We start from the raw sequence: 57,671 nt of genomic DNA on the forward strand, positions 1-57,671 counted from the left end.
AGGTTTGTAATTTCGTTCATGAACAGCTATTCGATTGTATTTATAATAGATCTCCACGGTTGATTTGGTGTACAAGAGTTTCGCTTTTTTCTTTACATACTGATATGGAACACTGTAATAGTTTTTGTCTTGACTTAATTGAACATGCCCATTTTGCATTACCGTTGCAAAGGATTGGTATTTGATTTCAAAGCGTTCTTGTGGTAGTGGGCGCAGTTGTTGTTTCTCATCTTCTAAAAACAACTCTTTTCGAGAGTAAGGGCGTCCTGTGAGTTTTCGATTATTATGAGTATCCAATAAATCCCATATCTGCTGGTTCAATTCTTCCAAACTAAAGAATTTAGCTTCTTTTAGAGTCACATAAATCCTTCTGTATAATATCTTAACAGCTCCTTCAACTAATGACTTATCTCTTGGTTTATAAGCCCTGGCAGGCAAGATTGTAGTTTCGTAATGTTCTGCTAAATCAGCCAAAGTTTCATTAATTGTTGGCTCAAAACGACTGCTTTTTATTACTGCAGATTTTAAATTATCCGGGACAATTGCCGCAGGAGTGCCTTCAAAAAAGCGCATAGCATTTTCTACCGAAGTAACAAAATCCTCCTTCTGTTGGCTCGTGGAAGCTTCAGCATAAGTGTATTGACTGGCTCCCAATATGGCCACAAAAAATTGTACTTCTTTGATTTCTCCAGTGTCATTATCAATAATGGAGAGCGTTTTTCCGGCATAATCCACATACATTTTATCACCGGCTTTGTGATTCATATGCATTACTGGATTGACACGTTTACTCCATTCTTTGTAATGATGAGCAAATTGCGAACTCCTGTAACCATCAGGGTTTATGCCAACATATTGTTCCCACATATGTTGTACGGTAACGCCAACTTTTTTTAGTTCACGTTCCATTTTAGGAAAAAAATTATGGAGGGTCTGCAATTTGGGACTAATTGATTCCACAGTAGTCTGTGAAAACAAAAGTTCTAGTTCAGCATCTGTTTTTTTATCAATTAATTCAAAGCTTAATCCGAGGACTTCAAATAAAGAAATATACTTCTTTACCGTATTCCTGGATAGGGATAAGTAGCTACTTATAAATAACTTACTCTTTCCATCACAATAGAATTTAATTACTTTTCTAATTTTACTCATGTCTGTTATTTTGTTTGCCATAATCCGTATTTTTTTAACGAATGTATGGTTCTAACAACATGAAAAAATCAGTAGTTTTTAATAATCAATTTACCCCGAAATTAGGTGGTCAATTTGAACTGGAAAGTGGTGGTCAGTTTGCTCTGGAACTGGTGGTCAATTTACACTGGAAAGTGGTGGTCAATTTGACCGGTTTTTCCACCCTGTGGAGTGATATGATTTTCAGATTCTAAATTATTGGAATTTGTAAAAATTTGAACTTTATACGTCTTTTTTCTTTAGACAGCGTCCTCTCGGTTCATCACCCTCATGAAGCACAATTTCGGAATGTAAGAACTGTGCAGCCTCGGCTGAATCTTTCACTTTTGAAGCACTGCGTTCTAACATTTCTGATTCAAACTCAGTTAATACACTTTTCCTCACTCCAGCTTTTCTCCATTGAGATGCAGCTCTACATCCTCTTGAGATACCCCGAGCCAGTGTTAGTGCATCCAGTAGCGCTTGATTCGCCCCCTGTCCTTTGAATGGACTCATGGGGTGAGCCGCATCACCAATCAGAGTCACTTGCCCCCCTTTCTCCAATAATTCTGAACTGAGTAATTCCCGGTCATACACGGGATATCCAGAAATCTGAGCTTCCAGGGTTGCCATTAAAATCTGAGGAATGGGATCGTGCCACTGAGTTCTACGACACGCTTCTTCTTTAAGTGCCTGATTTCCTTTAGCACTTAACTCCTGAGCCTCTTCTTCCATCATGGGGAAACTTAGCTGCCACATCACCGAGTCTGACGTATAAGGCATCACATAGATTCGCTCATTTCCATTGGCGGTTTGAAATACAGTGGCTGAGTCTAATAAAGAGCTATTAAAACCTTCGAGAGCCCCCAAAGGACAAATACCCAATATCACAATACAACCGAGGTAACGTAAAGGGGCAACATCCTCACCAATCAGCAATCTCCGCACCGAACTGCGAATACCATCCGCTCCAACCACGAGATCTGCTTTGTAGCGCCGAATCTCACCGTTCACTTGAAAGTTTAGATCAACACCTTCATCATTACATTCCTTAAAATGGACTAACTGGTGCCCCCACTGTACTGCATCATGTCCGCCCAGTTGCTCAAGTAGCGCTAAGCGTAAAGATTGCCGTGCGATATGCACATTGGTACGTTTTGGAGACGTTTTCGCATCTGACTGTATCCACTTTCTGATGCCCCATTCACCGATTACTTTTCCTTCTGTAGTATGAACCACATGCCTTGTTGAAATCACCCCTTCTTCTAACGAGAAAACACCCAATCCCTCGATTGCTTTACTAGCTTGTTGCAAAGTGAGCCCGTAACCCTGAGACCGGGCTTCAAAGTTATTATCGCGTTCAAAAAGAGTAAAGGGAATCCCGCGGTGTAAACAAGCTACAGCTAGAGCCACACCGCCTATACCTCCACCAATGATAGCAACGTGTGGGTAGTTTTCTTTATTCGCTATAGGAGGATGGGCAGAAGGAAGCAATCCGGATCCAGAACATTTCAGGCAAGAATGGAGGTGTCCTTTAGGAAAAATCGGAGCCGTTCCTTCGCCGTTCGTTTTTTTAAAATGATCTAATGCTCTCTGGTAGTGGAGTCTAGACTTGTTGGTGAGCCCTCGACTTTTTTTGCCTCGTCCTTGACATTCGGGACAAATAGTCCAGCTTACTCCTTCATTTTCCACTTTTTTCACTTCCTGTTTATTTAACTTGATTTCGACCCTTCTCTATAAGAAAAACTTAGCCAATACAATTGATGCAGGGCTTAATATAAAGTAATGATTATGACTTTCATTACTTCAATATAATTTAACAGTAGAAATTTATATTTTTCAACATTTTACTGCTTCTAACAGTTGCGCAAATTTAGGATAAAAGATTAGCAGTACAAAACTGCTTTTTCAAATTGAAACAGAAAGGATTTTTTAGCGCTATTTTTATTGAAACTTTATTCAAATCCTGCAAAAAATGGTTCGTAAACAGGTTCGTAAGGCCCACAAAAAAATCCATTAGAAATAATGGAGTTTTATATGGCTGTACTGTATGGAATTTATAGTTTAAATTGAATCTCTATCAATAAAATTGAATGGATTTTTTACTTTACCTATTTCTTTATTTAGAATCATCCTTGCTGCAGTTTCCCCCATCATTTTAAAATCCGTTGAAATCACCGTTATTCCCAACAGCTCTTTTAAAGCAGTATCATTATAAGAAATAACCCCTATATCCTTCCCTAATCGAAATTCATAATCTCTAATTTGTTTTATCAAACTAACCAAGTCAGATTCTTCAATTACTATAAATAAATCGCCTTTTATTAAAACCATGTCATCGCATATTTCATCCAGGATTTCAAAACAGATATTATATTCGATACAAAATTTCTTAAATCCATTTAAAATCCTTCTAGGGTATGGATAAACAGCCTTCTCTGGATAAATCAGTATTAATTTATCATACTTAGCAATTTTAGGAAGACCCTCTTTTAAAGCATTGTAAATATCATTTTCAAAATCTTGGTAAATTTCAACGATCCCATCTTCTATCAAAGGATTTTTTTCATCTAAAATAATAAGCTTTTCCTTTGGTATTTCTTTTATAAGTTTCAATGCTTTATCAGTAAGACTCACATGTTTTAAATCTTTTGTTTTAAAATGTGGCATTATGACATACTTGTCATATGCAAACTTATTTTTATCTAATAAATTTAAAAATAAGGTCTCGTCAAAATGATATACATGAAGATCTACTTGAGAATTTCCTCCTATATTATCAATAAAAGAATTAAAAACACTCATCTTATAGGAACTTAATTTATTAATCAGAAACAAAATATTTATTTTAGAAATTAATTTTGTTCTGGTAACATAATAGCCTTTACCCATGATTGGAGAAATTACATTTCTCTCTTTTAAAATATTATAGGCTTTCTCCACCGTATCCCTTGACAGATTAAACCCCTCACTAAGCATATTAATTGATGGAATCTTCTGGTCCATTGAAAGTCTTCCAATGGATACATTATAAATAACAGAATCTACTATTTGCTTGTATTTAGGCATCCTGGAAGTTTCATCAATTTCAATATATTTAAATGTTTCCATTAGAATCGTTTTTGGTTTAAAAGAGCAAAAAAGCAATACCTTATTATTTATAGAAATGGTTATTTATTGAGCAAAACCGTTTAGTGTTTAATTGAATTACTGACAGCCGTTGGGACAGTCGCTTTTTGACCAATTATAACATCATTCATTGTTACATTTTCCGAGTTCAGGATTGTCAGTCCGTTTTTTGCCGATTTAACTTCGATAGTATCCAAATATACGTTTCGCACTTTCTTTTGTGGATATCCCTGAATAATAATCGCAGTTTCTCTTGCTTTTGCACAGTTAATATTGGACAAGAAAATATCTGAAACATCCGATGGAAAACCACCACTGCCTTCGCCCATATAATTTGCCGTGATGTAAATACAATCTTCAACCTCATCCAATTGAATATTTCTGGCATAAATGTTCTTAATAAATCCTCCTCTATCGGCATTAGTTTTTAAATAGATTCCTCTTTTTAAAAACCCGCTTGTCTTGCAGTTATCAATAAAGATGTTTTTGACACCAGCCGACATTTCACTGCCAATGACAACTCCATGCAATCCTTTGAAATTACAATTGCGAATCACTATATTTTCACTTGGGGTTGTACTATTGGCTCTGCCTTCATCGTCTCTACCTGCTTTTATTGCTATATTATCATCCGCATTATCAAAATCAATATTCTCAATTAAAACATCTTTGGCATATTCTGGGTCTATTCCGTCATTGTTTGCATTAAATGCTTTATATTTTAAACCTCTGACGGTAATGCTTTCTGATTTTAATAAATGAAGACACCAGAATGGAGAATCTTCAATTTTTACATTTTCGACTAAAATATTTTTGCAATTAAAAAACTGAATCAGTTGTGGTCTTAGAAAATGTCCAGCACCAAATTTTCTATCCTTTAAAGGCATATTGCTATGATTCATTTCTCGGCTTAGTTTTTTATCCTCCCCTTCTTTTGATTTATAACTATTCCAAATTTTACTTCCTTCTCCATCAATAATTCCTTCACCAGATATAGCGATATTAGTGCAACCATAAGCATAAATAAGAGGACTGTAATTATAAACCATAGTTCCTTCCCAACTCGTAAGCACCATTGGCAAATAATGTTTAGGATTCTCACTAAAGCGAATTTTAGCCCCTTTTTCAATTAATAATTTTACATTACTTACAAAGTGAATGGGGCCATTTAGCGTGTAAACACCTTTAGAAACAATGATTGTACCTCCATTGTTTTTTTTACAAAGTGCCATGGCTTTATCAAATGCGGGTTTGGCATCGCTAATGGAATCCCCTTTTGCACCTAGTCGTGTTACTTCAATCTTAAACGAAGGAATTTGAGGTAATTGAATACGTTTGACAATGGAATCAACTGTGCGAGATGGAAAATTACTGTTTTGGGCAAAACAATTTAAAGAGAGCAGCAAGAAAACAAGAAGTTTACATTTCATGATTTTAAGTTTTGATGTTGAATAGAGAAATAACTTTGTTTTAGGATTTATTTTGACTTTTAAAATGCGTTTCTTTATTTTTTCAGAAAAGTCCAATCTTTAAATATTTTTTCAATTGTATAGTCTGATTGAAATTGTTGGGCTGTTAGAACATGTGACCAAGGCACTCTGGCTTGTAAATCAGCGCCCACTCCTGTACATTGATATTCGGCATAGAATATTGTTGCCTCCGCTTCTTGTCTGCCCCAATTATGCCATCCTGCAGATTTAATCTGCTTGCCAATTTTACATTTAATAAAAACTGTTCTGGCATGATTTTCCCATGGTCTTCCTAAATAAAAAGAGCGGTTTGAAGCATTGCTTGTTAATTTACAATTCAGAAACACAAAACCATACGAATTAGCCTTAGGAGTATTCGCCGCTGTAATATAAGACCCTCCTACTTTTGCAAAAATTTCACAATTATCAAATACAACTGTTGACGCTCCAAAAATAAAATCTGTCGTCCCTTCTATATAGCAATTTTTATAATATTGCCTGCTCCTATTGCCATGACAATAAAGTGTATCCTGAAACCCCAGGAATTTGCAGTTATTAAAAACCGCTTTGTCACCGTCAATTCTTACCGCAACAGCCTGACCCACGGGACCGGAAGAATTTTCAAATGTGATATTTTCAGCTTTAAAATTATCTCCATCAACAGCAAAACTATAAGACCCTGAAGTTCCTATATTTTGCCCCTTTTCATTTTTTTTAGAAGCATAATCATCATAAGTAAGAATCGTTTTATTTTTATTCTCCCCTATTAATGTGATGTTTATTTTATTTTTTGGCAGAATCAATTTTTCTTTATAAACCCCATTTTTAATGAAAATTATGGTCTCTTTGTCATTTAGAAAAGACACCGCATTTATGGCTTCTTGAACCGTTACAAAATCTCCTGTTCCTTTAACATCAACCACTATATCATATAAGTTACCTCCTTTATTTTCAGCTTTACTGGGATTCCCCCCAGCAGAACAGTTAAAAAAAAACAGCGAAATAATACCGATATATGCGTTTATCATTTTCTTTTTTTAAGATTATCCTTTTGAATATTATCTATTTTTTAATTGCTTTTTTTAGTGTTGCAACTAAAGGACCGTCCATTACTCTAATTTGATTGACAACCAATTGTGCAACTTCAGTGGCTCCTTTTACACAAAGATGGGTATTGTCTTCCTTTCCTTCCGGATAATAAGGAATTTCCCCCGCTTTATAATGCAAATGCAATTTTTTTGATTTTTCAGGTCCGTAAGACATTTCCAATAATTCCGTATAATATTCTAAATCAATAAATGGCACCTTGTATTCTTGAGCAACTAAACGAGTTTCTAAAGGATATTCACCATGCGTTGCGATCAAGACTCCATTTTCATTAAAATTTCTTCTCACTATGGAAGAGAATAATATGGGAATAGCTCCTTTTTCCCTACTTTCATTCACAAAACGGATTAAGTTATGTCGATAACTTGTATGTGGATTGGTATACCGCGTTGAATCAGCAAATTTCTCATCATTATGCCCAAATTGAATAAAAACATAATCGCCTGGTTTCAATGCTTTATAAACGGAATCCCAACGTTTCTCATTAATAAAACTACGACTGCTTCTGCCATTTACCGCTCTGTTATCTACCGTTATATTATCATTGAAAAAAGAAGATAACATTTGTCCCCAACCGCGTTCCGGATTTACTTCCGGCTTCTTTTTAGTAGCCATTGTAGAATCACCTATGCCATAAATAGTTGTTTTTTGAGCCAAACAGTTTAGTGAAATTAGCAGCAATATAATGATTCGGTATTTCATGATTTTAGTTTTTAAAGTGGATTTAAAATTGCTTATTTGTTACTTTACTTTTAGACCATTCTTTTATTTTGTTAGCAAAATCCAATCCCATGATATTTTGGATGGTGTATTTCTCGGCTTCTGTCTTTTTTAATTGATACGACCATGAAACTCTTTTTTCAGGATGACTTCCTTCTCCCGTGCAATTATATTCAGCATAAAAAGAAGTTTTTGCTGCTTCAGGTTTGGACCAATCATTCCACCCCTCAGGCTTTATGTGTTTTCCCATTTCGCAATTAATAAAAACCGTTTTTGCATAAATGCGCCATGGCCTGCCTAAATACACTTCGGTTGCCTTTTCATCGGCGGTTAGTTTGCAATTTTTAAATACAAAACCATATTGAACTCCTTCAGCAGTAGATGCTGCCGTTATATACGAATCTTTTAAACTATGAAGGATGCAGTTTTCAAATAATAGGGTGGCTTGACCAAAGATAAAATCGACAGTTCCCTCAATATAACAATCCTTCAAATACTGTTTGTTGTTAGTTCCAGTGGCATACAAAGTATCCTGATTGCCCAGAATAGTGCAATTCCAAATCAAAACACTATTGGCATTTAGTGCCAAAGCCACGGCTTGCCCTACTTGTCCTGATGAATTTTTTATGGTTAAATTTTGAGCTATAAAATCGGCCCCTTCCACTAAAACCGTGTAAGTATAAAAAGTACTATTTCTACCTAAATTTATCTTGCCAAAATAATCTCCATATGTAATAATAGTGTTCTCTTTACTTTCTCCAATTAATGAAATATTGGGATTCCATTCGTGAATTTTTACTTTCTCGTTATAGATTCCATTTTTTACAGTAATAGTAACCCGTCGATAAGGAAATGCGGGTGAATTATTTATCGCATCTTGAATACTTATATAGTCACCACTCCCGTCTTGAGCAACCGTAATATTAAATTCGTCTTTTGGAACTTTATTCTGTTTTATGTCTGTTTTGGTCTGTCCAGTCAAATGTCTTTCTTTCCACTTTTCATATTTTACCAGAACCTCTTTTGGCTCATTTGTGTACCAGGAATATCCATTTCTGCGTTCCGCTCCAATCTCAGCTAACAACCCTTTTTTCAGACCATCCCGATCACAGAAAAATGGACTATTGTTATCCAGTTCCATAAAACGAGCCCATATATCAGGAGCATTCGCATCTGAAACCATTTTTTTGTCGTTTATTTTACCTTTTTCATCATAAAAACGCTCTTCTCTTAGCCCTTTTATTTTTGCTTTATCAAACCATGCTACAGCAAAATTTACTGCATTTATTATTTCCTTTGATGGATTTTCAATTGACATTAACAGCAATACAATTTGTGCCGATTCTTTTCCGCTTAAAGAGGGTAATTCATAAGCACGTGCTTTTACCGGAGCCAACGTATACTCATCGTGTTGTGCGCACCAGCCTGTTAAAACCCCATTCTGTTTGTATTGTGTTTTTACAATACAATCAATCCCTTTATCAAATGCTTTTTGGGCTCTTTTAACGGTTTCTTCAGATGGTTTTATCGAAAAATAATCTGTTTTATCAACAATTTCTTTTAACACATTCAGGATATTCACCATCGAGTCATCATTATACGTAATGTGTGTGTAATATCCTTTTTTTAACGGGTAAAACTGAGGCCATCCCCCATTTTCATATTGCGCTTCTAATAAATAATCAAGCCCTGAAAGGAAAGCCTTTTTATATCTTTCATCTGGCACTTGTCTATAGATTTTAGATAAAAACAACATTTCTTGTGTTGTTGCTTTATTGTCGGTTGTTACTTCCTTTGTGTCGGATTTAAGGGCAATTAATTTTTGCTTTTCTTCCTCGCTTAAATGAATTTGCATCGTAATGTTTTTGGGCCAACCTCCAATATTACGTTGGTACAACAATACATTTTCGGCTACATCTTTTGCATTTTGGGTTGCAAACCAAGAATTATCAGGATTGTTAATTACACTACTCCATTTTATATTAAATAGTTGTTGTGAATGAGTATTTGTAATTACCATAAGTGTAAAAACAAACGTTTTGATAATTTTTAACTTTCCCATAATATAGCTTTTACTTTGTTATTCTGAACCAATCAATACGAACACTTCCTGCGTCATTTATCATTCCGTTTCGAAGTGCTAAAAAACCTAATTTTGCACCAATCCATTTGCCTTCTTTTGCAATAAAATCCGTTCCTATGGCTGTGTATTTTTCACCATCTTCACTATAAAAGAAATTACAAATACCACCCGCTTTTACTTTTACCTGCAGATAAAACAGGTTGCTTTTTAATTTAATAGCTTCACTTTCTGTCTCTACTCCTTTTTTATCGGCATTTTCACAGATTACTTGTGATATAGAGAGTTGTCCTGCTGATTGTTTTACTTTCAAATAACTGTAGTCAAGTCCCATGATCAACAAACCAGTTTGCTCTCCATCAAAACGGGCATTGAAAGTCATTTTGGTCGTAGCTGTAAATTCTTCGGCAGGAAATTTTTGCAATAACAAATTCCCTACATCAAATAAATTTGTGGCTTCTTTTGGCATTGGACGACAATACATCGTGTAATATCCCATCGCTGAAGGAAGTCCCCAATACACCTGTTGATTTGCATGCCACTGCCATTGCAAACCTAACTTAGAAGTATTAAACTCATCTGAATCATTTGGAGTTAAAATAGGATACGTTTTTCCAACATTGGGTTTTTTATGGATTAACACCGGCTCACCAGTACCATCCCCATCTTTGTCAACACCTATTACCGGCCAATTGTTGACCCATTTCATAGGTTGCAAATGAACAATTCTACCGTAAGCACCTTTATCCTGAAAATGAAAAAACCAATCTTCGCCAGTTTGAGTTTGTACCCAAGCACCCTGATGTGGGCCATTAATATTTGTTTTTCCTTGGTCCATCACTTTTCTCTTTTCGTATGGTCCCCAAATATTTTTCGATCTCAATACCGTTTGCCATCCGGTAGGTACACCTCCTGCAGGCGCAAAAACATAATAATAGCCATTATGTTTGTATAATTTTGGCCCTTCAATTGTTGATTCGCCATCATGTCCGTCAATAATTATAACGTCATCATCATTTGCAACAGTTCCTTCAGTATTTAAAGTGCAAATTGCCAAAAGGCTTTTAATTCCTGCTCTGCTTCCTGCAAAAGCAAAAGCAAGATATACTTTACCATCATCATCCCATAAAGGTGTAGGATCAATCAAACCCTTGCCTTCTTTTACCAAAATTGGTTTGGACCAAACGGCTTTTGGGTCTTTTGTCTTGATCATGTAAATTCCATAATCAGGATCTGGATAATAAATATATAATTCCCCATTATGGTATCTGATACAGGGTGCCCATACCCCATTCCCATGCTGTGGTTTGTCAAAGACATCAAAAGGAGGCTGTTTTGGAAGTGCATAATTGACCAATTCCCAATTTACCATATCTTTAGAATGTAGAATAGGCAAGCCAGGAACACAATTGAAAGAAGAGGATGTCATGTAATAATCAGCTCCAACCCTAACAACATCCGGATCAGAATAATCAGCATGCAAAATTGGATTTTTATAGGTTCCATCTCCATTATCAGCTGCCCATACTAATGAATTACTATTCATTCTTTTTGCTTGCCCAAAAATCAGTTGATTAGGACTAAACAGTAAAACACAGGTAATAATCAGAATAAATCTCATAGGAAAGAAATTAGGATTAACTGTTTCATTGTTTTAAAATGAAACAGTTGTAGTATGCTTTAAACTCAATTGGTTAAGTCTATTTTATTTATTCAACTCTAATGCGGCTAATATAAACGGTCCTGTAGCTTTAGGATCATTATCCTTTTTTCTCTCATTTATATAATATTCATACGATCCGTCTCGGTACGGACTTCCGCCAAGACCTGCAACTGCACAGGCTTGTGTTATGGTAACTTCTCCCTTGGAATCCACTTTTATCAATTGTCTGGTCAAACCATCAAAAGCTTTAGTGGCAACTGTTTTAAATTTTTTTGGCAAATATCCTTTGTTTACACCTTTTGCCAAGGCATAAGCAAACATGGAAGTTCCTGATGATTCCAAATAGTTTCCTGCTTTGTCTCCCTTATCAGTTACTTGGTACCACAAACCTGATTTATCTTGGAATTTTACTAAAGCATTCGCAACATTATTCAAATACCCAACCAATTCTTTTTGTTTTGGATGATTCTTTGGGAAGTAATCCAAAGCATCTACTAAAGCCATTGCGTACCACCCGATTGATCTAGACCAAAAATTAGGTGAATTTCCTGTTTCTTTATTTGCCCAAGGCATTTGCTTACTCTCGTCCCAAGCATGGTACAACAATCCTGTTTTTTTATCAGTGGCATGCAATTGTATTAATTCAAATTGTTTTGCAACGTCATCTAATTTTGCTCCTTTTTCAAAAGTAGCAGTATATTCTGCATAGAATGGTTCACCCATATACAACCCATCTAACCACATTTGATTTGGATATATTTTTTTATGCCAAAATCCACCACTGGCAGTTCTAGGTTGCTCTGCAAGTTGCTTTCTTAAAGTTTGCATTGCAATTAAGTAGCGGTTGTCTTTAGTGGTAGCGTACAAATTAAATAATAATCGTCCAGCAACAATCATATCAATATTGTAAGCTTCCATTTTATAGGTATTAATGGTTCCATCTTTATCAACCAAGACATCGACGTAGCTTTTGATATAGTCGTAATACTTACTATTGCCCTTTTCTTTATAGAGTTGTTCAAATGAGGTGAGCACTAAACCATGCACATAATCCCAATGCGGTGCTTTAGCATCATCAATCATATAAGATTGCTGATGGCGTTTCATAATAGAAAGAGCCATACGCTCTGACCATTTTAAATTAGTTGAAATAGGCAGTTCATTCTTAGTATCGCCTGATTTTGTATCCGTTTGAGAAATGGTTTTACAACTCACAAATAACAATGTAAGAATGATGCTCAACGTTGTAAAACAATTAGTTTTAAGACTATTTTTCATTTAAAATATGTTTTATTGTTAGAATTATTTTTCAAAAATGACTTTTATTTATCAAGTTCAATTGCAGCTAAAAGGAATGAGCCTAAACCATGAGAATTGTCCACTTTTATCTTCTCGCTGATATAATATTCATAAGAACCATCTCTATAAGGATTTCCTCCAAGTCCTGCACTTGCACAAACTTGAGTAATATGTATTTCCCCATCAGCATCAACTTTTATGAGTTTTTTTGTCAATCCATTAAAAGCTTTATTGGCTACGCCTTTAAATTTTGAAGGTAAATAGCCTTTGTTTACCCCTTTTGCCAAAGCATAAGTAAGCATAGACGAACCTGACGCTTCTAAATAATTTCCTTTTTTAGTTGCCAAATTTGGAACCTGATACCACAATCCTGACTTATCCTGAAACTTGCTTGCCGCTAGTGCAAACTCATTTAAGTACCTTACTAATTCTTTATGTTTTGGATGCTCTTTTGGAAAGTAATCCAACACATCAACTAATGCCATTGCATACCAGCCAAGCGCTCTTAACCAAATATGAGGTGCCGTTCCTGTTTCATTATTTGCCCAAGCCATTTGCTTACTTTCATCCCAAGCATGAAAAAATAAGCCTGTTTTTTTATCAAATGTACGATCGTGCAGCAATTCAAACTGATGCGCAACATCATTCAATTTCTCCCCTTTTTCAAACGCAACAGTATATCTTGCATAAAATGGCTCTCCCATATACAAGCCGTCTAACCACATTTGGTTTGGGTAGATTTTTTTATGCCAAAAACCACCGGATGGAGTTCTAGGATGATCGTCAAATTGTCTTCTCAGTGTTTTTAATGCTGTTAAATACTTCTGATTTTGTGTTTTATTATACAGATTAAAAAGTATTTTCCCTGCATTAATAAAATCAATATTATGATCTTGGGGGTTAAAATCTTGAAAAGATCCGTTACTATCAATCAATTCATCGGCATATTCTTTGATATAATCGAAATATTTTGGATTTTTGGTTTTAGTGTATAATTTTTCATAACCAGTCAAAATCATGCCAATTTTATAATCCCATTTTGGCTTTTCATGATTATCAATCTGCCATGCTTTAGGATGGCGTTTCATTATTGACAATGCCATTCGCTCTGACCATTTTAATGTAACTGGAATTGCCATTTCTTTTTTTGGCGCAAGAGTTTTCACTTGCTCTTGTGCACTAGTTTTACAACTCACAAAGACCAATCCTACCAGTAAGATACACGATAAAAATCCGTTTCTAAAAAACAATGATGAATCCTCCCGAAACTGGAGGAAAGTTTCAGGTCTCAGTTTGCTGTTTCCAATTAAAATTAGTCGCTGTAAGCTAGGATAATTAATTAAAAACAGATTTTTATCGCGTATCCAATTTAGTAATTGTCTCATTTTATTAGTGTCGCTTTCCATTTAAATTATATTTTACTCTTATCATTCAATACTGCCAATTTTTGATCTAAATAAGATAAAAAGGCTTCTTTAGTTTTAATTCCATTTGGTTCTTGTTCCCAAGCCCCTAAGAAATAAAACGAAGTCGGTTTTGTTGTAGGTTTAAAAACTAAAAGATAATCAAATTCCGCATCAACTAAATTTTCTATAGAATTGGTTTGATAAAAAATTGCCATTCCTAATTTATCGGGCACCAAAGATTGGGCTCCATAAGTCGCCAAGTAAGCCCATTTTTTGTTTTTACTTACTTTTTTAAATAATTCAGTGTTTTTTTGTTTTACGATTCCCGTACAAATTCCTGCTATTTCTTTTGATGGATGAATGGTATGTTTGGTGTAGCGCTGGTCAGGATTAATGGTTAATTCGGATGTGAAATCAATTTTATCCGAAGCTGTTTTCCAACCATAATACTGCACCTTAACACTAGAACTATTTGGTTTATTTTTTACTTTGGCGATTGTGGAATCTACTGCATAAAAGTGTAATCTCTCTTTGTTAAGATACCTATCGATAGAACCTACTCCAATTCCTTTTCCTGCTTTTAGAATATCAGCACCCCAATCACTCATTTCATGATAGGAATCAAAATTATCCTGGCCCACATTTGGCAAAACAATTGCTTCGGTTTTTTTTCCAAAAATATCAATTGCATTTCTCCAATCGAGATACAAGCGATACCCTATTTTATTACTTTCCCAACCTGGCCCTTCATATCGAATATCGAAAGAATGATCGGTATGTTCCGGAGCAAGCTTTAAACGTTGAACATTTTTATAAGTACCACCAACATATTTACGCCCTTCCCATTTGCCTCCTTCTTTTACAGAAATTTCGGCATAAGTCTTAGCTGTTGTTGCCAATTGCTTCTCTTGTGGCTTACAGGAAAATTGACATATCAATAATGACGCGGCAATGCTTTTTATTATTTTCATTTTTATGTTGTATTAGAATTATTCGCTTATTGTAATAAAAAATTAAATTTCTTCATTATTAAAAAAAGGAGCTTGACAACCAATCAAGCCCCTAATAAAAAAACAAAAAAATTAAACCAAACTCATTTTATTATGTTAGTTGTGGATCTATTTTATTTTGGGCTCTCTACAAGCGTCCCATTAACATAAGTATCGATTAATTGGAGCCCTTCTACATTTTCAATAGAATAAGCCTTGCCAACCTTCTCAATCTTTACGTTTTTAAATACCACATTTTTAATAGGAGCTTCTTTATAGCCTTTGGCCAAAATACCATACTTCCCACCATCTTTTACCTTTATGTTTTCAAGAAATACATTGTGCACTCGAGGAATAAAATTTCCCGACTGACTTCCATATACATTATAAAACATATCTATTATCAACACAGACTCTTTCACTTGGCCAATGTCTAAATTTCTCACGTACACGTTTTCAATCAAACCCCCTCTTTTAGAATTTGATTTTATTCTGATTGCTCTATCTAAATTTGGGCTATCCATAACACAATTTTCTACAAAGACATTTCTTACACCCGCAGATATTTCACTCCCCATAACAACGCCTCCATGACCATCAATCATTTTGCAATTTTGAACAATTATATTTTCACTTGGAATAGCCACTCGTCTACCATCAGCATCTCTTCCAGACTTAATGGCGATGCAATCATCCCCTGTATTGAACGTACAATTTTTTATAATGACATTTTTAGAATATTCTGGATCGCAACCGTCATTATTAGGGCCATGACTTTCAACCGTAACCCCGTCTACAATAACATTGGTAGACTTCATGGGATGTATTACCCAAAATGGAGCATTAATAATTTTCACCTCTTTTAAAAGCATATTGGTACATTCAAAAAACTCTATAAAATTTGGTCTCAAATAATGTCCTTCTCCAAAAACTCGCTCGGAAACAGGAACTCCTTCTTCAGCCATAGCTACTAATCTCACTCTATTGGCAGGATCGCCTTGACTTGGCATTCCTTCTTTCCAACCATATCTTTTACTTCCGCACCACCACAACCATTTATCGTTGTTTGCCTGACCATTCAATATTCCTTTTCCGGTTATCGCTACATTAGTTTTCTTGTAAGCGTATATTAATGGCGAATAATTCATTAATTCTGTTCCTTCCCATGAGGTATGAACAATGGGATAATCCGCGGTATTAGTACTAAATAAGATTTCAGCACCTTCTTGTAAATGAAGATTTACATTATTTTCTAAATGTATAGGACCGGTTAGATACTTCCCAGACGGTACTAAAACTTTCCCTCCGCCATTTTCAGTACAAATTCGAATAGCTTTTTTAAATGCTTGCGTATTATCAAAAACACCTCCCGCTTGCGCTCCAAAATCAGTTATTACATATGTTTTATTACGAAAAGAAGGCTCCTTTACACCATCAATTATATGCCGCATCGTTTTCCATGGATTTTCACCCACAATAGATTGTTGCTGCTTTACTCCACAGGAAAGAAAAAATATTGAAAACAAAACAAGAAAGAAGTTGTTTCTTGTAAAAAAAAAATTTCTTACCATTTGATTTTATTAAATTTTTTAAATTAATCTTATTCTTTTATTGAAAAAAATCACGTCGTGCAATCGATTACACAAACGTAAATATTAATTTCCAATTAACCAAAATAAAATCAATTAAAATAGTATTCTTATAAAAAAAAACACTTATTAATACACTTATTATAAAATTATTGCTTTAAAACCACATTATTGCTATTAGTTCTTTATTAAAACAGCTACAAATTCGAGTAATTGTTAAAAATTTATGCAATCGATAACATTAAACAAAAACAGACATAAAAAAACATTAATTTTGCTAATCTTAACAAACATTAATTCATTGTGAATAAAAAAACAACAATTTACGACATTGCGAAAAAACTTGATACAACTGCCGCTACGGTATCTCGGGCTTTAAATAATAATCCTAAAATAAGTGCCAGCACTCGTAAACTAGTTTTAGAAACAGCGGCTCAAATGAATTACAAACAAAACAAGCTGGCCTTAGCCCTACAAAGTGGCAAAAGTGGTAATATCGGTGTCATTGTACCACGTATCGACAGTAATTTTTTTGCTTCTGTTATTAGAGGAATTGAAGATGAATTACAACCTGAAGGGTATCATGTTATTATATGTCAAACACATGAAAATGAGAAAAGGGAAATCGAAAATATAAACACATTATTAAATGCACAAGTGGATGGTATTTTAATGTCTGCTTCCAATGTTTCTAAAGAGAACAATTCCATTATCAAAAGAGTTATCGAAAAAAATGTACCATTGATCTTTTTTGACAGAAAGAAAAATATCGATGGTGTAAGTTCTGTTACAATAAACGATTTTGAAGGAGCGTATTTGGCCACTAAACACCTTATCGGAGAGGGATGTACTAAAATTGCACATTTAACAGGTGACCAATCTTTAGAAATTTACGAAAATCGAAATAACGGATACAAACAAGCCTTACTTGATAGTGGTTTCGAATACAATGAGGATTATATAATTCAAACAAAAAGTAGTGTTGAAGCAGGAAGACAGGCTGTAGAAAAATTATTAAAGTTAAAAAATCCGCCAAATGCCATATTCTCTTCGAGTGATTTTGCAGCTTTGGGAGCCATCCAGGAACTAAAAGAACAAGGGATAAGAATCCCAGAGGACTTTTGTGTTTTTGGTTTCGGTAACGAACCTTTTACAAAATTCATGGAACTTTCTATATCATCAGTCGATCAATCGCCTATGGAAATGGGTAAGATGGCAGCAAAAGTATTCTTGGAACAAATAAACAGTACCGAAAAATTTAAAATAGAAAAAAAGGTAGTGTTAAACCCAGAATTACACATTAGAAAATCATCCTTGAGACACGTTCTTTAAATGTCATAAAAAAAGTGTGAAGCTATAAACTTCACACTTTTTTTTATATTAAAAATTAATTCCTCTTTTACAAAGAAACCCCTCTTTTCCAAGGAATAAAATCATTCTGATTTAAAATAGCTGCTTTGGTTTTAATAGTACCACTTGCTACATTTATAATAAATTCCAGCATTTCATCTGCCATTTCATTAATTGATTTTTCACCTGTGATAATTCCACCAGTGTCAATATCGATAATATCAGACATTTTTTGTGCTAATTGAGTGTTAGAAGATATTTTTACAACTGGCGCAATTGGATTTCCTGTCGGAGTTCCTAAACCTGTTGTAAACAATACCATATTCGCTCCGGAACCTACCATTGCCGTTGTACATTCTACGTCATTTCCAGGGGTACATAACAATGTAAAACCTGGTTCATTGATATATTCTCCATAATCGTAAACACCTACAATAGGGGAAGTTCCTCCTTTTTTAGCAGCACCTGCCGATTTCATGGCATCAGTAATCAAACCGTCTTTAATGTTACCTGGTGATGGATTCATATCAAATCCAGAACCGGCATCAACCACGGTTTTTTCATACCATTGCATTAATTCCAAGAAACGTTTTCCGTCTTTGTCATCCACACAACGGTTTACCAATTCTTGTTCTACACCACATAATTCCGGAAATTCAGAAAGAATTGTTGTTCCTCCTAAAGCAACCAAGTTATCCGATAAAACACCTAATGTTGGATTAGCAGAAATTCCAGAGAATCCATCCGAACCACCACACTCTAAACCAATTCTTAATTTTGATAATGGAGTAGGAGTTCTTTTAATTTTATTCGCTTCTTTGATAGCTGCGAAAGAGTCTTTGACAACCGTATTCAACATATCTTCAATAGTTCCAATCTGTTGTTGGTCGTAAATCAAAACCGGTTTATCACTGTTTGGATTAATGGCTTTCATCGCATCTTGGAAAATAGATATTTGCAAGTTTTGACAACCTAAACTCAAAACAGTAGCACCAGCAACGTTTGGATTGTTTACGTATCCAGCCAAAAGTTTTGCCAAAGAGTGTGAATCCTGACGAATTCCACCACAACCACCTTGATGTTGGATGAATTTTACTTCAATATTTTCAAACAAATCTACTTCGTTTGATTTTGTAACAACATCTTCAGCCCCTTTTTCAGTATTTACTAAAGAACGTAGCAACAATTGGTAATCGTTTTCTTTAGGTTTAGTTAGTTCTTTTTCGAAAATTCCTTTTAAGATTTCGATGTTTCTGTTTTCACAAAAAACCAATGGGAAGAATAACCAAACATTCTCCGTTCCTACTTGTCCGTCTGTTCTTTGGTATCCGTCAAAAGTTCTGTCTTTCCATTTGTCAACATTAGGAACAGTCCAACCGATAGATTCCGTTTTAGCAATTACTTTTGCGCTTTCGTGTTTTACATTTTCAGTAGAAAGAAGCCCACCTTTTGCAATTGGCGCACTTGCTTTACCTACTAAAACACCATACATAATAATTTTTTCTCCTATTTCAAAAGGATACATTGCAATTTTATGTTTCATTTTCACATCGGTCTCGATAGTGATATCTTCTCCTTCAAAGTTGATAACTTCGCCAGCCACTAGATTAACTAATGCTACAGCGACATTATCTGAAGGGTTTACTTTAATTAATTTTTTTTGCATGATCATAATTATATACTAATTGACTTATTTTCATATTGTTTGTTAAAGTTAACAAACCCATTTTCAACTCCATTTTTTTCCATTTCATTCAAAGCTAACACTAAAGCTTCTGATAGCCCTTTAATTTTTGTTAAATCTTCACCCCAGAATTCGGTATTCGCTAAAATTTTAGTTACAACCAAATCTAAAGTTCCTAATTGCCAAGCATTTTTAAATGCTTCAACTATCTCCGGAGAATCTTTTACAGGCAATACTTCGTTATTCCAAGTTCCTTTGTAGAACTGAATTAAACAAGCTAATGAAAAAGTCAAATTCGTAGGCAATTTTTTATTCGCATTATAATATCCTAATAAACTTGGTAAAACTCTTACTTTGAATTTTGAGATAGAATTTAAAGCAATATCAGCCAGTGCATGTTTGATAAACGGATTTTTAAAACGGTCCATTACCTCTTCAGAATAGGCAATGATTTCATTTTTGTCCATATCAAGTGTTTCACTAATTTCACCAATAATGCTGTTGACGAATTTTCCGGTAAAATCTCCGTTAACGGTTTCCATAACTAATTTGTTACCGTGCAAAAGTGAAACTGGAACCATTGCTGTATGCGCACCGTTTAAAATACGAACTTTTATCATTTTAAAAGGTCGAATATCGTCAACAATTTTTACATTTAAATCTGTTTTATGAAAAGGCAACTTTTCTTTTAAAGCATCGCCGCCTTCAATAGCCCAAAGGAAGAATGGCTCGGCTGCAACAATTAAATTGTCTTGATAATTTAATTTGCTATTGTATTCTTCAATTTCAGCTCTTGGATATCCAGGTACAATTCTGTCAACCAAAGTACTGTGGTATGTACACGCGTCTGATGCCCAAGTTTTGAATGAAGCGTCTAATTCCCATAAATCGCAATATTGCAAAATAATTTTTTTCAGCGTTTCAGAGTTATAGTCAATCAATTCACAAGGAATAATCGTCAATCCTTTAGCAGCATCTCCTTTGAAATGTTTGAATCTTTCATATAATAAAACAGTCAGCTTTGCCGGAAATGAAACCGGTGGTTGCATATCCGGAGTATCACTTTCAATAAATTCAATTCCAGCTTCAGTGGTGTTTGAAACAATAAATTGAAGTTCATCTTCTTTGGCTAAAGCCAGATAATCTGCAAAATCAGTATATGGATTTATAGCTTTTACAATATTGGTAATCAACTCAATATCCTGTATTTTCTCCCCTTTTTTGATTCCATTCATAAACAAAGTGTAAAGACCATCTTGGTCATTAATCATGTTTACCATACCCTCTTTCAATGGCTGAACTATTGCAATTCCAGCATTAAAATCAACTTCTTTATTTAGTCTTTGAAAAGCATAATCAACGAAAGCTCTTAAGAAATTACCTTCCCCAAATTGTACTACCTTTATTGGGAACTTCTTTTCTAATCCTAAATTTTTTCTATTTAATTTTTCCATTTTATATTTAAATAATTCGGTTTATATTTATGTTTTTGAACAAGCTTTGAAGCGAATTGTTCTTTTATTTTTTTCTAACTTTAGCTATTATAGCAAGGGTTTCTTGTACTTTCAGCTTCAATCCGTCATAATCCTTATTAGCCAAAATTTCATTGGAAATAAGTTGGGAACCAATTCCCACACAGGTTACGCCAGCGTCAAACCAACCTTTTAAGTTGTCTTCCGAAGTTGAAACACCACCCGTAGGCATGATGCTGGTCCATGGACAAGGTCCTTTTATTGCTTTTATAAAATTGGGTCCGTAGATATCTCCTGGGAATAATTTTACAATCTCACAACCCAATTCTTCTGCTCGTGCAATTTCAGTAAGTGTACCACAGCCCGGAGACCACAATACTTTTCGACGGTTACATGCAATCGCAATATCTTCCCTTAAAACCGGAGTAACGATAAAGTTAGCCCCTAATTGCATATAAAGTGAAGCTGCTGCCGCATCCGTTATAGAACCAACTCCCAAGATCATTCCCGGTAATTCAGCTAATGCATATTTATTAAGCGCTCCAAAAATTTCAAAAGCAAAATCACCTCTACTGGTAAATTCCATCAGACGTGCTCCACCATCATAACAGGCTTTTACAATTTTTTTTCCTAGTTCAACATCGGTATGAAAAAACAAAGGAACCATTCCTGTTGCTGCCATTACACTTGCTACTTCTATTCTTGAATATTTTGCCATAATTTTTTATTTATCTTGAAACTAATCCGGCGGAATCACCATCTAGCATATTTTCAACTTCTTTTAAGGTAACTAAATTGTAATCTCCTGCTATTGTATGTTTTAAACAACAAGCTGCAACTGCAAAATCTAACGCTCTTTGATCGTTATTTGGATATTCTAACAAGCCGTAAATTAATCCACCCATAAAGGCATCTCCACTACCTACACGGTCTACAACAGGAGTCACTTCTTTTACGGCTGCATTATAAATGGTTTTACCGTCAAATAAAATACCTCCAATTCTTTGGTGAGAAGCACTTACAGAATAACGCAATGTAGTTGCCACTGTTTTCAAGTTTGGACATAATTCAAACAACTTTGTATACAAAGCCGGAAGTGTTTTTTCATCTTGATAATTCGGATTCACTTTAGCGATTCCTAACATAAAATAAGCCGTATCGATATCTCCTAAAATTACATTACTGTATTTCAATAACTCAGGCATCACCTCACTTGGTGTTTTACCATATTGCCATAATTTAGACCTGTAATTTAAATCGCATGAGATAGGAATCCCTAATTTATGCGCTATTTTCACTGCCTCTAGACAGGCTTCAGCAGCACTCTCCGATATGGCTGGCGTAATACCACTCCAATGAAACCAAGTAGCACCTTCTAATACTTTTTCCCAATCAATAGCACCTTTTTCAATGGTTGCCATAGCACTATGGGCACGGTCATAAACTACATTACTTCCTCTGGTCCCTGCACCTGTCTCCAGAAAATAGATTCCTAAACGTTCTCCTCCATAAATTACATTTTTGGATTCTACGTTCATTTTTCGCATTTCTTTTAATGCGCAAGTTCCAATTTCATTATTGGGAAGCCTTGTTACAAACTCTGCATTTACACCATAATTAGCTAAAGAAACAGCCACATTAAATTCACCTCCACCATAGGAAGCTGTAAATGTTTTTGCTTGCTCAAAACGCAAATGCCTTTCTGTTGAAAGACGTAACATTATTTCGCCAAAAGAGACTACTTTATTCATTATATATAAAATTAAATGTTTGTCTATTTCATAAAATCTTCTCTTATAGGACTAAAAACGTCTATAAGCATCCCTTCTTCCAAGCAAACAACGCCGTGTATTTTATCAGAAGGAATATAAAAGGAATCACCTTTTTTTAATATTCTGGTTTCATCTTCAATAGTTACTTCAAATTTACCGGCGGCAATATGAGTAACTTGAGTGTGATGATGATTATGCAAAGGACCAATTGCTCCTTTATCAAATTTAACATTGACCATCATAACCCGATCATCAAATCCTACTATTTGACGTTGCACACCTTCACCTACAACTTCCCAATCTGTTTCTTCTTCTTTAAAAAAAAGATTACTTTTTGCTATATGGGTCATAATTCAGATGAAATTTATAGTTATTTAACGCATTAAAATTTGAAATACTCTTTGGCATTGTTATAACTGATGTCCGAAACCATCTTACCTATCCACTCCATATCATTAGGAAGTTCGCCTCTTTTAATTTCATCTCCTAAAAGATTACAAAGAATACGTCTGAAATATTCATGTCTTGGAAAAGACAAGAAGCTTCTTGAATCCGTTAGCATTCCAATAAAACAACTAATCAATCCCATGTTAGAAAGTGCGTTCAATTGTTTAGTCATTCCGTCTTTCTGGTCTAAAAACCACCATCCAGAACCAAATTGTACTTTCCCTTTTACGCTTCCATCATTAAAATTTCCAATCATGGTAGCCATAACTTCATTATCAGCAGGGTTCAGATTGTAAATAATTGTTTTTGTCAATTTATCTTTACTGTCTAAAGCATTTAAAAAACCTGATAATTTTTGTGCCTGTGGATAATCTCCAATAGAATCCCATCCTGTATCAGGGCCTAAAATTCTATGCATACGTGCATTATTATTTCTTAGTGCCCCTAAATGAAACTGCTGAACCCATCCATATTGATGGTAGGTTTCACATAAAAACAATAAAATAGCACTTTGAAACTTTAAAGCTTCCTCATTACTAATTACTTGATTTTCTCTTTTCTTCTTGAATATAGAATTTACTTCACTTTCTGTAAAGTTTTCAAAATAGATTTGGTCCAACCCATGGTCACAAAGTTTGCATCCATTTTTATCAAAATATTCAATTCTGTTTAGTAACGCCGTACACAAATCAGCATAAGAACTAATAGAAACGCCGGCTACTTCACCTAAAGTATCTAAGTAAGCGTTATACCCATCATTTGAAATCAAAATAGCTTTATCTGGTCTAAAAGCGGTACTAACTTTAGTTTTAAAAGAACTTTTCACCAGTTGTTGGTGGTATTCTAATGTATCGATTGGATCTTCAGTAGTACATACAAATTCTGCATTTACTTTTCGAAGCAAATTCTGAGTGCTATATTCTGCCGAATTTATTTTGGCGGAAGCTTCAAGATATATTTTCTCAGCAGATTTTTCGTTTAATAAATCATAAATATCAAAATAACGCGCCAGTTCTAGATGCGTCCAATGGTACAATGGATTACGCATTGTATACGGAACCGTTTTTGCCCAATTCATGAATTTATCTTTATCCGAACCGTTTCCTGTGATAAATTGTTCATTTATTCCCAGAGTACGCATCGCACGCCACTTGTAATGATCTCCATTTATCCACACATTTGTAATATTGTCGAAAATGGTATCTTCGGCAATATGTTGTGGCGATAAGTGGTTGTGATAATCAATAATAGGCTGATTTTTAGAATAATTATGATATAATTCTTCCCCGTATTTATTTTCTAATAAAAAATTATCGTTTATAAACTTTGTGCTCATTATAATTTTCTTAAATATTAATTTTCATTTGAAGGTTTTCCGATGGTAGCTAAAATCCCACCATCAACATATACAATTTGTCCATTAACAAAATCACTGGCTTTTGATGCTAAAAAGACGGCTGTACCTGCTAAATCTTCAGGATTACCCCAACGTGCAGCTGGTGTTCTATTAATTATAAAATCATTAAACGGATGCCCGTCAACTCGAATAGGTTCCGTTTGCGTTGTTGCAAAATATCCTGGACCAATTCCATTTACTTGCACATTGTATTTTGCCCATTCTGTGGCTAAATTTCGGGTAAGCATTTTCAAACCTCCTTTTGCCGCAGCATAAGCAGAAACACTATTTCTTCCCAATTCACTCATCATAGAGCAAATATTAATTATTTTACCTTCTTTTCGCTCAATCATTTGCTTAGCAACTAATTGTGACATGATAAAAGGCCCCACTAAATCTACATCAATTACTTTTCTGAAATCGTTAACAGGCATTGTTATTGCCAATTCCCTTTTAATAATTCCAGCGTTGTTAACGAGTATATGAATATCTCCTAATTCTTTAGTAATTAATTCAATATTTTCTGCTGCCGCTTTTTCATCAGTCACATCAAATAAATATCCAGAAACAGTATATCCTTTGCTTTTATAATACTCCAGCGCTTCTTCCATTTTACTTGGAGTCGTCCCTGTAATTACAAGCTCTGCTCCAGCAATTGCTAATCCTTCAGCCATTGCCAAACCCAAACCATGAGTTCCTCCAGTTATGAGTGCTCTTTTTCCTTTTAAGTTAAATAAATTCATCGTCAATTATCTTAATTCGTTAGGTGGACAAATATCCATATCACTATAATCTAAATTCTCTCCAGCCATTCCCCATACAAAAGAATAATTTGAAGTCCCTGCACCAGAATGTATGGACCACTCCGGAGACAAAACCGCTTGGTGGTTTTGCATGAAAATATGTCTTGTGTTTTGAGGTTCTCCCATAAAATGGCAAATAGTCTGCGGCGCTTCTATATCAAAATAGAAATAAGCTTCCATACGTCTGTTGTGAGTGTGCGACGGCATTGTATTCCAAACATTACCCGGTAACAATTCCGTAATCCCCATTTGCAACTGACAGGTTTCAACGATACTATTTACTATTAGTTTGTTTAAAACTCTTCTATTGGCAGTTTTTTCTTCTCCCAATTGAATGATTTCGGCATCTTCTCTTCCAATTTTTTTATTTGGAAATTTTTTATGGGCCGGTGCCGAATTAATATAAAATAAAGGTTGCTCCCCGTTTGCTCCAGAAAAAATAACTTCCTTACAACCTTGGCCTACATATAAAGCTTCTTTTTTTTGTAAATCATATTGCACACCGTCAACAGTCACCGTTCCGCTTCCTCCTACATTTATAATTCCTAATTCTCTTCTGTCTAAAAAATTTTCAGATTTCAAATACGGAATCGTTTCTAATTTTAAACTTCCACCAACTGGCATCACACCACCAACAATATACCTATCATACATAGAATAAGTCAGTTGTATTTCATTTTCAACGAAAAGCTTTTCAATTAAAAATTGTTCTCTCAGTTCGTTTGTTCCATATTTATTTACGTCAGTTGGATTTGAGGCGTATCTAAAAGAAAAGTTTGTCATAATAAATAGTTTATGTAATCGATTGCACAAATATACTTTTTAATTGTATTAATTTATATATTTTTTATAAAAAAAATTGTTACAACTGTAAAAAAAACGACATAATTAGTGTCATTTGATAAAATTCAAAGGAAATTATTTACAATTATATGATAAAACCCAGCTTAATAAATAAGTTAAATTAAATATTCCTGATAATTTTGTCCATGATCCAACTGGTATGTAATCCTGATTGTCCACTGGAAGGGTGCTCCATATTTCCAAGCAAATGTTCCCGCATATTTTCAACGTGATAAAGCTGAACATTTTCTGGGTGTTTTATAACTAATTCCACTTGACTCTGTTTAGTAGTCATTCGAATTGGGTTTTCATCAAATACAGAAAACTCTATTTTGCCTTTACTGCCCATAATTTGAACATGGTCTTCCCGAATTCCGGAACCAAAATTCCAACTACCTGTCCCTGTAATTCCGGATTCATGAACCCAACAAGCAGTTACTGCATCATTTGCAGTATACAATCCCTGTTGATTAACAGTAAAACCAGATACATCTTTGATAGTACCCAACAAGTGCACGAATAAGTCTAAACCATGACTGGCTAAATCATCAAAATAGCCACTTTGTGCTACTTTAGAATCTGTTCTCCAATTGTAATTCCCTGACAAATCAACATCAGATGCCGGCGTGCTTAAATTCCAGCTAATGTATCTAACATCGCCTATCTCATTAGCATCAAGCCACTTTTTTACTTGATTGAACCTTGGCAATGAACGTCTGTAATAAGCCACAAATAAAGGAATATCCTTTTCCTTAAATGCGTTGTAAATTATCAGACTATCTTCATAAGTTGGCGCCATTGGTTTTTCAATACAGCATAATTTTCCGGCCTGAGCCACTTTAAGTCCATAAAATTTATGAGAATCAGGAGGAGTAGCGATATAAATTGCATCAATTTCAGGATCATTAATTAAACTATCCGCATCTGAATAGGATTTCTCAATCCCATGTCTTTTTGCATAATCCGCACTTTTAAGCGCATCCCGTCTCATTACAGCTGAAAGCTCAAACCCTTTAGTTTTTTGATACGCTGGCCCACTTTTTATTTCAGTGACATTACCACAACCAATTATACCCCAACGAATTATTTTTGATTTCAGATCTATATTCTCCATTCCTTTTTATTTAAAATTATCCTATTTCATAAAAAACAGGACCAACTAAACATTTAAATTTTATTTCTCTTGAACACAAAAAAAGGATAAAGCATTCGCTTTATCCTTTTTAAAAAAAATTTTATTTCTCTAAATTACCATTTACCAATCTCCAAATATTTAAGGGATTTCCATTTCTGAGTGCAATAGGCAATAGCATATCTGGATAATCTTGATAACATATTGGTCTGGCAAAACGCTTAATAGCATTTGTACCTACTGAAGTTGTTTGGGAAGCTGTAGTAGCAGGATATGGCCCTCCGTGCACCATGGAATGACAAACCTCAACACCCGTTGGATAGCCATTAATTAAAATCCTACCTACTTTTAATTCCAAGATATCAAATAATTCTCTGAATTCAACAAAATCAGCATCAGTTCCGTGGATTGTTGCCGTAAGATGTCCTTCAAGATTTCTGGCGGCATCCAGAATCTGTTCTTTTGTTTGTGCTTCTACAATTATGTTTGACGGACCAAAATTCTCTTCTGCCAGTTCCTGATTTTGAAAGAACGTTGCTATTGATGTTTTAAAAATCCTTGCTTCGGCACTATTTAGCGACTCCACTGATTTTCCAGTAGCAATTACTTCAATAGTATCAATTTCCAAAGTGCTTTTGATTTTTTTATCGTAGGCTGCATTAATTCCCGCCGTTAACATTGTTGAAGCAGGGACTTCATTTATTTTAGAAATTAAGTCCGCAATAAATTTATCGGCAGCATCCGATTGCTGAACAAATGTCAAGCCTGGGTTCGTACAAAATTGTCCAACCCCTTGCGTTATTGACCCAGCCATTCCTGCTGCAATCGCTTCTGCTTTTTCTTTAAGGATTCCCGGCAAAATAAAAACTGGATTTGTACTTCCCATTTCGGCAAAAACAGGGATAGGTTCTGATCTTGTGTTTGCAATATCAAATAATGCTTTTCCACCTTTAAATGAACCTGTAAATCCAACTGCTTTTATTCCTGAATGTTTCACTAAAGCCTCACCTACTTCATTAGTATTTCCTTGTACTAATGAGAAAACACCTTCCGGCATTCCGCAAGCGTTCATCGCTTTTTCTATAGCACCGGCAACCATCGCTGATGTTCCAGGATGTGCGGGATGCGCTTTTACAACAACAGGACAACCTGCTGCCAAAGCGGATACGGTATCTCCTCCTGCTACAGAAAATGCCAAAGGAAAATTACTCGCTCCAAATACTGCTACAGGACCCAAAGGCAATAACATATGTCGGATATCTGATTTAGGTAACGGAGCTCTGTCCGGAATAGCCGTATCAACACGAGCGTCTACCCAAGAACCTTCTCTTACAACGGAAGCAAATAAATTTAATTGACCAATAGTTCTTCCTCTTTCACCCTGTAATCTTGCCAATGGCAACGCAGTTTCCAAATGACATCTTTCTAAAAGAGCATCTCCAAGGTTTAAAATTTCTTCACCAATACGCACTAAGAAATTAGCGATACTGTCTTTATCTTTCTTTCTGTAAACATCAAAAGCTTTAACAGCTTTTTCTACCTCAGCATCAATCTGGCTTTCCGTTGAATTTATAAACTCTCCGTCCAATAATTCATTGTTGGTTGGATTTACTGCGTAGAATTTTCCAAGATTATTCATTTGTATTTTTTTATAGGATTTATTAACTTCTGCAAATAGCAGCGGTTAAAGAAAATTAGCTTTTTTAGAGACTTTATATTAATTCAGAAGTTCTTCTTCTTTATCAATAATTTTTTGAAGTTCCAATAATTCCTCCGCTGAAGGCATGATTAATGGCGCACGAACATCTCCCGCACTTTTGCCTATTAATTGACAACCTGCTTTAATCAAACTCACAGAATACCCTTGATTTTTACTTCTTAAGCGAATAAAAGGAACAAAAAATTCTTTTATTATTCGGTTGACTTTTTCAGTATCCCCCGCTCTAAGTGATTTATAAAAATGATTTGCCAATTTTGGAACAAAATTAAATACTGCTGAAGAATACGTATTTACCCCAATTGACAGATACGCTTCCGAAATAATTTCTGCGGTTGGTACGCCTCCAATATAAACTAAGCGGCTTCCTATTGATTTAATTGTAACATTTAATTCTTCTATGTTTCCGGTTCCGTCTTTCAAAGCAATAAAATTTGGACATAAATCTGCCAATTTTTTGATCTGTTCGCCTGACAAGACCCCATTACCACGGTTATAATAAATCACCGGTAATTCTGTGTTTTGCATTATCGTTTTGGCATACTCCACTATTCCGCTTTGAGGGCATTCTGTTAAATAAGGTGGCATTAGAAGCAAAGCATCAATACCGGCCTCTTCTGCTATTTTTGCAAACTCTATGGCTTCGGGAATACTTCTTCCAACACTTGAAACAGTTGGTACTCTTCCATTAACAATTTTAGAAGTTATGCCAACGATTTGTTTGTATTCTTCCTTAGATAAGGAAAAAAATTCACCTGTCCCCCCTGCTACAAAAACAGCTGAAACTTCATGGCTTACAAACCATTCCAATCTGTCGGCAAAAGTGACTGCGTTAAACTGACCATTTTCATCCATATCCGTTATTGGAAAAGATAATAATCCATCACGTAATGCATTTTCAATTCTTGTATAAGATAATTCCATTGTAAATAATGTTTAAAAATTTATATTCAATTTCTATGTCAGTGGTCCTGGATTAAACAAAACCAAATCATTGTGCAATCCTAATATATCGCAGGCAACCTTTTTCTTTCCGCTGGCTACATCCAGAATTAAGAAAAATAATTCCCAACCCATTTCTTCAATTGTTTTTTCACCTGATGCAATCTGTCCTGCATCCAAATCAATTAAATCAAACCATCTTTGACTTAATTTAGAATTTGACCCCACCTTAATAACGGGAACCATCGACAAGCCATAAGGTGTTCCTCTACCTGTCATAAACACATGCATATTCATCCCTGATGCCAATTGCAGCGTACCACAAACAAAATCACTGGCGGGTGTTGCAGCAAAAGACAATCCTTTTTTACGGATTTTTTCACCAGGTCCAAGTACATCCACGATTGGACTTTTCCCAGATTTTGCAATAGATCCCAACGCTTTTTCTACTATTGTACTCAAACCACCTAATTTGTTACCCGGTGTTGTATTTGCACTTCGATCTACCTGACCTTGCAAAAGGTAATCATCATACCATTTCATTTCATCCAAAAGTGCTCTTCCCACTGTAGGATTAATTGTTCTTGGGACTAATAAATGAATGGCATCCCTAACTTCGGTTACTTCGGAAAACATAACGCTTCCGCCCGCTCGAACTATTAAATCTGTAGCAAACCCTGCAGCTGGATTAGCTGTCAAACCTGAAAAAGCATCACTTCCTCCACATTGCATTCCTACCACTAAATCTGAGGCAGGACAAGTTTCTCTTTTACGTTTGTTTAAGCTTTTTAAATGGGTTTCGGCACTTTTCATAATTCCCTTCACCATATCATTAAATCCATGAAAGGATTCATCTTGCATATAGGTTATACTGGTAATTTCATCAGAATCGTCATTGTTTTTAGGCAAAAGGCTTTCAGGCCTTAATTTTTCACATCCTAATCCTATAATCATTATTCCTCCTCCAAAATTTGGATTTGCTGCAATATTCTTAATGGTCCTAATTGGAACAATTGCTGCAGGTGCATTGATAGCCACACCACATCCATAAGAATGATTGAGTGCTACAACATCATCTACATTTGGATATAAGGGAAGTAATTCTTGTTTAATTTTCTTTACCAGATGTTCGGTTAAACCGGCCACACATTGAACACTGGTGGTGATCCCTAAAACATTCTTGGTTCCTACACTTCCGTCTGAATTTCGAAACCCTTCGAAAGTATATCCTTCCAAAGGTTCTACAGCAGGAATACTGTTCTCTGATAAGGAAATAAATTGCAAATCAGGAGGATTCGGCAAGTCCATTTTAGACTCCTCTATCCATTCTCCTTGCTTAATTAATTTATTTGCATATCCAATAGTTTGACCGTATCGAATAATTTCTCCACCTTTATTTATATCGGATAATGCAACCTTATGGCCCGATGGAATGTACTGTAACAGCTTTATTCCGTCCTGAAGTAAAGTTCCTTCAGCTAAACCAAGAGTATTAGCCACAATTCCCACATTATCTAATGGAGTAGTTTTAATTACTATGTTATTTGTTGCTTGCATTTAAATAAAAGGTAAAAATTTTGAAAGAATCATAATTAGAATTAAACCCGAAAATCCCATAACCATTGACAGAAAAGAAAAATGACGAATCGTTTCCTTTTCTTCCATCGCACACATTTCGGTTACAATCCAGAAAGCACTGTCATTCATCCAAGTGAATATTTTGGAGCCACAACCTATAGCCAAGGCTACATAAACTGGATTAAATTCCAGACCTGTGCTACTAATACCACTCATAACTCCCGCAGCTGTTACCATCGCAACCATTGCTGAACCTTGTACCGTTCGAACTGCAGCCGTTATAAAAAATGCTAAAGGCAAAACAGCCATCTGATAACTTGCCGCCAAACCACCTAAACTAATTCCGATTCCTGTCTGCTCCAGCATCTTACCAAACACACCTCCTGAAGTGGTTATCAGGATAATCACTCCGGCACTACTTATAGACTCGGTGGTTACTTTTTGAAAACTCTTAGTATCCTTCAGCCTTGACCATAATAAAAATACCGCTATTGCTGCAGAAATTGCCAATGCAATATTAGGATCCCCTAAAATAGCAAAAGCCGAATTCCAGTACTTTTCAAACGAACTCAAACTGGCCTGATCTACTTTGCTTGACATTTCAGAAAAAGTATTGACCGTAATTAAAATTAAGGGCAGTATGACCGGCATAACAGAAATCCATAAACCTGGCAATTCTGAATTGTCTTTTTCGGCTAAAGTTTTCAGATCATCAATACTGATATCTGGAGTATCCCGCATCGGTAAATTCCATCTTTTATTAGCCCAAAGTGCATAAACATACCCACACAAACTAGTGAATATCCCAACAATAAACCCTCCCATAATCATGGTTCCGGTATCAATACCTAAGGCTTGAGCAACAAACAATGGCCCTGCAGCTGGCGGAACCAAGGAATGCGCCATAACTCCACCAGCAATAACCATCATTAAATAAAGACTGTATTTTTTAGGACTGTGGATTCCTAAACTTTTTATCAAAGGCAACATCAGATAAAAAACAGTTTGAAAGAATACTGGAATTGCCAATAAAAAACTACCGCACATTAAAGCCAATGAAGCATTCTTCTTTCCAAATAATCCCAAGAAACTGCGCACAATGCGTTCAGCACCGCCACTTTTCATTAAGCAAGCTCCAATAATAGAACCTAAAGCGATTAAAATTCCTATTTTTCCACTGGTATTCCCAAAAGCGTCCGCTAATCGTTTTCCAATCCCCTCGTTTGACAACGACTGAGAATCTTGGATTGACATTCCTTTATGAATCGCATATTCATAAATAAGGTCTGAAGAAGTCAACAAACCGGTAACTAAGGCTGCGAGTAACAAAGAAATAACAGCATGTAGTTTTAATACGATGATGCAAAAAAGAACTACCAAAGTTCCTATTAAAATGATAAAAATTGGATCCATATAATAAATTAATTACTTTATATATCTAAATTTAATTTGTTTCTGTGAGATTCTATTTTACTGTAAATATGGTTTTATTGGAAATTATTGCGATTCAATTTTTTATTTCAATCCATTAAGGTGAATTGAAAACAAGTCGCTTTTCAATAAATATAAATTATAGGTTTAAACCTCAGAATAGCACCAGTTATGGCGTACTCTAAGTTTTCAATCAGTAAAAAGCGGCTTATAATGAACTAAATATTACAAATCCGTAATTGGAGCATATTTAGGAACTAGTGATTTCATTACAATCCAACCTGTTAAGTAACAAACCGCACAAATAGAGAATATGATAAAGTACCCGGCTTCAATCCCTTGAAAGCCCATAAAAGCCATATTAGTTTCTTTGGTATAATCAAATAACAGTCCCGAACCTTTGTTGATCATAGTAGAGCCAATACCTCCAGCTAAACCACCAATACCTGTAATGGTAGCGATTGCCTTTTTCGGGAACATATCTCCAACAGTTGTAAAGATATTTGCTGACCAAGATTGATGAGCTGCACCTGAAATACCAATTATAATTACTGGCAACCAATAACTAATATGCCCCAAGGGTTGAGCAATTAATGCTAATAATGGAAAGAATGCAAAAATTAACATGGCTCTCATTCTACCTTCATAAGGATTCATTCCTTTTTTTTCCACAAAATAAGTTGGCAACCAACCTCCAATAATAGAAAGCAAGGTAATCATGTATAAAACAAATAATGGTAAAGCGGCTTCAGTAGAATCCATTCCGTACACCGAACTTAAATAAGCAGGAGTCCAGAATAAGAAAAACCACCACACACCATCTGTCATAAACTTACCAAAAGCGAAAGCCCAAGTTTGTTTATACTTGAAACAATCCATAAGAGAAACTTTGGTAGCCGTTTCAGGCATGTATCCTTCAAGTTTACTATCGGCAATATCATCTTGCTGGATATATTCTAGTTCAGCAGAACTAACTTTTGTATGGTTTTCAGGTTTATCATACATAAAAACCCAAAATCCCATCCAAACAAAACCTAAGGCTCCTATAATAATAAACGCCATTTCCCAACCAAAAGATTTTGCAATAAATGGTATAGATATTGGCGCGGCTAATGCGCCAACGGTGGCACCCGCATTAAAGATGCTTGTAGAGAATGCTCTGTCTTTTTTTGGGAAATATTCAGCTGTTGTTTTAATAGCGGCAGGGAAATTTCCAGCCTCACCTACAGCCAAAACAAAACGAGCAAAAATAAATAAGGTAACACTCACATTAATTACCATTCCGGTATCATTAACATTGCGAATTAATTCTTTCGCTTCTTCAAAACCAACGAACCATTCACCCGTTATTATCCCTGCGGTTGCAATACCGCAAAATGCATGTAAACAAGCTCCTATAGACCATATTCCGATAGCCCAAAGAAATCCTTTTTTAGTATCTAACCAATCCACAAATCTTCCTGCAAATAATAAAGATACTGCATAAAAAATCGAAAATAATGCCGTAATATTTCCATAATCGTTATTGGTCCAATGGAATTCAGGAGCAATAAAATCACTCCACGTCAAAGAAAGAACTTGCCTGTCCAAGTAGTTGATGGTAGTTGCAAAAAAAAGCAAACCACAAATTGACCAGCGGTAGTTACCAATAGCTTTATTCTTTTCGTTCATAGTTTCAATTATTTATAGAAAGTTAAAATATTAAATTAGTTTTGATTACACCTGATTTACTAAAAACAGTTCCAACAGAACTAAACATCCCTTAAAAATTAAGCATTGTCCTAAAACTAATCCAGTTAGACCATTTTACAAGAAATTCTAAATTGAATTAATATTTAATGTAATCGATTGCACAAATATACTTTTTAATATTTATATTCCAAACTTTTTAAATATTATTTTAAATTTGGAGCATAAATAAACATATAACATAAAAAAAACATTGTTAAATTAAACATTTTAGAAAATAAATGTTAAAGATAAAATTTACATAAAATTAGCTAATTCAAATAAATCGGGCTGTAGTTGAAATTATATATTCCACAAAATCAGACAAGTAAAGCTCTTTATTTTTGCAATAAAAACAAGGTTTTACTCTTTTAAGAAGAAAAAAACCATTCTTTTTCCTTTTCAGCTCCTTACTAAATAGAGTCTTTCGAGGCTTAGAAAGGGGTAAAAACAAAACAAAACCATCAACGCCCAAATTCTAAAGTGTCATATTTACATTTGTAAGTATTGCGCAATCCAATCTTATTTTTACATTTGTAATTGTCATTTTGACTTTTTTACAAATAGCGTGACACCATAAATACTAATTACAAGAAAAAAAATGAAGAGATTAAAAGGAATAACTTGGAATCACACCAGAGGCTTGTTACCAATGGTAGCAACAGCTCAGCGTTTTACCGAACTAAATCCAGGAATCGAGATTAGCTGGGAAAAAAGAAGTTTACAAGAATTTGCAGATGCTTCCATAGAAGATTTAGCCAAAAAATTCGATCTGCTGGTTATTGACCATCCATGGACGGGTTTTGGAGCAGAAACAAATGCTATCCTTCCACTATCGGATTACCTTTCTCCAGATTATATAAAGGACCAAGAAATAAATACCGTTGGCCGTTCTTATGGAAGTTACGTTTTTAGTAACAAACTATGGGCTTTACCAATAGATGCGGCAACTCCAGTGGCAGCGGCTCGATTAGATATTTTAGAAAGACAAGGATTAAAAGTACCTCAAACTTATGCCGATTCATTGGCTCTAGCCAAAAAAGGATTGGTGGCTTTTGCCGGAATCCCCGTTGATGTATTGATGAGTTTTTATATGTTTTGCTGCAGTCTTGGCGAAGCTCCATTTCAATCGGAAGAAAAAGTAATCTCTGTAACGACAGGAAAAAAAGCGTTGCTGATGTTCCGAGAATTAGCTCAACTAATAGATGTTGCTAATTTTAACCGAAATCCAATTCAGGTATATGAAGCTATGGTCAACTCGGATGAGATAGCCTACTGCCCTTTCGCTTATGGCTATTCCAATTATTCCAGAATAGGATACAGTAGAAAACCACTTCATTTTTATGATTTGGTTCGCTTGAATGACCAACCAATGATTAGTTCATTGGGCGGAACTGGTTTAGCAGTTTCCTCCTTTAGTGAACATATTCCTGAAGCAATTAAATATGCTAAATTCACAGCTTCACCCCAAGTTCAACAAAATATATTTGCCGATAATGGCGGACAACCGGGTCACTTACAAGCTTGGAAAAGTGACAGAATCAATCAATTGACCCACGACTATTTTAAAAACACTTTGCCAGCTTTGGAAAGAGCTTTCTTGCGTCCAAGATATTCCGGGCACATGCATTTTCAAGATCATGCAGGCGATGTTGTTCGTGATTACTTGATGAATGGCGGAAATGAAGAGGCAGTTTTGTCAGCATTAAATGCGCTTTATGCAAAGTCTTTAAACTTACAAACTTCATGAAACCATTAGAAGGATTAGTAGTATTAGAATTTTGCCAGTTTTTGGCAGGCCCATCAGCTGGATTAAAGTTAGCTGATTTAGGGGCAAGAGTCATAAAAATAGAACGCCCTGTAAAAGGGGAAGCCTGCAGACAACTGAGCATCAAAGATCTTTTTGTTGATGAAAGCAGTTTGTTGTTTCACACCATCAATAGAAATAAAGAATCCTTTGCTGCCGATCTTAAAAATCCGGAAGATTTAGCTTTAGTAAAAAAACTTATCGCCAAGGCTGATATTATGACCCATAATTTTAGACCGGGCGTAATGGATAAAATAGGTTTAACTTTTGCGGACACATTAACTATTAATCCCAAAATAATCTATGGGACAATTACTGGTTATGGCGAAAAGGGTCCATGGGCTAAAAAACCCGGGCAAGATTTACTTTTACAATCCCTATCCGGACTAAGCTGGTTAAGTGGCAGGAAAAGTCAGGGACCCGTTCCTTTTGGTTTGGCTGTGGCCGATTTAATGTGTGGCAATCATTTTGTACAGGGAATTTTGGCCGCTTTATTAAAAAGAGCAAAAACAGGGAAAGGTGTTTTAGTCGAAGTGAGTTTGCTGGAATCTATTCTAGACGTGCAGTTTGAAGCTATCACCTCTTTTTTAAATGATGGAGGACAATTGCCTGAACGAGGAGACGTCAAAGGAAGTGCGCACGCTTTTTTGAGCGCTCCGTACGGTGTTTATCAAACCCAAAATGGCTATATATCATTGGCTATGGGAGATTTACTTTTCATCGGGACACTTTTAGAAATAGATTTAAAAGAATATACCGACAAGCATCAATGGTTTGCTTCCAGAGATGAAATAAGAGAATTATTAAGTGCCAGACTAAGTACTCAAACATCTGAATATTGGTTAAACTTATTACAAAGCAAAGGGGTTTGGTGCGGAAAAGTATTGGATTACAACGACTTAAATAGTCAAGATTTTGTAAATGATTTACAACTAAAACAAACGGTAAAAAATTCGGGAGGAGCAACATTGGTCACAACCAGGAGTCCTATTCAGTTGGACGGCGAAATTTTAACTAGCTCGAAAGCTGCACCTAAAGTTGGAGAAGACAATTTACAAATACACGAACAATTTTTAAACGAGTAGAAGTGACTCATCCTGAGTAAATCATAATATAATGGAGAAAAAACGAAAAGAGGATGCTGCATGTGACCTTTGAAAAAAAATAAAAACAACACATGAAACCATTAGAAGATTATTTAATAGTAGATTTTAGCCAGTTTCTTTCCGGCCCATCAGCCAGTTTGCGACTAGCTGACTTAGGCGCTCGTGTCATAAAAATTGAGAAACCCGGCACTGGAGACATTTGCCGTACCTTATATACTTCTGATCTGATAATGAATGGAGAATCTTCCGTATTCCATACCATCAACAGAAATAAAGAATCGTTTGCCATTGATTTTAAACAGCCCGAGGAACTCGAAAAATTAAAAAAATTATTGGCCAAAGCCGATGTAGTCATGCATAATTTCAGACCCGGAGTAATGGAACGAGTGGGTTTAAGTTATAATGACGTAAAAGAAGTTAATCCCAATATAGTCTATGCAGAAATTTCGGGCTACGGTACAAAATCCGAATTAAAAGATTTGCCTGGACAAGATTTATTATTACAATCCCTTACTGCTTTAACGTGGTTAAGTGGCAATCAAGATGATGGCCCCGTGCCAATGGGTTTATCGATTGTAGATATGTTGGCTGGAGCCCATTTGGCACAAGGAATTTTGGCGGCTTTATATAGAAAAGCTGTTCATAATATCGGAGCGATGGTTCAAGTGAGTATGTTAGAATCTGCATTTGATTTTCAGTTTGAAACCATTACTACCTATTTCAATGACGGTGGCCAATTACCCGTAAGGACAAAAAGCAACAATGCACATGCGTATTTAGGAGCGCCTTATGGAATCTACAAAACTAATAATGGCTATTTGGCTTTGGCAATGGGGTCTATTCCCGTTTTGGCTTCCCTTTTAAAATGCGAGTCACTTTTGCAATTTCCTGAGAATAAATTTGGTTTAAGAGACGAAATCAAAAATATTCTGGCCACCCATTTACAAACACAGGATACTGAATTTTGGTTGAATATTTTAGAACCCGCAGATATTTGGTGTGCCAGTGTATTGAATTACCAGCAGCTTTTTGCTGAAGAAGGTTTTACAGTTTTAGATTTCGTACAGCAAGTTGAAATGACCGATGGCTATTCCTATAAAACTACGAGATGCCCTATCAAAATAGATGGTGAATTTTTCACTTCAAGTAAAGGTTCCCCAAAATTAGGACAGGATAATGAGAAAATTTTAAAAGAATTTATTAATTGCTAATGGACAAAATAAGAATAGCAGTTAGAAAATTCGGCCCTTTTGAAAGCACGTTACAAAAGCTATGGGATTTATTTTGCCTAGAAAATAACATACGTATGGAAGCCGAAATGATTCCTCTGGAATTGCACGACTTGTATGAAGAAACTATTACAAATAAAGGCTTAAAAAACGGAAACTGGGATATTGCACACATGAATACCGATTGGATATTTGATGCTGTAAATGAACAGGCAGTTCAAGATTTAACGCCATTCATTGCTCAAAATCCCCCTCAAAATTATCCTGACGGATGGCATCAATCTTTGCTGAATTTACAACAAATCAATAATGGAACCTATGGATTGCCTTTTCATGATGGTCCGGAATGTTTGATTTTTAGAAAGGATTTATTTGACAATCCCCTTGAACAGCAAAATTTCAAAAAACGATTTGGCTATGAATTGCATCCTCCAAAAACATGGGCAGAATTTACCCAAATAGCGGAGTTTTTTAACAGACCCGAAGAAAATCTTTACGGTTGTGTTTTTGCAAATTATCCTGACGGTCACAACATGGTTTTTGATTTTTGTTTACAATTATGGACCAGAGGAGGATCATTATTAAATACTCAAAATCAAATTGACCTTAACCAATCTGCGGCTGTTGAAGCGTTAGATTATTACAGAAATATAGTCAATAACAAGGCCGCTGTTCATCCCAAATCAAAAGATTTTGGTTCTGTTGAAGCAGGAATGGCTTTCGCCAAAGGAGAAGCTGCTTTGGCAATCAACTGGTTTGGCTTTGCATCGATGTGTGAAGTAATCCAGGAATCAAAAGTAAAAGGCAAAGTAGACATTACGGAACTTCCCCACGATAAAAACCACAAAACGGCTTCGCTGAATGTGTATTGGCTATACACTATTGGAGCTGGAAGCAAACATCAAAAATTGGCATACGATTTTTTAAAATTTGCCACCTCGCCTGAAGGGGATAAATTATTGACCGAAGAAGGAGGAATTGGGTGTCGTAAATCGACTTGGAATGACTCCGAAATTAATGAAACTATTCCCTTTTATCAAAAACTGGGAATGCTTCATGAACACGCTTTAACGTTACCACAAACTCCTGTTTGGCCGAAAGTTGCCGAATTGATAGACAAAATGGTACTTAAAGCATTAGAAAGCGATATTCCATCTGCAGAACTCTTGGAAGAAACGCAAAATACAATTCAAAAAATTATTTAAAAAAACATGAATATCCCTTATAAACCATTATTGCCTGAAACGCAACAACCAATAATCATTATTGGAGCCAGTGGAATTGTGAAAGATGCCCATTTGCCTGCATATGAAATGGCTGGTTTTAAAGTTTTTGGTATTACAAACAGAACACTTTCAAAAGCGCATGATCTTGCCCAAAAATTCAAAATAGAATATGTTTTTGAAACCGTTGCCGATGCAGTAAAAAATGCACCCGAAAATGCTGTTTATGACATTACAGTGCTACCCGATCAATATATAGAAATATTAGAACAATTACCGGATGGTGCTGCGGTGCTTATCCAAAAACCAATGGGCAATGATTTAGCACAGGCCCGTGAAATTGTAGCCGTTTGCGAAAGAAAGAAATTAGTGGCGGCGATAAATTTTCAATTGCGTTTTGCCTCTTTTGTAAGTGCAGCCAGACATCTTATCAACCAAGGAATTATTGGAGAATTATATGATTTAGAATTTAAAGTTACCGTCAATACCCCATGGGAATTATTCCCACTTATCAAGGAACATCCAAGGTTGGAAATCCTTTTTCATAGTGTGCATTATATTGATTGTATTCGTTCCTTTTTAGGCAATCCTAAAAGCGTGATGGCAAAAACAGCCAAACATCCATTAAAAAAATTATCTTCTAGTAGGTCTAATATTATTTTAGATTATGGTGAAACTATGCATGTGGTAATTAATACCAATCATGATCATCATTTTGGTCCTAAACATGAAGAAAGTTATATCAAATGGGAAGGAACAAAAGGTGCAATTAAAGCGAAGATGGGCTTGTTGATGAATTATCCCGACGGATTGCCGGACCTATTTGAATATGCGTTACCTATTGAAGGAAATGAAAAAGAATACGAATGGAAAAAAATCGAGCTCGAAGGCTCTTGGTTTCCAGAGGCCTTTATTGGCACGATGTCTAATTTGATGCGCTTTAAAGAAGGCTCTGATCAAATATTACATACCAGTGTGCAAGACATTTTAGAAACCATGAAAGTGGTTGAGGCCTGCTATATCAGTAACAAGAACGGTGGCGTTTCCTTAGCTGAATTATAAAAAATACGATTCTACTTGAATATTGTAAAAACATAATAACACAATTTAAACCATATAAGAAATATAAATTCTTATATGCTGAATATATAAAGTAAAAAACTTAAATGACCTTATATTCCTTTATTTGGTTACTAAAACAACAATTAAGATATGTATTTTAAATCCACATTTTTCGAAGAATATCAAATCGACGATAAACGAGTAACATTAGGCCGAACGATTACCGAAACCGATTTTGTGGTTCATGCAGGCCACACAGGAGATTTTTTCCCGCATCATATGGACGAAGAATGGTGTAAAACACAACCTTTTGGTCAGCGAATTGCACATGGAACCATGGTTTTCAGTATTGGTATCGGGTTAACGGCATCCGAAATTAATCCCGAAGCATTTTCTAAAGGATATGACCGCATGCGATTTGTGAAACCCGTACACATTGGCGATACCATTCATTCCGAAATTACGATTTCTGAAAAAGGAGATGCAAAAAGACCCGAAATGGGTACCGTTACAGAACATGTAGAAATCATTAACCAAAGAGGCGAAGTGGTATTAGTATGTGATCATCTGTTATTAGTAAAAAAGAAATAACCATTAAATCAAAAAATAGAATCATGCAAGTAACGAATCAAATGGGCGATCAACATGAAGTACCAACAGAAAAAGGAGTAGGAGCTGGAAAAAAATACCTTTTGCCTTTTATTTTAATTACCAGCTTGTTTTTCCTTTGGGGAATGGCGCACGGTCTAGACGGTATTTTGATTCCACATTTAAAAAAAGCCTGTCAACTCAATAACAGACAATCTACATTGATAGATACGGCCATCTTTTTTGCCTATTTTATTATGGCTATTCCAGCGGGGCTTATTATCAAAAAAATAGGCTATAAAAACAGCATTATTACTGGTTTATTAGTTTTTGCCGCAGGAGCATTTCTTTTTGTACCAGCAGCAAACAGTAGAAACTACGAACTGTTTTTACTTGCTTTGTTTGTTATTGGTTGTGGATTGACAATTCTTGAAACCAGTGCCAATCCTTATGCGGCCATATTAGGACCTCCAGAATCGTCTTCCAAAAGATTGAATTTGGCAGCTTCGTTTAATGGTTTGGCAGTAACCATAGCTCCTTTTTTGGGTGGAGTTTTTATACTTTCGGGAGTCAACTTTACGGCAGAACAAATGGCAGCTATGCCTGAAGCAACAAAAGCCGCTTATTTATTAGAAGAAGCATCGGCAGTAAAGTTGCCTTATATCATTTTAGGAAGCATTTTGGTTTTGGTGGCCATCTTGTTTTATTTTATGCATTTACCTTCGATGAAACCACAACATACTGAGGTCGAAATTAAACCTGGATTTTTCTCGGTTTTAAAATTTTCTCATCTAAGCTGGGCAGTTGTAGCACAGTTTTTTTATGTAGGAGCTCAAGTTTGTGTAACCAGTTTTTTTATCCGAATAGCCCAAAAAGAAGCTGGATTAGATGAAAAAACAGCTGCTTATTTTTTAACTGCTTATGGTTTCTTGTTTATGGCGGGTCGATTTAGCGGAACATTCTTTTTAAAATTCGTCAAAGATTATATATTGCTTTCCATCTATTGTGTAATAAGCGTTTTTCTTTGCTTGGTTGCTATTTACGGATCAGGAATTTATATAATTTATGCATTAGGCGGCATTGGATTTTTTATGTCAATCATGTTTCCCACTATTTTCTCCTTGGGTCTGGTAGGACTAAAATCCAATACCGAAACCGGTTCGTCTTGGTTGGTGATGTCCATTGTAGGTGGTGCCATACTTCCTTACGGAATGGGAACTTTAATCGACATGAAACACGATGATATCCAAGCCGGATACATCATTCCTCTAGTTTGTTTTTTAATAATCCTTTATTTTGGACTATTTGGACATAAAGTAAAACAACCTTCAGCTCAACCGATTCAATAACAAACGACGCTCTACATCATAAGTTATTTATTAAATAGAAAACAAACTAGAAATTAAAAAAATAATATAATGAATTATAAAAATTTAATTGGACAGTTACCAAAAATAGGAATCAGACCCGTAATTGACGGAAGATTGGATGGCGTTAGAGAATCGCTTGAAGAATCTACGATGAATATGGCAAGAATCGCCGCTGATTTCTTGGAAAAAAATCTAAGACATGCTGACGGCAGTAAAGTGGAATGTGTCATTTCGGATTCCTGTATTGGAGGCGTTGCCGAAGCCGCTGCTTCCGCAGACAAATTTTCGAGGGCAGGTGTTGGCTTGAGTTTAACCGTTACGCCTTGTTGGTGTTATGGTAGCGAAACCATCGATATGGATCCAATGATTCCAAAAGCAATTTGGGGTTTCAACGGAACCGAACGTCCGGGTGCTGTTTATTTGGCGGCAGCCTTAGCGGGACATAACCAAAAAGGGATTCCCGCATTTGGTATTTATGGCCGAGACGTTCAAGACAGCGATGACACCAGTATTCCTGCCGATGTGCAAGAAAAATTATTGCTTTTTGGGAAAGCTGGTTTGGCAGTAGCTACGATGAAAGGAAAATCATACTTATCTATGGGAGCCGTTTCCATGGGAATAGCGGGTTCTATCATTGACCCAAATTTCTTCGAAAGCTACTTGGGAATGCGTTGTGAAAACATCGACATGACCGAATTCTCCCGAAGAATTGAACACGAAATCTACGACAAGGAAGAATACGAAAAAGCCTTTGCTTGGACGAAAGAAAAATGCAAAGAAGGAAAAGATTACAATCCGGAGAACCGACAAAAATCAAGAGCCGAATTAGACAAAGATTGGGAATTTGTCGTAAAAATGGCCTTAATCGGTCGTGATTTGATGATTGGAAATCCAAAACTAAAAGCCCTAGGATATGGCGAAGAAGCCATGGGAAGAAACGCCATTTCGGGTGGTTTCCAAGGGCAAAGACAATGGACAGACCACCTTCCGAATGGTGATTTTATGGAAGCCATTCTAACCTCATCATTTGACTGGAACGGGATCCGACAACCTTTTATGTTGGCTACGGAAAATGACAGTTTGAACGGAATTTCGATGTTGTTTGGTCATTTATTGACAGGAGCAGCCCAAATTTTTAGCGACGTTAGAACCTATTGGAGTCCTGAAGCCGTAAAAAGAGTGACTGGTCACGAACTAAAAGGAGACGCTGCAAACGGTTTTATACATCTTATTAATTCTGGAGCTTCTGCATTAGACGGAACAGGTGAACAAACCATAGACGGAAAACCAGCCATGAAACCGTGGTGGGACATTACCGAAAGTGAAGCGGATAAATGTTTAGAAAACACCACTTGGGGACCAGGAATGTTGGAGTATTTTAGAGGTGGTGGCTATTCTTCCACTTTTAAAACCAAAGGAGAAATGCCTGTAACTATGTGCCGAATCAATATCGTGAAAGGCATCGGACCTGTATTGCAAATCGCCGAAGGGAAAACAATTGAACTTCCTGAAGACGTGCACAACACTATCAATGAAAGAACCAATCCAACTTGGCCAACGACTTGGTTTGTCCCTAACTTAACTGGCAAAGGTCCGTTCAAGGATGTCTATAGCGTAATGTCCAATTGGGGAGCCAACCACGGCGCCTTTACATATGGACATATTGGTGCTGATTTAATTACTTTGGCTTCTATGCTGAGAATACCAGTAAACATGCATAATGTTCCCGAAGAAAAAATTTTCAGACCAAGCGCTTGGGCGTCTTTTGGCATGGATACCGAATCTTCGGATTATAGAGCTTGCGCTACTTACAAGGCATTGTATGAATAAAATTTAGAGGATTTTTTTGGGCGTTACCACAAGGGTCGGGCTGTACGCTATATCTTTTATTCCGCTATCGCTCCATAAAAGGATGCCGCTCCCATCCCTAACGCAAACCTCAGAAGCATTCAACAATAAAACAAAAGGCTAGTTTGAAATACCGAACTAGCCTTTTAAGTTTTGTAAGAAAAATAAAAGATTCGATTAAATGGAAAAAATAAAAAATAATTTTGTCTGGATTTTTGCTGCCATATCTTTAATAGTCCTTTTTATTCCGAAAGGAAATTTAAAAGATTACATAAATTGGGCTTTGCTCATTATAATGCTTCCTTTATTAATACTGAGAATAATAAAAGCTTTCAAAGAAAATTCTAAAGAAGCAAATACCCGAATTATAACTGATTTCGTCTTTATTTTGCTAGTTCTATTTTTTGGATATTTATACAAACAATCGGAATTTTAAAACTGATTCGTGTATTTGTAATCCGTTTCTACTATACATTTCCATATAAAAACATTAAATTCAATTAACACCATGAAAAATAAAATCATCTTAACAGCATCATTATTTGCATTATTCCTTTCGAACACTACTTTCGCTCAGGAACAAACTGACGCTAAGCAAACCCAGAAAAAGGAATTGACCCAAGAAGAAAAACAAGCCAATTCTAATCTGGAACAAGAAAAGAAAGCCGCCGAATGGGTTGCTTCCTTAAATTTGAATGATACTTTAAAAGAACAGCGGATTCAGACAGTAATAGTTACACATCTAAAAGCGGTTCGCGACTGGAACAACGAACATCCCGGAACTATCGTGCCTGCCGGAATCAACCCAACAACGGGACAAGAACTCAGCGACTTGGAAAGACAGATTATCTCCCAATCATCCATGCCAAAAACAGTGCATGAAAATCTGATGGCAGGACTTCGCAAAGATCTAACTGAGCAGCAGGTAGAACTAATCTTGGATAAATATACTATTGGAAAAGTTCAATTTACTATGGCAGGCTATAAATCCATCGTTCCGGACATGACCGCTTTGGAAGAGGAAACTATTCTCAAGTATATGAAACAAGCCCGCGAACAGGCTGTCGATTATAAGAGCATGAAACAAATATCGGCTATCTTCGAAATTTACAAAACTAAATCAGAGCAGTATCTAAACAACAATGGTCGCAACTGGAAGCAAATGTATAAAGCTTTCACCGATGCCATAAAAGCAAAAAAAGCTGCTGAAAAAACAAGCAAATAAATTTATAAAGAGCAATTAAATTAAAAGCCCACTTCGCGGCAAAATACAGACAATATAGATAAAAAAATAATTAAATTAATTATTAGTACATACCGTATGATTGCAAAATTGAGTGAAAAGAAATCGTATCCTTGGATAGTTGTTGGATTATTGTGGTTTGTCGCATTGTTGAATTATCTGGATCGCCAGATGCTTTCTACGATGAAACCGGCAATGATGCTTGATATTCCTGAATTGGCCAAGGCCGAAAACTTTGGTCGTCTAATGGCTATTTTTCTTTGGATTTATGCGTTGATGAGCCCCATTTCTGGAATCATTGCTGACAGGATGAACCGAAAAAACATGATTGTTTGCAGTCTCTTTGTCTGGTCTGGCGTTACGATGGCCATGGGTTATGCCACTACTTTCAACCAAATATATGTATTACGTGCCGTGATGGGCGTCAGCGAAGCTTTCTATATTCCTGCCGCTTTATCGTTGATAGCCGACTACCACCAAGGCAACACCCGTTCTTTTGCCATAGCGATTCATACTACCGGAATATACCTTGGGCAAGCGTTGGGCGGATTTGGCGCTACTGTTTCCGAACATTTTTCTTGGCATTTTACCTTTCACTCCGTCGGTCTGATTGGTGTTATTTACAGTATTTTGTTAATTTTTTTCATAAAAGAAAAGAAAGCCTATGTTTTTAATACCTCCCAAAAATTATCGATAAAAACCGAATTTAAGCAAATGTTCAAAGGGCTGGGCATCTTATTCGGGAATATCTCTTTTTGGGTTTTGCTGCTTTATTTCTCGGCTCCGAGTCTGCCTGGATGGGCGGCCAAAAACTGGTTGCCGACATTGTTCTCCGAAACACTACATCTGGATATGGCATTAGCAGGTCCTATAGCTACCGTTACCATCGCCATGTCATCATTTGTAGGGGTGCTGATTGGTGGCTATATTTCTGATAAATGGGTGATGAAGAACCTTAAAGGACGTATTTATACCAGCGTAATCGGTTTGACTCTTACGATTCCGGCACTCTTTTTATTGGGTAATGGCACCAGTCTCGAAGCCATTTTAACTGGAGGAATGCTCTTTGGTCTTGGTTTTGGAGTCTTTGACACCAACAATATGCCTATTCTTTGCCAGTTTGTATCACCTCGTTATCGCGCTACTGGATATGGTATCATGAACCTAGTCGGTATTTCTGCGGGAGCGGTTATTACTGAATTTTTAGGAAAAGCTGCTGACAGCGGAGGAATGGGACATATATTCGTATTATTAACCATCGTAGTCATTGTTGCCATTATTTTGCAGCTTGTTACTTTGCATCCGAAAACAGTAAACATGACGGAAGATTGTATTAAATCAGAATAAACATTATAAGTACCTATTTTAACCATTTAAGGGATATAAGTTCATATAAGCTAAAACTTAAATGAACTTATATCCCTTAAATGGTTAATTTTTTATTCTTTTTAGGAATTCGAATTACAAAACTTTTGCGATCTCTGCTTCGATTTCCTTGATATTTGCAATCACCATCGTCATTTCTTTTTCGTCAAAAGTGGTAAAAGGAGGCGCTATATTTCCATTAATAATTCCCAATGCTGACAAAGCCCCTTTTAGTCCTTTCAAATAACTGGAACCATACGATCCTACGGTGTAAATTTTAGTGCTAATTTCCATCACCAGATTTTGTAATTCCTCAATTCGAGCAAAATCTTTGGCTACTGCTGCATTGAATAACGCTACATATAGTTTTGGGAAAAGATTCGCACCGCCGTTAACGCCTCCATTACCTCCCCTCAATACCGTTTCGGCCGTGATTTCTTCCGGACCTACCAATAGGCTGAAATTATTCTTTAATAAATAACAAAGCGTTTGAAAATAAACCGCATTGGCCGAACTGTCTTTTAAACCAATAATATTCGGATGTTCGGACAAACGAACCACTGTTTTTACATCAATATTTATTTTGGTGTGCGAAGGCATATTATACAAGAAAAGTGGCAAGGTAAGTTGGTCGGCAAGACTCCAATAATACTTGTATAACTCTTCCTGTCCTAAGCCATAATAATAAGGTGGAGCTGCCACGACAGCCGCAGCTCCTACTCTTTGGGCAATTAAGGCCAAATGGATACTTTCCTCAATTGAAGTATCTGTAATACCTACAAATACAGGAATTCTTCCATTTACAGCTTTGCAGCTTTCAATAATGAGTTGCTCTCTTGTTTTATAACTTAAACTCGTTGATTCACCCGTTGTTCCCAGAATAAATATTCCATGAACACCTCCCGAAACCAAATGCTCTACAAGATGCTGAACCCCTTTGACATCCAATGTAAGATTGTCTGATAGTAAAGGAGTTACCATTGGAGGGATAATTCCACTAAAAACTTGTTTATTTGTTTGTGTTGTCATTGTGCTAAAATTTATTTATAACTATTTTTTATTTTGTTTAAGTGGTGTAATTAATGAAAGGAAACTGATTTCTAATTTGCTTCTGTTCGGTATACCACGGCAACAGTTTCCTCCTTATCCCCTTTTTTTCGCCAATAATTTGCCAATAAAGACCCGGAAACATTCATCCATGGACTAAATACCGCAGAGGCCAATCCTAGCGTAGCTAATTTTCCCATAGAGCCCGCTAATCCGGAAGCCATTCCGCCGTTTTGCAAGCCCACTTCAAAAGCAATTGTTTGACAGCTTTTCTTGTCCAAACCGCTAGCTCTGCTCAGCCAATAACCAAAGAAATAACCTGCTCCATTGTGTAATACGGAAGCCAAGAAAAGCAAAAATCCAATTTGGATTAAATTATCTCTGCCGGCAGCAGTGGTTACCAACGTGAAATAGATAATTCCAAACATCGAAAAATAAGGCATAATTGCATCTATTTTAGGATACACCATATACAATAAATGATACAATGAACCTACAATGAGGGCGCCGCACAAGAAGTTCACGATTTCTAATATATGGGCAGCTGTACTGTCTTCTGCAAGTTGGAAAGAATTTCCAAAGAGAAAAACAATACCCAACCAAAGTGATGACAAGATCGTCAAAACATATATTCTTCTTTTTGCTACACTTCCGTAAGTTTTTAGAATATCGTGAACCATAGCTGCTGCCAATGGCACAAGGACAATTTTGATTATTTCCATCATCATGTTGAAAAAATGAACTTCTACCAAAGTTCCTGCAAATATTTTCATTAAAAATGGTGTCATTATAGGTGCAGCCAAAGTGGACATTGCGGTTACAGTAACCGATAAAACCAAATTTCCTTTGGCGATATAGGTCATCACATTAGAAGCCAAACCGCTACTGCAAGATCCAATTAAAATAATCCCCGCCGCAATTTCGGGTTCAAAACCAAAAGTCTTGGCAATAAGAAAACCCATAAGCGGCATTATGGTAAAATGTCCCAGCAAACCAATCAGTACGCCTTTTCCCGATTTTCGGATTCCTGTAAAATCCTCGATACTCATTTGGGTTCCCATTCCGAACATTACCATTTGAATAATAATCAGAATAAGCCATTTATTTCGCATATCGAAACTACCAACGTGCAAGAAAAATTCAGGAAAAATTAATCCTGCACACACGGCGGTAATTATCCAAAAAGTGTATTGATAGCCACTTAATACTTTCAAATGTCCTACCCCAATAGCAATACTTGAAAAACCCAATATCAATCCCATTTTCCAAATCATGTCCATTTGCTGCAACCAACCCAGACCGACAACAATGAAAAGTAATGGGGCAGCCCAAAGAAAATATTTACGCATACAATTTGTTTTTAATGTGTTATGTATTTTTTGATAATTACAACAAACAGGTCGCTCCTACGGAGCTAAAAACAATCTAAAAAACCTTTCTACAAACAGTGCACCCCGCTGGGGCAACTCATCCATTAAAATAAGTTTTTGTCATTTCTCGCTAGGGCAAATTTTAGTCCCATCGGGACTATCTGTTTATAGAAAATTGAAATTCAACAATTCAATAAGCCCCATCGGGGCGACCTATTTGTTAAGCAATATTTAAAAATAAAGCTCCGCCAGTTTTTTCATTGCAATAGCCGGACTTGCCAAAATCGGCACTAATTTTTCTTCAGCACTTAGACTATCTACAACACGAGCCATTGAAGCCTGTGCCAAAACAATTACATCGACTTCTTTCATTAATTCTTTCAAAGCTTCGGCTACCATTTCATCGTGCTTTGCGGTATCCCCGCTCATTAAGGCTTCAAAAGCGCCTTCGCATAATTTTGAAGAGATTGTTACATTTTTACCGGCTAATTCTGCCCTTCTTTTCACCAAATCACTGGTTGGTTCCAATGTTGTAGGCAACGTGGCGATTACCCCAATTTTATTGCTGATTTGCACCGCTTCATCCGCCATTGCCTGATCTACACGAATTACAGGAACACCACTTAATGTCGCTGCTGTTTCAATGGCAACTCCAATAGAAGAACAGGTTACCAATATCACATCGGCTCCCGCTGCTTCTGCAGCCTGAACGTGACTGACTACTCTGGCGGCAGTATTGGGCATTAACTTTCCTTTTTTGATTACGTCTTTGATCAAGCTGTCATCGACGATATTGAACGTTTCTATACCTTTTAAAAACTCGTTGCTTAATTGTTGGAACAAAGGAACCAATGTTGCCGATGTATGTACAAAACCTAAAACTTTTGACTTCATAATTTTTCTCCTTTTAAAACTTTTATAAAATAATCGACGGTACCAACCTGCCCGCCTTTAAAATTCATTTCTATTCCATTTACCCAATCATTGTCCGAAACAGCCTTGCAAAGCGGAGCTCCCGGAGCCAATGGCGCAATCATTTCTAATGCCAGAATATCCAGTTCGGATGCGGCATAACTGGAAGTGTCGCCACCGGCAAAAAGGATTCTTTTTATTTTGACGGTCTTCAGCACTTCTTTGGTTATTTGCCCAAGGACACTTCCGTAAATTGTACTGCATTGTTTTTGAATCTCATTTGCCGACACTCCTTTTGCTATAAAATGCGATTTAGTTTCGGCAATACGCGGGTCGTTTGGCCCAGTACTCGTATGCAGAATGGTACTTTTTCCATTATTGAAATTGGCAACAATTTGAGAAACGGTGCTTTTTATAATTGCTTCCTGATTTTGAATATCGACAGCATTGCTTTCTAATGCAATTTCCAAAAATCCATTTTCCAGAGCGTATTCAATTTGGTTTGATGTCACCGGAGAACAACTTCCCGACAAAACGAGTAAGGGCGAAACTTCTCCCTGTGGTTCAAATTCTATTTCATTTCCTATGATTTTCTCTTCCTTCCAAGCTAATCCCAATGCCATTTCTATTCCGGATGAACCTACAGAGAACAATGTTTTTTCTGTTGCCAATTTGTTAAAAACACTTCCAATAGTTTTTAGATGCTCCAAATTAAAGCCGTCAAAAAACAGAACCTCCGCTTTGTTGTTTGCAACAGCTTCAAGAACTTCTGGCACACCTTTTTCGATTGTGGTTAGATTGACCAGACTTATCGATTTGTCCGTTTGCTTTGCCAAATGCAAAGTCAAGTCAGCTTCGTGAGCTGGCGTAACGGGATGTTTGCTCATCGAAGGATGTCGGTCGATGCGGTAAATTTCTCCGTTTCCAATCGTTCCCATTCGGGCAAATAGATTTCCAAATACACAAAATCGTCCCAAATGTGGTGCTGATGGCGAAACCAACACCGTTTTTTGATTAAAAACTTTACTTCCTATTTCAATCGCTCTACCAATATTTCCCACGTGTGGCGCCGAATCGAAAGTGGAACAAACTTTATAATGAAAATGTGCCGGTTCAAAAATTTTCAAATTTTCGAAAGCAGGAAAAAGTTCCGCTTCCATTTCTGAAGGCGACATTGATCTGCTTTTACCGGCCAAGCCGATAGCCTGAATCCCTGGAAAACGGTCTAAGTCTTTTTGTTCTGGTTTTCGAAGAAAAAGAACCGTTTTCACTCCAGCCAATGTCAGGAATTCAAGGGCATCCGTAGAACCCGTGAAATCATCGCCATAATAGGCCAATAGCAATTTATCTTTCTGGTTCATTATTTAGAAAATTTCTTTACCGATTCGGCAAATTCTGGATATTTCAAAGCTGTTTCTTCCACGGACAAACCGTCAACGGCTCCTGTCCAGGCTTGCTGTAATGCGTTTACTCCGGCTTTTGGTCCCATTGGATGTGCCAAAATTCCGCCACCTGCCATATACAATAAATCGGTGGTTTGGGTTCTTCGGTAGGTTTCAACCGCTTGTCCGCCCCATTGTCCGGATGACACTACGGGCAATACTTCATATCCTCCCAAAAAGGGTTTCAAACACGATTTTATGGAAGTAACCACAGAATCATCTGATTCCCAAAATTTATTCTGAATGCCGTTTACGTGCAATTGATCTACTCCTGCCAACCGTTGGATTTTTTGATACGCCGGAAATTCAATTCCCAACAAAGGATGTCTGTTCAGCATTCCCCAACCGTTTCTATGACCGTGAATTACGAGTTCTCCTTGATCACAAATTTTCTTTGTCCCAGCCAGACCTACGCTATTGATGCTAATCATCGCGCAGCTTCCCTCTTCCTTTTTAATCAAGTCGTATTTTCGTTGCATCTCGTCAATTTCATCACTGATATTGAAGGCATACATCACTTTTTTTCCTGTTTTTTGTTCATTGTCACGGATGACTTTCATAATCGCTTTAACCCTGTCACCAAAAGGAGAATTGGCAGCAGATCCCATCAGTTCATCGTCTTTGATAAAATCAATTCCGGCATCGATCAATGATTTTACCAGAGTGGCGGTTTCATCAATACTAAGACCGATACTTGGTTTTATAATTGTGCCTATCATTGGCCTATCAGCTGGAACGTCACAAGATAATTTAGAACCTTTAAGACCAAATTTCGGTCCTTTAAAATGAGTTGCGAAAGAATCGGGAAGTTCAAAATCCATTAGTTTCAAACCGGTAAACTGCGTTATTTCATATAAATTCCCCTGCAAAGTACTGATTAAAACGGGCAAATTATAGCCAAAATTCTCTATTGACCAACTTACTTTAACCCTCGCCTTTTGGTATTTTTCCCCGGGAATACTTCCTCCTGGAATAGAAGGCGTATCTGATAAATCCAATAATTGAATGTCTTCCACTCTTGCGGCAAAGCGTTTTTTTAACTCTTCGGTTTCACCCGGAACGGATACAAAAGTTCCCGATGATTGTTCACCAGCCAAAACTGCCGAAGCCTGTTCTACATCATAAGGGGTTTCAATAAGATATTCTGCAAAAACTCTTTCCATTATTCTATTTTAAAAAATTATTTATCTGTCCTTATTTTACTTTTATTTCTATGGCTGAAACTGGAATCCAATTCCCTGCAGAAGCTTTCAACTGAATGTTTTCCTGCTGCCCATTCGATTGAATGATCGCGATACATTTCCCATTATAGACTTTGCAGGAACTGGCTTTGAACGAATCTAAACCTGCTTGATAGCCATTATCTACTCCTACCAACTTCCCTCCGCCGCTAACTTCAAAATCAATTAAATTGTTAGCGTTGGGCACCATATTTCCATTGGCATCGGTGATGGAAACCGTTACATACACTAAATCGTAACCATCATTTTGTATGGTTTGTTTATCGCCTACTAAAACTATTTTAGAGGCTGTACCCGCAGTATGAATTTCCTTTTCCAAGACTACTTTTCCGTTTTTTCTGGAAATGGCTTTTATCGTTCCTGGTTCAAATTTTACTCTCCAAGAAATATGCAAATCATCATTTTGTTTGGCTTTTTTACCTAATGATTTTCCGTTCAAGAACAATTCTACTTCATCGGCATTATTATAATACGCCCAAACATCTATTTCCTGGCCTGCTGTCCAGTTCCAATGCGGAAAAATATGCAATACCGGTTTGGTTGTCCATTCACTTTGGTACATATAATAGACATCCTTGGGAAAGCCCGCCAAATCTACGATTCCGAAATAAGAACTTCTTGCCGGATACGGATACGGGTCGGGTTCGCCCAGATAATCGAAACCTGTCCAGATGAAAGTTCCCGCCATAAAATCCTGTTTTTTAATGGTTTTCCAATTGGCTTCGTGTGTAGTTCCCCAATAGGATTGTACCTGATCGTAAGCCGTAACGGTCCAGTCTGCATTTCCGTCAAAAGGCGCACCGTGTTTCGGAGGCCAAGCCTTAATCCCATCCGAAGGAAAATCGTAATGCCCACGGGTTTCCAGAGCCGAAACACTTTCGGAAGCCAATATTTTTTGTCCTTTAAAACGAGTCGGAAAATCTTTGTAATCCTCGTGCTTGTAGTTGAATCCCAACAAATCCAAAGCACCCGATTGATAGATGAAATTTTTCTCTATAACATTCTCTGTCAAAGCGCTCGTAACGGGACGAGTGGTATCAAGCGATTTTACGATTTGAGCCAATTCTCTGGTAATGGCAATTCCAGTGCTGTCAAATTGTTCCCTGATTTCGTTTCCAATACTCCACATGATCACCGACGGATGGTTGCGGTCTCTCCTAATGAAATCTTCCAAATCCTGTTTGTGCCACGCATCCCAATCTTTATGGTAATCGTTGGTCACTTTTTTCTTTTTCCAAACATCGGTAAACTCAGCCTGAACAATAAATCCCATCTCATCGCACAATTGCATCATCTCCAACGAATGTGGATTGTGCGACATTCGGATGGCATTGGTTCCCATTTCTTTCAGGATTTTCAATTTTCTTTTGACGGCGTGAATGTTTTCTACAGCTCCCAAAGCTCCGTTGTCGTGATGCAGGCAAACGCCTAATATTTTCGTCGGAACACCATTCAGCGAAAAGCCTTTTTCGGCATCGAAATTGAAGAATCGGAATCCTAAAGGCGTTTCGTAATTATCGACTACTATTGAATTCTCATAAATTGTAGTGAGAATTTTGTGCATATTCGGATTTTTTGTATCCCATAATTTTGGCTGATTCACGCTTAGATTATGTACTTTTTTTGAAGTGGTATGGGCAGCTATTTTTTCAGTTGTAGTTGCATTGGCTACTTCTTTATTATTCGCATCCAGAATAGAAGTCACCAATTTGAATCCTTTTTCAGCATCGGTTTTATTTTCGATCGTTACCTCCAAATGTACCGAGGCTTTTTCTGTCGAAACTTCCGGCGTTGTAACATAAGTTCCCCATTTTGCGACGTGCAATTTTTCGCTGGCAACCAATCTTACATTTCTATAAATTCCCGATCCTGTGTACCATCTGGAATTGGGTTGCGCATCGTTATCTACTTTTACGGCAATGACGTTTTGCTGTGTTCCAAAATGCAAATATTGTGACAATTCATACCCAAATGAAATGTATCCATTCGGGCGAATGCCCAACGAATGCCCGTTAATCCATACTTCACTGTTTTTGAATACACCATCAAATTCTATTGAAACGGTTTTGTTCTTCCATCCTTCTGGAAGTCTAAATGTTTTGCGGTACCAACCCATTCCCGCCGGCAAAAATGCTTGTGCTTGTTTGGTTGGATTATCCTTATTAAACGCGCCTTCAATGCTCCAGTCGTGCGGCAATTGAAGTATTCTCCAATCAGCAGTATTGAAATTGGATTCAATCGCTGTTGGATAATCCCCTAATTTGAAGTTCCAGTTTTTATTGAAGTCTTCAACGATTCGGACTTGTTTTTTTGTTGAGGCGCAGGCAACCAGAAACAACAATACGATTGCTGTTCCGAGTTTTTGTAAAACGTTTTTATATAACATCATAATTTTATTCTTTTACCGCAAATTCGCAAATTATTAATCTAAATTGAAAGTAATGAAATTTACGAATTTGCAGTTAATTTAATTTTATTGAAACTCAAAAGAATCCAAAAGCAAGCCTTTCATATCATCTGATTCTATCGTGATTTTATACGTTCCAGCGTTGATATAACCGCCGGAAGTGGTATTTAATATCTTCCATTTTTCTGTGGCTGAAGGAAACTCAATCGTGTCATTTCGCATCAGGATTCCGTAGGCATCTTCCATTTTGAATTTGACTTTCAACGGCGTTTCATTTCGGTTCATAAAACGGAAACGCATCAGATAAATTCCCGCTACTCCCGGTTTTACTTCAAACTGAATGCTATTTTTCGATTTTTGTGTGAATTCGATGTAATCGGCTTTTTTGAAGTTTCCTTTTTCGATTCCGCTTCCAGTGGTTTTGGCAGTTTCTGCTTCCAAAAGTACAACCGGTCTGGAATCGTCTTTTTCGCCCATATCATACGTTGGAACAACCGCAATAGTACTTTGATTTTCTGAATTTTCGAAAAGTACTTTTTCTCCTTTTTTTACTTTTTTATGAAAAACCGAAAATTGTACTCTATCTGAATTTTTGGCCGTTTCATCTAATTTTTTATAACCGGAAATAGAATCCTTTGATGTACTAAAAAGATATACTTCTGAATCATCTTTAGCAACAAAAGAACCGGAAGCTTTCGAATTAGCTGATAATTGCAAATAATCAGCTCCAAAAACTTCAGCAGGCAATTGTGTAAAAACAACTTCCGAATCTGAATATTGTTTGGAATTGATATCCAGCCACGAACCGATTTTAGTTCCTGGATTACCCGCAACACTCTGAATATTTCGTGGCGATGCCGAAGCTCCTTTTATCGTTTTATCTTTGGTAGCAATAGCAATTGCCGAAATTATCGCCTGACCTGCCTTTACATTCGGGAATGAAATAGTGATTTTTCCGTTTTTGCTTTTTACAACAAAGGTTTTCTTAAGTGCAACATCGTGTCCGACTTCACTCCAAATATCAAAATCCTTTAGCACCACATTGTCACTGATGGCTACATCAAACAAGCGCCAACCTTTGCAATCCAATCCGCCACCGGTTCCGTACCAGGGTTCCGTGAAATATAATTCCACCAGATATTCGCCGTCCAGAGCAGGGAATTCGTAACGCAATTTGTCGATTCCATATCTGAAACTTTGAAACAATTTCCAATCTTTGGTTCCTGCAATAGGATCAAAAGTACTACGCTGACTGGCATAAAAATCAGGCAATTGTTTGAAATTATCCGTCCACGACAAAGAACCCCAAGTGTTTGTTCCGCTTTTATGAACGTCTGCCTGCCAAGTATTCCCGAGAGAATCCGTGATTTCGCTACCGCCACTGTTCACTCTGTAAATGTAATTGTAGGCTTTTTGAGGTTTTAAAATTGTTTCTTTCTTGGTTACTAATGCATTGAAATTAGGCGCTTTTGGCAAAGTATTCAAAACGATATAA

General features: G+C 36.3%; 46 protein-coding genes (1 of these 46 running past the window's edge). 13 read left to right on the top strand and 33 right to left on the bottom strand.

Features of this window, described 5'->3' with window-relative positions; translation table 11 throughout:
• On the bottom strand, nucleotides 1-1,173 hold a 1,173-nt coding region (istA, locus tag ACNQGG_RS10045), incomplete at its 3' end, for an IS21 family transposase (RefSeq protein ID WP_417963576.1).
• Nucleotides 1,174-1,211: 38 nt separating this feature from the next.
• Here istA and ACNQGG_RS10050 point away from each other — a divergent pair.
• Entirely contained in the window at nucleotides 1,212-1,385 is a 174-nt protein-coding gene (locus ACNQGG_RS10050) for a hypothetical protein (RefSeq protein ID WP_417963578.1), read from the top strand.
• 28 nt (nucleotides 1,386-1,413) lie between these two features.
• On the opposite strand, the gene ACNQGG_RS10055 is transcribed toward ACNQGG_RS10050, so the two are convergent.
• The 11 genes from ACNQGG_RS10055 to ACNQGG_RS10105 all read right to left on the bottom strand — a co-directional run bounded on the left by ACNQGG_RS10055 (nucleotide 1,414) and on the right by ACNQGG_RS10105 (nucleotide 16,603).
• Nucleotides 1,414-2,871, bottom strand: coding sequence for an FAD-dependent oxidoreductase (locus ACNQGG_RS10055; protein WP_417963580.1), 1,458 nt, complete (start codon nucleotides 2,869-2,871; stop codon nucleotides 1,414-1,416).
• A gap of 363 nt (nucleotides 2,872-3,234) precedes the next feature.
• Nucleotides 3,235-4,281 (bottom strand): GntR family transcriptional regulator, encoded by a 1,047-nt coding sequence (locus ACNQGG_RS10060; protein ID WP_417963582.1) that lies wholly within the window; start codon nucleotides 4,279-4,281, stop codon nucleotides 3,235-3,237.
• 80 nt (nucleotides 4,282-4,361) lie between these two features.
• Nucleotides 4,362-5,729, bottom strand: a complete 1,368-nt coding sequence (locus tag ACNQGG_RS10065) for a glycoside hydrolase family 28 protein (RefSeq protein WP_417963584.1) — start codon at nucleotides 5,727-5,729, stop codon at nucleotides 4,362-4,364.
• 74 nt (nucleotides 5,730-5,803) lie between these two features.
• Entirely contained in the window at nucleotides 5,804-6,796 is a 993-nt protein-coding gene (locus ACNQGG_RS10070) for a pectinesterase family protein (RefSeq protein WP_417963586.1), read from the bottom strand.
• Between the two features lie 34 nt (nucleotides 6,797-6,830).
• Nucleotides 6,831-7,577, bottom strand: a complete 747-nt coding sequence (locus ACNQGG_RS10075) for a rhamnogalacturonan acetylesterase (protein ID WP_417963588.1) — start codon at nucleotides 7,575-7,577, stop codon at nucleotides 6,831-6,833.
• Between the two features lie 22 nt (nucleotides 7,578-7,599).
• Nucleotides 7,600-9,657 (bottom strand): pectate lyase, encoded by a 2,058-nt coding sequence (pelA, locus tag ACNQGG_RS10080; protein ID WP_417963590.1) that lies wholly within the window; start codon nucleotides 9,655-9,657, stop codon nucleotides 7,600-7,602.
• A gap of 10 nt (nucleotides 9,658-9,667) precedes the next feature.
• Nucleotides 9,668-11,296: a glycoside hydrolase family 43 protein gene (locus ACNQGG_RS10085; RefSeq protein ID WP_417963592.1), complete on the bottom strand. Its 1,629-nt coding sequence runs from the start codon at nucleotides 11,294-11,296 to the stop codon at nucleotides 9,668-9,670.
• A gap of 84 nt (nucleotides 11,297-11,380) precedes the next feature.
• Complete coding sequence (locus ACNQGG_RS10090; protein WP_417963594.1) at nucleotides 11,381-12,616, bottom strand: glycoside hydrolase family 88/105 protein; 1,236 nt, start codon at nucleotides 12,614-12,616, stop codon at nucleotides 11,381-11,383.
• A gap of 44 nt (nucleotides 12,617-12,660) precedes the next feature.
• Entirely contained in the window at nucleotides 12,661-14,043 is a 1,383-nt protein-coding gene (locus tag ACNQGG_RS10095; protein WP_417963596.1) for a glycoside hydrolase family 88/105 protein, read from the bottom strand.
• 5 nt (nucleotides 14,044-14,048) lie between these two features.
• Nucleotides 14,049-15,014, bottom strand: coding sequence for a DUF4861 family protein (locus tag ACNQGG_RS10100; RefSeq protein WP_417963598.1), 966 nt, complete (start codon nucleotides 15,012-15,014; stop codon nucleotides 14,049-14,051).
• 152 nt (nucleotides 15,015-15,166) lie between these two features.
• A complete protein-coding gene (locus ACNQGG_RS10105) occupies nucleotides 15,167-16,603 on the bottom strand; it encodes a glycoside hydrolase family 28 protein (protein ID WP_417963600.1) in 1,437 nt (478 codons plus the stop codon).
• Between the two features lie 321 nt (nucleotides 16,604-16,924).
• Here ACNQGG_RS10105 and ACNQGG_RS10110 point away from each other — a divergent pair, with 321 nt between their 5' ends.
• Entirely contained in the window at nucleotides 16,925-17,953 is a 1,029-nt protein-coding gene (locus ACNQGG_RS10110) for a LacI family DNA-binding transcriptional regulator (protein WP_417963602.1), read from the top strand.
• Nucleotides 17,954-18,020: 67 nt separating this feature from the next.
• On the opposite strand, the gene ACNQGG_RS10115 is transcribed toward ACNQGG_RS10110, so the two are convergent.
• The 14 genes from ACNQGG_RS10115 to ACNQGG_RS10180 all read right to left on the bottom strand — a co-directional run bounded on the left by ACNQGG_RS10115 (nucleotide 18,021) and on the right by ACNQGG_RS10180 (nucleotide 34,859).
• A complete protein-coding gene (locus ACNQGG_RS10115) occupies nucleotides 18,021-19,637 on the bottom strand; it encodes a UxaA family hydrolase (RefSeq protein ID WP_417963604.1) in 1,617 nt (538 codons plus the stop codon).
• Nucleotides 19,638-19,645: 8 nt separating this feature from the next.
• Nucleotides 19,646-21,109, bottom strand: coding sequence for a tagaturonate reductase (locus tag ACNQGG_RS10120; protein WP_417963605.1), 1,464 nt, complete (start codon nucleotides 21,107-21,109; stop codon nucleotides 19,646-19,648).
• A gap of 64 nt (nucleotides 21,110-21,173) precedes the next feature.
• A complete protein-coding gene (locus ACNQGG_RS10125) occupies nucleotides 21,174-21,845 on the bottom strand; it encodes a bifunctional 4-hydroxy-2-oxoglutarate aldolase/2-dehydro-3-deoxy-phosphogluconate aldolase (protein ID WP_417963607.1) in 672 nt (223 codons plus the stop codon).
• 10 nt (nucleotides 21,846-21,855) lie between these two features.
• Nucleotides 21,856-22,878 carry a PfkB family carbohydrate kinase gene (locus tag ACNQGG_RS10130; protein WP_417963609.1) on the bottom strand — a complete coding sequence of 341 codons (1,023 nt, stop codon included), beginning with the start codon at nucleotides 22,876-22,878 and terminating at the stop codon, nucleotides 21,856-21,858.
• A 23-nt stretch (nucleotides 22,879-22,901) separates the two neighbouring features.
• Nucleotides 22,902-23,249: a cupin domain-containing protein gene (locus ACNQGG_RS10135; protein ID WP_417963611.1), complete on the bottom strand. Its 348-nt coding sequence runs from the start codon at nucleotides 23,247-23,249 to the stop codon at nucleotides 22,902-22,904.
• A gap of 32 nt (nucleotides 23,250-23,281) precedes the next feature.
• Nucleotides 23,282-24,682 (bottom strand): glucuronate isomerase, encoded by a 1,401-nt coding sequence (uxaC, locus tag ACNQGG_RS10140; protein ID WP_417963613.1) that lies wholly within the window; start codon nucleotides 24,680-24,682, stop codon nucleotides 23,282-23,284.
• 17 nt (nucleotides 24,683-24,699) lie between these two features.
• A complete protein-coding gene (locus ACNQGG_RS10145; protein ID WP_417963615.1) occupies nucleotides 24,700-25,485 on the bottom strand; it encodes a gluconate 5-dehydrogenase in 786 nt (261 codons plus the stop codon).
• 6 nt (nucleotides 25,486-25,491) lie between these two features.
• On the bottom strand, nucleotides 25,492-26,328 hold the full coding sequence (gene kduI, locus ACNQGG_RS10150; RefSeq protein ID WP_416858640.1) for a 5-dehydro-4-deoxy-D-glucuronate isomerase: 837 nt from the start codon (nucleotides 26,326-26,328) through the stop codon (nucleotides 25,492-25,494).
• A gap of 181 nt (nucleotides 26,329-26,509) precedes the next feature.
• Nucleotides 26,510-27,502 carry a Gfo/Idh/MocA family protein gene (locus ACNQGG_RS10155; RefSeq protein ID WP_417963618.1) on the bottom strand — a complete coding sequence of 331 codons (993 nt, stop codon included), beginning with the start codon at nucleotides 27,500-27,502 and terminating at the stop codon, nucleotides 26,510-26,512.
• Between the two features lie 121 nt (nucleotides 27,503-27,623).
• On the bottom strand, nucleotides 27,624-29,159 hold the full coding sequence (locus tag ACNQGG_RS10160) for an aldehyde dehydrogenase (NADP(+)) (protein ID WP_417963620.1): 1,536 nt from the start codon (nucleotides 29,157-29,159) through the stop codon (nucleotides 27,624-27,626).
• 78 nt (nucleotides 29,160-29,237) lie between these two features.
• On the bottom strand, nucleotides 29,238-30,161 hold the full coding sequence (locus tag ACNQGG_RS10165; protein ID WP_417963622.1) for a 5-dehydro-4-deoxyglucarate dehydratase: 924 nt from the start codon (nucleotides 30,159-30,161) through the stop codon (nucleotides 29,238-29,240).
• Nucleotides 30,162-30,194: 33 nt separating this feature from the next.
• Nucleotides 30,195-31,736, bottom strand: a complete 1,542-nt coding sequence (gene garD / locus ACNQGG_RS10170; protein WP_417963624.1) for a galactarate dehydratase — start codon at nucleotides 31,734-31,736, stop codon at nucleotides 30,195-30,197.
• Nucleotides 31,737-33,170, bottom strand: coding sequence for a GntP family permease (locus ACNQGG_RS10175; RefSeq protein ID WP_417963626.1), 1,434 nt, complete (start codon nucleotides 33,168-33,170; stop codon nucleotides 31,737-31,739).
• Nucleotides 33,171-33,413: 243 nt separating this feature from the next.
• Nucleotides 33,414-34,859 (bottom strand): MFS transporter, encoded by a 1,446-nt coding sequence (locus tag ACNQGG_RS10180; RefSeq protein WP_417963628.1) that lies wholly within the window; start codon nucleotides 34,857-34,859, stop codon nucleotides 33,414-33,416.
• Nucleotides 34,860-35,517: 658 nt separating this feature from the next.
• On the opposite strand from ACNQGG_RS10180, the gene ACNQGG_RS10185 reads away from it, so the two are divergent.
• The 11 genes from ACNQGG_RS10185 (at nucleotide 35,518) to ACNQGG_RS10235 (ending at nucleotide 47,739) form a co-directional block, all read left to right on the top strand.
• Nucleotides 35,518-36,666: an ABC transporter substrate-binding protein gene (locus tag ACNQGG_RS10185; protein WP_417963630.1), complete on the top strand. Its 1,149-nt coding sequence runs from the start codon at nucleotides 35,518-35,520 to the stop codon at nucleotides 36,664-36,666.
• On the top strand, nucleotides 36,663-37,808 hold the full coding sequence (locus ACNQGG_RS10190) for a CaiB/BaiF CoA transferase family protein (RefSeq protein ID WP_417963632.1): 1,146 nt from the start codon (nucleotides 36,663-36,665) through the stop codon (nucleotides 37,806-37,808). The genes ACNQGG_RS10185 and ACNQGG_RS10190 overlap by 4 nt, the downstream gene beginning before the upstream one ends.
• 92 nt (nucleotides 37,809-37,900) lie before the next feature.
• A complete protein-coding gene (locus tag ACNQGG_RS10195) occupies nucleotides 37,901-39,040 on the top strand; it encodes a CaiB/BaiF CoA transferase family protein (protein WP_417963634.1) in 1,140 nt (379 codons plus the stop codon).
• Nucleotides 39,040-40,263 carry an extracellular solute-binding protein gene (locus ACNQGG_RS10200; protein ID WP_417963636.1) on the top strand — a complete coding sequence of 408 codons (1,224 nt, stop codon included), beginning with the start codon at nucleotides 39,040-39,042 and terminating at the stop codon, nucleotides 40,261-40,263. The genes ACNQGG_RS10195 and ACNQGG_RS10200 overlap by 1 nt, the downstream gene beginning before the upstream one ends.
• 6 nt (nucleotides 40,264-40,269) lie before the next feature.
• The gene (locus ACNQGG_RS10205; RefSeq protein ID WP_417963638.1) at nucleotides 40,270-41,343 is read left to right on the top strand and encodes a Gfo/Idh/MocA family protein; all 1,074 of its coding nucleotides are present in this window, start codon (nucleotides 40,270-40,272) and stop codon (nucleotides 41,341-41,343) included.
• A 150-nt stretch (nucleotides 41,344-41,493) separates the two neighbouring features.
• Nucleotides 41,494-41,934: a MaoC/PaaZ C-terminal domain-containing protein gene (locus ACNQGG_RS10210; RefSeq protein ID WP_417963640.1), complete on the top strand. Its 441-nt coding sequence runs from the start codon at nucleotides 41,494-41,496 to the stop codon at nucleotides 41,932-41,934.
• Between the two features lie 23 nt (nucleotides 41,935-41,957).
• Nucleotides 41,958-43,280, top strand: coding sequence for an L-fucose:H+ symporter permease (fucP, locus tag ACNQGG_RS10215; RefSeq protein WP_417963642.1), 1,323 nt, complete (start codon nucleotides 41,958-41,960; stop codon nucleotides 43,278-43,280).
• A 69-nt stretch (nucleotides 43,281-43,349) separates the two neighbouring features.
• Nucleotides 43,350-45,131 carry an L-fucose isomerase gene (locus tag ACNQGG_RS10220; RefSeq protein ID WP_417963644.1) on the top strand — a complete coding sequence of 594 codons (1,782 nt, stop codon included), beginning with the start codon at nucleotides 43,350-43,352 and terminating at the stop codon, nucleotides 45,129-45,131.
• Nucleotides 45,132-45,330: 199 nt separating this feature from the next.
• Nucleotides 45,331-45,585: a hypothetical protein gene (locus ACNQGG_RS10225; protein ID WP_417963646.1), complete on the top strand. Its 255-nt coding sequence runs from the start codon at nucleotides 45,331-45,333 to the stop codon at nucleotides 45,583-45,585.
• A 72-nt stretch (nucleotides 45,586-45,657) separates the two neighbouring features.
• Nucleotides 45,658-46,374, top strand: coding sequence for a DUF3826 domain-containing protein (locus tag ACNQGG_RS10230; protein ID WP_417963648.1), 717 nt, complete (start codon nucleotides 45,658-45,660; stop codon nucleotides 46,372-46,374).
• Nucleotides 46,375-46,470: 96 nt separating this feature from the next.
• Nucleotides 46,471-47,739, top strand: a complete 1,269-nt coding sequence (locus ACNQGG_RS10235) for an MFS transporter (RefSeq protein ID WP_417963650.1) — start codon at nucleotides 46,471-46,473, stop codon at nucleotides 47,737-47,739.
• A 114-nt stretch (nucleotides 47,740-47,853) separates the two neighbouring features.
• Here ACNQGG_RS10235 and ACNQGG_RS10240 read toward each other — a convergent pair whose 3' ends face one another.
• The 7 genes from ACNQGG_RS10240 to ACNQGG_RS10270 form a co-directional block, all read right to left on the bottom strand.
• Nucleotides 47,854-48,786: a dihydrodipicolinate synthase family protein gene (locus tag ACNQGG_RS10240; RefSeq protein ID WP_417963652.1), complete on the bottom strand. Its 933-nt coding sequence runs from the start codon at nucleotides 48,784-48,786 to the stop codon at nucleotides 47,854-47,856.
• A 71-nt stretch (nucleotides 48,787-48,857) separates the two neighbouring features.
• Entirely contained in the window at nucleotides 48,858-50,153 is a 1,296-nt protein-coding gene (locus tag ACNQGG_RS10245; protein WP_417963654.1) for a bile acid:sodium symporter family protein, read from the bottom strand.
• Nucleotides 50,154-50,405: 252 nt separating this feature from the next.
• Nucleotides 50,406-51,068 carry an aspartate/glutamate racemase family protein gene (locus tag ACNQGG_RS10250; protein WP_417963656.1) on the bottom strand — a complete coding sequence of 221 codons (663 nt, stop codon included), beginning with the start codon at nucleotides 51,066-51,068 and terminating at the stop codon, nucleotides 50,406-50,408.
• Nucleotides 51,065-52,447, bottom strand: a complete 1,383-nt coding sequence (locus tag ACNQGG_RS10255; RefSeq protein WP_417963658.1) for a four-carbon acid sugar kinase family protein — start codon at nucleotides 52,445-52,447, stop codon at nucleotides 51,065-51,067. Before ACNQGG_RS10255 ends, ACNQGG_RS10250 begins: the two co-directional genes overlap by 4 nt.
• Complete coding sequence (locus ACNQGG_RS10260) at nucleotides 52,447-53,691, bottom strand: ribulose-bisphosphate carboxylase large subunit family protein (RefSeq protein WP_417963660.1); 1,245 nt, start codon at nucleotides 53,689-53,691, stop codon at nucleotides 52,447-52,449. Before ACNQGG_RS10260 ends, ACNQGG_RS10255 begins: the two co-directional genes overlap by 1 nt.
• Before the next feature lie 31 nt (nucleotides 53,692-53,722).
• Nucleotides 53,723-56,158, bottom strand: coding sequence for a glycoside hydrolase family 2 TIM barrel-domain containing protein (locus ACNQGG_RS10265; RefSeq protein WP_417963662.1), 2,436 nt, complete (start codon nucleotides 56,156-56,158; stop codon nucleotides 53,723-53,725).
• A gap of 84 nt (nucleotides 56,159-56,242) precedes the next feature.
• A protein-coding gene (locus tag ACNQGG_RS10270) for a malectin domain-containing carbohydrate-binding protein (protein ID WP_417963664.1) crosses the window boundary here: on the bottom strand, nucleotides 56,243-57,671 show its 3' portion. 2,072 nt of this gene lie beyond the right edge of the window; only the last 1,429 of its 3,501 coding nucleotides appear in the window; the start codon falls outside the window, past its right edge; it ends in the stop codon at nucleotides 56,243-56,245.

Source organism: Flavobacterium esculini (assembly GCF_048284325.1).
In the GTDB taxonomy this organism is placed as follows: domain Bacteria; phylum Bacteroidota; class Bacteroidia; order Flavobacteriales; family Flavobacteriaceae; genus Flavobacterium.

Excerpts from the sequence above, each read along its gene's own strand:
- ACNQGG_RS10050 (WP_417963578.1), top strand. The coding sequence starts at position 1,212 with ATGAAAAAATCAGTAGTTTTTAATAATCAATTTACCCCGAAATTAGGT.
- ACNQGG_RS10060 (WP_417963582.1), bottom strand. The coding sequence starts at position 4,281 with ATGGAAACATTTAAATATATTGAAATTGATGAAACTTCCAGGATGCCT.
- ACNQGG_RS10065 (WP_417963584.1), bottom strand. The coding sequence starts at position 5,729 with ATGAAATGTAAACTTCTTGTTTTCTTGCTGCTCTCTTTAAATTGTTTT.
- ACNQGG_RS10070 (WP_417963586.1), bottom strand. The coding sequence starts at position 6,796 with ATGATAAACGCATATATCGGTATTATTTCGCTGTTTTTTTTTAACTGT.
- ACNQGG_RS10075 (WP_417963588.1), bottom strand. The coding sequence starts at position 7,577 with ATGAAATACCGAATCATTATATTGCTGCTAATTTCACTAAACTGTTTG.
- pelA (WP_417963590.1), bottom strand. The coding sequence starts at position 9,657 with ATGGGAAAGTTAAAAATTATCAAAACGTTTGTTTTTACACTTATGGTA.
- ACNQGG_RS10085 (WP_417963592.1), bottom strand. The coding sequence starts at position 11,296 with ATGAGATTTATTCTGATTATTACCTGTGTTTTACTGTTTAGTCCTAAT.
- ACNQGG_RS10090 (WP_417963594.1), bottom strand. The coding sequence starts at position 12,616 with ATGAAAAATAGTCTTAAAACTAATTGTTTTACAACGTTGAGCATCATT.
- ACNQGG_RS10095 (WP_417963596.1), bottom strand. The coding sequence starts at position 14,043 with ATGGAAAGCGACACTAATAAAATGAGACAATTACTAAATTGGATACGC.
- ACNQGG_RS10100 (WP_417963598.1), bottom strand. The coding sequence starts at position 15,014 with ATGAAAATAATAAAAAGCATTGCCGCGTCATTATTGATATGTCAATTT.
- ACNQGG_RS10105 (WP_417963600.1), bottom strand. The coding sequence starts at position 16,603 with ATGGTAAGAAATTTTTTTTTTACAAGAAACAACTTCTTTCTTGTTTTG.
- ACNQGG_RS10115 (WP_417963604.1), bottom strand. The coding sequence starts at position 19,637 with ATGCAAAAAAAATTAATTAAAGTAAACCCTTCAGATAATGTCGCTGTA.
- ACNQGG_RS10120 (WP_417963605.1), bottom strand. The coding sequence starts at position 21,109 with ATGGAAAAATTAAATAGAAAAAATTTAGGATTAGAAAAGAAGTTCCCA.
- ACNQGG_RS10125 (WP_417963607.1), bottom strand. The coding sequence starts at position 21,845 with ATGGCAAAATATTCAAGAATAGAAGTAGCAAGTGTAATGGCAGCAACA.
- ACNQGG_RS10130 (WP_417963609.1), bottom strand. The coding sequence starts at position 22,878 with ATGAATAAAGTAGTCTCTTTTGGCGAAATAATGTTACGTCTTTCAACA.
- ACNQGG_RS10135 (WP_417963611.1), bottom strand. The coding sequence starts at position 23,249 with ATGACCCATATAGCAAAAAGTAATCTTTTTTTTAAAGAAGAAGAAACA.
- uxaC (WP_417963613.1), bottom strand. The coding sequence starts at position 24,682 with ATGAGCACAAAGTTTATAAACGATAATTTTTTATTAGAAAATAAATAC.
- ACNQGG_RS10145 (WP_417963615.1), bottom strand. The coding sequence starts at position 25,485 with ATGAATTTATTTAACTTAAAAGGAAAAAGAGCACTCATAACTGGAGGA.
- kduI (WP_416858640.1), bottom strand. The coding sequence starts at position 26,328 with ATGACAAACTTTTCTTTTAGATACGCCTCAAATCCAACTGACGTAAAT.
- ACNQGG_RS10155 (WP_417963618.1), bottom strand. The coding sequence starts at position 27,502 with ATGGAGAATATAGATCTGAAATCAAAAATAATTCGTTGGGGTATAATT.
- ACNQGG_RS10160 (WP_417963620.1), bottom strand. The coding sequence starts at position 29,159 with ATGAATAATCTTGGAAAATTCTACGCAGTAAATCCAACCAACAATGAA.
- ACNQGG_RS10165 (WP_417963622.1), bottom strand. The coding sequence starts at position 30,161 with ATGGAATTATCTTATACAAGAATTGAAAATGCATTACGTGATGGATTA.
- garD (WP_417963624.1), bottom strand. The coding sequence starts at position 31,736 with ATGCAAGCAACAAATAACATAGTAATTAAAACTACTCCATTAGATAAT.
- ACNQGG_RS10175 (WP_417963626.1), bottom strand. The coding sequence starts at position 33,170 with ATGGATCCAATTTTTATCATTTTAATAGGAACTTTGGTAGTTCTTTTT.
- ACNQGG_RS10180 (WP_417963628.1), bottom strand. The coding sequence starts at position 34,859 with ATGAACGAAAAGAATAAAGCTATTGGTAACTACCGCTGGTCAATTTGT.
- ACNQGG_RS10185 (WP_417963630.1), top strand. The coding sequence starts at position 35,518 with ATGAAGAGATTAAAAGGAATAACTTGGAATCACACCAGAGGCTTGTTA.
- ACNQGG_RS10190 (WP_417963632.1), top strand. The coding sequence starts at position 36,663 with ATGAAACCATTAGAAGGATTAGTAGTATTAGAATTTTGCCAGTTTTTG.
- ACNQGG_RS10195 (WP_417963634.1), top strand. The coding sequence starts at position 37,901 with ATGAAACCATTAGAAGATTATTTAATAGTAGATTTTAGCCAGTTTCTT.
- ACNQGG_RS10200 (WP_417963636.1), top strand. The coding sequence starts at position 39,040 with ATGGACAAAATAAGAATAGCAGTTAGAAAATTCGGCCCTTTTGAAAGC.
- ACNQGG_RS10205 (WP_417963638.1), top strand. The coding sequence starts at position 40,270 with ATGAATATCCCTTATAAACCATTATTGCCTGAAACGCAACAACCAATA.
- ACNQGG_RS10210 (WP_417963640.1), top strand. The coding sequence starts at position 41,494 with ATGTATTTTAAATCCACATTTTTCGAAGAATATCAAATCGACGATAAA.
- fucP (WP_417963642.1), top strand. The coding sequence starts at position 41,958 with ATGCAAGTAACGAATCAAATGGGCGATCAACATGAAGTACCAACAGAA.
- ACNQGG_RS10220 (WP_417963644.1), top strand. The coding sequence starts at position 43,350 with ATGAATTATAAAAATTTAATTGGACAGTTACCAAAAATAGGAATCAGA.
- ACNQGG_RS10225 (WP_417963646.1), top strand. The coding sequence starts at position 45,331 with ATGGAAAAAATAAAAAATAATTTTGTCTGGATTTTTGCTGCCATATCT.
- ACNQGG_RS10230 (WP_417963648.1), top strand. The coding sequence starts at position 45,658 with ATGAAAAATAAAATCATCTTAACAGCATCATTATTTGCATTATTCCTT.
- ACNQGG_RS10235 (WP_417963650.1), top strand. The coding sequence starts at position 46,471 with ATGATTGCAAAATTGAGTGAAAAGAAATCGTATCCTTGGATAGTTGTT.
- ACNQGG_RS10240 (WP_417963652.1), bottom strand. The coding sequence starts at position 48,786 with ATGACAACACAAACAAATAAACAAGTTTTTAGTGGAATTATCCCTCCA.
- ACNQGG_RS10245 (WP_417963654.1), bottom strand. The coding sequence starts at position 50,153 with ATGCGTAAATATTTTCTTTGGGCTGCCCCATTACTTTTCATTGTTGTC.
- ACNQGG_RS10250 (WP_417963656.1), bottom strand. The coding sequence starts at position 51,068 with ATGAAGTCAAAAGTTTTAGGTTTTGTACATACATCGGCAACATTGGTT.
- ACNQGG_RS10255 (WP_417963658.1), bottom strand. The coding sequence starts at position 52,447 with ATGAACCAGAAAGATAAATTGCTATTGGCCTATTATGGCGATGATTTC.
- ACNQGG_RS10260 (WP_417963660.1), bottom strand. The coding sequence starts at position 53,691 with ATGGAAAGAGTTTTTGCAGAATATCTTATTGAAACCCCTTATGATGTA.
- ACNQGG_RS10265 (WP_417963662.1), bottom strand. The coding sequence starts at position 56,158 with ATGATGTTATATAAAAACGTTTTACAAAAACTCGGAACAGCAATCGTA.